General features: G+C 67.2%; 46 protein-coding genes and 1 riboswitch (2 of these 47 only partly in view). Of the genes, 19 read left to right on the forward strand and 27 right to left on the reverse strand.

What is annotated here, in order from left to right; all coding sequences use genetic code 11:
• The 5 genes from AC1DIQ_RS03315 to AC1DIQ_RS03335 form a co-directional block, all read right to left on the reverse strand.
• Window positions 1-2075 carry the 5' portion of a hybrid sensor histidine kinase/response regulator gene (locus tag AC1DIQ_RS03315; protein WP_461770172.1) on the reverse strand. It extends 1456 nt beyond the left edge of the window, so 2075 of the gene's 3531 nt are visible here — the first part of the coding sequence; the start codon lies at window positions 2073-2075; its stop codon lies off the left edge, out of view.
• A gap of 26 nt (window positions 2076-2101) precedes the next feature.
• Window positions 2102-3202: an ATP-binding response regulator gene (locus tag AC1DIQ_RS03320; RefSeq protein WP_478049436.1), complete on the reverse strand. Its 1101-nt coding sequence runs from the start codon at window positions 3200-3202 to the stop codon at window positions 2102-2104.
• A complete protein-coding gene (locus AC1DIQ_RS03325) occupies window positions 3187-5625 on the reverse strand; it encodes a ligand-binding sensor domain-containing protein (RefSeq protein ID WP_478049437.1) in 2439 nt (812 codons plus the stop codon). The genes AC1DIQ_RS03320 and AC1DIQ_RS03325 overlap by 16 nt, the downstream gene beginning before the upstream one ends.
• A complete protein-coding gene (locus AC1DIQ_RS03330; protein ID WP_478049438.1) occupies window positions 5622-9098 on the reverse strand; it encodes an ATP-binding protein in 3477 nt (1158 codons plus the stop codon). The genes AC1DIQ_RS03325 and AC1DIQ_RS03330 overlap by 4 nt, the downstream gene beginning before the upstream one ends.
• A gap of 219 nt (window positions 9099-9317) precedes the next feature.
• Window positions 9318-12866: a hybrid sensor histidine kinase/response regulator gene (locus AC1DIQ_RS03335; protein WP_478049439.1), complete on the reverse strand. Its 3549-nt coding sequence runs from the start codon at window positions 12864-12866 to the stop codon at window positions 9318-9320.
• A gap of 197 nt (window positions 12867-13063) precedes the next feature.
• Here AC1DIQ_RS03335 and AC1DIQ_RS03340 point away from each other — a divergent pair, with 197 nt between their 5' ends.
• The 3 genes from AC1DIQ_RS03340 to AC1DIQ_RS03350 are packed head-to-tail and all read left to right on the forward strand — an operon-like array spanning window position 13064 to window position 14915.
• Window positions 13064-13777 (forward strand): YceI family protein, encoded by a 714-nt coding sequence (locus AC1DIQ_RS03340; protein ID WP_183073687.1) that lies wholly within the window; start codon window positions 13064-13066, stop codon window positions 13775-13777.
• Window positions 13774-14346, forward strand: a complete 573-nt coding sequence (locus AC1DIQ_RS03345; RefSeq protein WP_121038941.1) for a cytochrome b — start codon at window positions 13774-13776, stop codon at window positions 14344-14346. Before AC1DIQ_RS03340 ends, AC1DIQ_RS03345 begins: the two co-directional genes overlap by 4 nt.
• A gap of 2 nt (window positions 14347-14348) precedes the next feature.
• The gene (locus AC1DIQ_RS03350; RefSeq protein WP_121038945.1) at window positions 14349-14915 is read left to right on the forward strand and encodes a YceI family protein; all 567 of its coding nucleotides are present in this window, start codon (window positions 14349-14351) and stop codon (window positions 14913-14915) included.
• A 115-nt stretch (window positions 14916-15030) separates the two neighbouring features.
• On the opposite strand, the gene AC1DIQ_RS03355 is transcribed toward AC1DIQ_RS03350, so the two are convergent.
• Window positions 15031-15249 carry a glutaredoxin family protein gene (locus tag AC1DIQ_RS03355; protein ID WP_121041188.1) on the reverse strand — a complete coding sequence of 73 codons (219 nt, stop codon included), beginning with the start codon at window positions 15247-15249 and terminating at the stop codon, window positions 15031-15033.
• A 97-nt stretch (window positions 15250-15346) separates the two neighbouring features.
• Here AC1DIQ_RS03355 and AC1DIQ_RS03360 point away from each other — a divergent pair, with 97 nt between their 5' ends.
• Both AC1DIQ_RS03360 and AC1DIQ_RS03365 read left to right on the forward strand, forming a co-directional pair.
• Window positions 15347-16729 carry an L-serine ammonia-lyase gene (locus AC1DIQ_RS03360; protein WP_121038948.1) on the forward strand — a complete coding sequence of 461 codons (1383 nt, stop codon included), beginning with the start codon at window positions 15347-15349 and terminating at the stop codon, window positions 16727-16729.
• A gap of 121 nt (window positions 16730-16850) precedes the next feature.
• Window positions 16851-17852 carry an alpha/beta fold hydrolase gene (locus AC1DIQ_RS03365; protein WP_152151962.1) on the forward strand — a complete coding sequence of 334 codons (1002 nt, stop codon included), beginning with the start codon at window positions 16851-16853 and terminating at the stop codon, window positions 17850-17852.
• Between the two features lie 116 nt (window positions 17853-17968).
• Here the strand turns inward: AC1DIQ_RS03365 and AC1DIQ_RS03370 are convergent, their stop codons facing one another.
• Genes AC1DIQ_RS03370 through metX form a run of 3 tightly spaced genes read right to left on the reverse strand, consistent with a single transcriptional unit; the run spans window position 17969 to window position 21305 of the window.
• Entirely contained in the window at window positions 17969-19036 is a 1068-nt protein-coding gene (locus tag AC1DIQ_RS03370) for a homoserine dehydrogenase family protein (protein ID WP_152151959.1), read from the reverse strand.
• Complete coding sequence (locus AC1DIQ_RS03375) at window positions 19033-20277, reverse strand: O-succinylhomoserine (thiol)-lyase (RefSeq protein ID WP_282260755.1); 1245 nt, start codon at window positions 20275-20277, stop codon at window positions 19033-19035. The genes AC1DIQ_RS03370 and AC1DIQ_RS03375 overlap by 4 nt, the downstream gene beginning before the upstream one ends.
• A complete protein-coding gene (gene metX, locus AC1DIQ_RS03380) occupies window positions 20274-21305 on the reverse strand; it encodes a homoserine O-succinyltransferase MetX (protein ID WP_282260753.1) in 1032 nt (343 codons plus the stop codon). Before metX ends, AC1DIQ_RS03375 begins: the two co-directional genes overlap by 4 nt.
• 78 nt (window positions 21306-21383) lie before the next feature.
• A riboswitch (SAM riboswitch) is annotated at window positions 21384-21504 on the reverse strand.
• A gap of 150 nt (window positions 21505-21654) precedes the next feature.
• Between metX and AC1DIQ_RS03385 the strand changes: the two genes are divergently transcribed.
• The 4 genes from AC1DIQ_RS03385 to AC1DIQ_RS03400 all read left to right on the forward strand — a co-directional run bounded on the left by AC1DIQ_RS03385 (window position 21655) and on the right by AC1DIQ_RS03400 (window position 27329).
• Window positions 21655-22524 carry a M23 family metallopeptidase gene (locus tag AC1DIQ_RS03385; protein ID WP_282260768.1) on the forward strand — a complete coding sequence of 290 codons (870 nt, stop codon included), beginning with the start codon at window positions 21655-21657 and terminating at the stop codon, window positions 22522-22524.
• Window positions 22525-22599: 75 nt separating this feature from the next.
• Window positions 22600-24204: a peptide chain release factor 3 gene (locus AC1DIQ_RS03390; protein WP_121038966.1), complete on the forward strand. Its 1605-nt coding sequence runs from the start codon at window positions 22600-22602 to the stop codon at window positions 24202-24204.
• Between the two features lie 106 nt (window positions 24205-24310).
• Window positions 24311-24946, forward strand: a complete 636-nt coding sequence (gene trhA / locus AC1DIQ_RS03395; protein WP_088432947.1) for a PAQR family membrane homeostasis protein TrhA — start codon at window positions 24311-24313, stop codon at window positions 24944-24946.
• 400 nt (window positions 24947-25346) lie between these two features.
• Window positions 25347-27329 carry an AsmA family protein gene (locus AC1DIQ_RS03400; protein WP_282260752.1) on the forward strand — a complete coding sequence of 661 codons (1983 nt, stop codon included), beginning with the start codon at window positions 25347-25349 and terminating at the stop codon, window positions 27327-27329.
• Window positions 27330-27407: 78 nt separating this feature from the next.
• Here AC1DIQ_RS03400 and AC1DIQ_RS03405 read toward each other — a convergent pair whose 3' ends face one another.
• Genes AC1DIQ_RS03405 through mtgA form a run of 3 tightly spaced genes read right to left on the reverse strand, consistent with a single transcriptional unit; the run spans window position 27408 to window position 29607 of the window.
• Window positions 27408-27839, reverse strand: a complete 432-nt coding sequence (locus AC1DIQ_RS03405) for a CBS domain-containing protein (RefSeq protein ID WP_088432945.1) — start codon at window positions 27837-27839, stop codon at window positions 27408-27410.
• Complete coding sequence (locus AC1DIQ_RS03410) at window positions 27799-28818, reverse strand: glycosyltransferase family 2 protein (RefSeq protein ID WP_282260751.1); 1020 nt, start codon at window positions 28816-28818, stop codon at window positions 27799-27801. The genes AC1DIQ_RS03405 and AC1DIQ_RS03410 overlap by 41 nt, the downstream gene beginning before the upstream one ends.
• A gap of 39 nt (window positions 28819-28857) precedes the next feature.
• Complete coding sequence (gene mtgA / locus AC1DIQ_RS03415; RefSeq protein WP_282260749.1) at window positions 28858-29607, reverse strand: monofunctional biosynthetic peptidoglycan transglycosylase; 750 nt, start codon at window positions 29605-29607, stop codon at window positions 28858-28860.
• 79 nt (window positions 29608-29686) lie between these two features.
• On the opposite strand from mtgA, the gene hslO reads away from it, so the two are divergent.
• The 3 genes from hslO to AC1DIQ_RS03430 all read left to right on the forward strand — a co-directional run bounded on the left by hslO (window position 29687) and on the right by AC1DIQ_RS03430 (window position 34761).
• On the forward strand, window positions 29687-30583 hold the full coding sequence (gene hslO / locus AC1DIQ_RS03420) for an Hsp33 family molecular chaperone HslO (RefSeq protein ID WP_121038977.1): 897 nt from the start codon (window positions 29687-29689) through the stop codon (window positions 30581-30583).
• A 152-nt stretch (window positions 30584-30735) separates the two neighbouring features.
• Complete coding sequence (locus AC1DIQ_RS03425) at window positions 30736-31560, forward strand: XOO1806 family protein (protein WP_183073752.1); 825 nt, start codon at window positions 30736-30738, stop codon at window positions 31558-31560.
• 351 nt (window positions 31561-31911) lie between these two features.
• Entirely contained in the window at window positions 31912-34761 is a 2850-nt protein-coding gene (locus AC1DIQ_RS03430) for a TonB-dependent receptor (protein WP_121038983.1), read from the forward strand.
• A gap of 140 nt (window positions 34762-34901) precedes the next feature.
• On the opposite strand, the gene AC1DIQ_RS03435 is transcribed toward AC1DIQ_RS03430, so the two are convergent.
• Window positions 34902-35504: a TetR/AcrR family transcriptional regulator gene (locus tag AC1DIQ_RS03435; RefSeq protein WP_019185113.1), complete on the reverse strand. Its 603-nt coding sequence runs from the start codon at window positions 35502-35504 to the stop codon at window positions 34902-34904.
• A gap of 139 nt (window positions 35505-35643) precedes the next feature.
• Here AC1DIQ_RS03435 and AC1DIQ_RS03440 point away from each other — a divergent pair, with 139 nt between their 5' ends.
• The 3 genes from AC1DIQ_RS03440 (at window position 35644) to AC1DIQ_RS03450 (ending at window position 39573) form a co-directional block, all read left to right on the forward strand.
• Window positions 35644-36564, forward strand: a complete 921-nt coding sequence (locus AC1DIQ_RS03440) for an alpha/beta fold hydrolase (protein WP_478049440.1) — start codon at window positions 35644-35646, stop codon at window positions 36562-36564.
• Window positions 36561-39038, forward strand: a complete 2478-nt coding sequence (locus AC1DIQ_RS03445) for an acyl-CoA dehydrogenase (protein WP_152151949.1) — start codon at window positions 36561-36563, stop codon at window positions 39036-39038. The genes AC1DIQ_RS03440 and AC1DIQ_RS03445 overlap by 4 nt, the downstream gene beginning before the upstream one ends.
• A gap of 64 nt (window positions 39039-39102) precedes the next feature.
• The gene (locus tag AC1DIQ_RS03450) at window positions 39103-39573 is read left to right on the forward strand and encodes a hotdog fold domain-containing protein (RefSeq protein ID WP_152151947.1); all 471 of its coding nucleotides are present in this window, start codon (window positions 39103-39105) and stop codon (window positions 39571-39573) included.
• 85 nt (window positions 39574-39658) lie between these two features.
• Here the strand turns inward: AC1DIQ_RS03450 and AC1DIQ_RS03455 are convergent, their stop codons facing one another.
• Together AC1DIQ_RS03455 and AC1DIQ_RS03460 are read right to left on the reverse strand one after the other, a co-directional pair.
• On the reverse strand, window positions 39659-40015 hold the full coding sequence (locus tag AC1DIQ_RS03455) for a DUF1304 domain-containing protein (RefSeq protein WP_121038995.1): 357 nt from the start codon (window positions 40013-40015) through the stop codon (window positions 39659-39661).
• A gap of 31 nt (window positions 40016-40046) precedes the next feature.
• Window positions 40047-41384: an NTP/NDP exchange transporter gene (locus AC1DIQ_RS03460; protein ID WP_121038998.1), complete on the reverse strand. Its 1338-nt coding sequence runs from the start codon at window positions 41382-41384 to the stop codon at window positions 40047-40049.
• Between the two features lie 199 nt (window positions 41385-41583).
• On the opposite strand from AC1DIQ_RS03460, the gene AC1DIQ_RS03465 reads away from it, so the two are divergent.
• Window positions 41584-43176, forward strand: coding sequence for a GMC family oxidoreductase (locus tag AC1DIQ_RS03465; RefSeq protein WP_121039001.1), 1593 nt, complete (start codon window positions 41584-41586; stop codon window positions 43174-43176).
• Between the two features lie 166 nt (window positions 43177-43342).
• Complete coding sequence (locus tag AC1DIQ_RS03470) at window positions 43343-44737, forward strand: serine hydrolase domain-containing protein (protein WP_152151943.1); 1395 nt, start codon at window positions 43343-43345, stop codon at window positions 44735-44737.
• A 136-nt stretch (window positions 44738-44873) separates the two neighbouring features.
• Here the strand turns inward: AC1DIQ_RS03470 and AC1DIQ_RS03475 are convergent, their stop codons facing one another.
• The 9 genes from AC1DIQ_RS03475 to nudE form a co-directional block, all read right to left on the reverse strand.
• Window positions 44874-45464: a histone gene (locus tag AC1DIQ_RS03475; protein WP_123730441.1), complete on the reverse strand. Its 591-nt coding sequence runs from the start codon at window positions 45462-45464 to the stop codon at window positions 44874-44876.
• 925 nt (window positions 45465-46389) lie between these two features.
• The gene (gcvH, locus tag AC1DIQ_RS03480) at window positions 46390-46785 is read right to left on the reverse strand and encodes a glycine cleavage system protein GcvH (RefSeq protein WP_121039009.1); all 396 of its coding nucleotides are present in this window, start codon (window positions 46783-46785) and stop codon (window positions 46390-46392) included.
• 97 nt (window positions 46786-46882) lie between these two features.
• A complete protein-coding gene (gene gcvT / locus AC1DIQ_RS03485; protein WP_121039012.1) occupies window positions 46883-47995 on the reverse strand; it encodes a glycine cleavage system aminomethyltransferase GcvT in 1113 nt (370 codons plus the stop codon).
• Window positions 47996-48081: 86 nt separating this feature from the next.
• Window positions 48082-48513, reverse strand: coding sequence for an NfeD family protein (locus AC1DIQ_RS03490; protein ID WP_121039015.1), 432 nt, complete (start codon window positions 48511-48513; stop codon window positions 48082-48084).
• A 1-nt stretch (window position 48514) separates the two neighbouring features.
• Window positions 48515-49477, reverse strand: a complete 963-nt coding sequence (locus tag AC1DIQ_RS03495) for an SPFH domain-containing protein (RefSeq protein WP_046272684.1) — start codon at window positions 49475-49477, stop codon at window positions 48515-48517.
• Window positions 49478-49573: 96 nt separating this feature from the next.
• Complete coding sequence (locus AC1DIQ_RS03500) at window positions 49574-49897, reverse strand: YnfA family protein (RefSeq protein ID WP_121039018.1); 324 nt, start codon at window positions 49895-49897, stop codon at window positions 49574-49576.
• Window positions 49894-50706 (reverse strand): nucleoside triphosphate pyrophosphohydrolase, encoded by an 813-nt coding sequence (gene mazG, locus AC1DIQ_RS03505; protein WP_121039021.1) that lies wholly within the window; start codon window positions 50704-50706, stop codon window positions 49894-49896. Before mazG ends, AC1DIQ_RS03500 begins: the two co-directional genes overlap by 4 nt.
• 16 nt (window positions 50707-50722) lie before the next feature.
• Entirely contained in the window at window positions 50723-51526 is an 804-nt protein-coding gene (gene cysQ, locus AC1DIQ_RS03510) for a 3'(2'),5'-bisphosphate nucleotidase CysQ (protein ID WP_121039024.1), read from the reverse strand.
• Complete coding sequence (gene nudE / locus AC1DIQ_RS03515) at window positions 51523-52071, reverse strand: ADP compounds hydrolase NudE (RefSeq protein WP_121039027.1); 549 nt, start codon at window positions 52069-52071, stop codon at window positions 51523-51525. Before nudE ends, cysQ begins: the two co-directional genes overlap by 4 nt.
• A gap of 50 nt (window positions 52072-52121) precedes the next feature.
• Here nudE and bioA point away from each other — a divergent pair, with 50 nt between their 5' ends.
• Window positions 52122-53513 (forward strand): adenosylmethionine--8-amino-7-oxononanoate transaminase, encoded by a 1392-nt coding sequence (gene bioA, locus AC1DIQ_RS03520; RefSeq protein ID WP_478049441.1) that lies wholly within the window; start codon window positions 52122-52124, stop codon window positions 53511-53513.
• Window positions 53504-54238, forward strand: a complete 735-nt coding sequence (locus tag AC1DIQ_RS03525) for a 16S rRNA (uracil(1498)-N(3))-methyltransferase (protein WP_461770184.1) — start codon at window positions 53504-53506, stop codon at window positions 54236-54238. The genes bioA and AC1DIQ_RS03525 overlap by 10 nt, the downstream gene beginning before the upstream one ends.
• A gap of 71 nt (window positions 54239-54309) precedes the next feature.
• Here the strand turns inward: AC1DIQ_RS03525 and AC1DIQ_RS03530 are convergent, their stop codons facing one another.
• The 3 genes in view from AC1DIQ_RS03530 to AC1DIQ_RS03540 are tightly spaced (at most 31 nt apart) and all read right to left on the reverse strand, a layout consistent with a single transcriptional unit that may run on beyond the window.
• A complete protein-coding gene (locus tag AC1DIQ_RS03530) occupies window positions 54310-54783 on the reverse strand; it encodes a chemotaxis protein CheW (RefSeq protein ID WP_121039036.1) in 474 nt (157 codons plus the stop codon).
• Between the two features lie 31 nt (window positions 54784-54814).
• Window positions 54815-56131 (reverse strand): chemotaxis protein CheB, encoded by a 1317-nt coding sequence (locus tag AC1DIQ_RS03535; RefSeq protein WP_478049442.1) that lies wholly within the window; start codon window positions 56129-56131, stop codon window positions 54815-54817.
• Window positions 56118-57671, reverse strand: the final stretch of a protein-coding gene (locus AC1DIQ_RS03540) for an Hpt domain-containing protein (RefSeq protein WP_478049443.1). The gene runs 5268 nt beyond the window's last position; 1554 of the gene's 6822 nt are visible here — the last part of the coding sequence; its start codon lies beyond the right edge, outside the window; its stop codon occupies window positions 56118-56120. The genes AC1DIQ_RS03535 and AC1DIQ_RS03540 overlap by 14 nt, the downstream gene beginning before the upstream one ends.

Below are 57671 nucleotides of genomic sequence, written 5' to 3' on the forward strand. Positions count from 1 at the left end.
AGCAGCCGCGCCACGATCCGCAGGTCGCGATCACCGTCGGCGATGTCCAGCGGCACCGCATGGGTCAGGTCCAGCACGCGCTCGCCGCGGCGCACCTCCACCCGTTCGATCACCAGCGGTGCACGGCGGGTCGCCGGCTTGACCAGCGCCGGATCGAACACCACCACCCCGGCTGGTGTGCCGCCAACGATGCGTCCGCTCGGCGTCAACGTCAGGGTGCGGCGGCGGAACTCCTGGCTGGGCAGGCCATCGTGCACGCCGTACTGGCGCACACTACCGGCCTCCGGATCGACCCGCACCAGCCCGCGTGCATTGGCTGCCCACACCACGCCCTGCCGATCCACCACCAGCCCGGTCGCGTTGATCGCCGGGTAGCCCGCACTGCTGCCGATCACTTCCTGCAGGGTCAGCCGATCACCCTGCCAGGCATAGTGCGAGAGTTTGCCGTCCTCGGACAGCCACACCGTGTCATCGCCGGCCAGCGCCATGGCGTAGACCCCTGCCGCAGGGCCACCCGGCAGGGGTTCGAACCGCGAACGCGCCGCCACCCACTGCAGCAGGCCCTGGCCGGTGGCCACCCACAGCCGATCCTGCGGGCCGCACCGGATATCCAGCACGTTCTGCCCCGTGCTCAGCCCGGCATGGCCCAGTGCCACCCGGTGCAGCACGCGTCCCTCCAGGTCGCGCTGCTGCAGGCCATTGGCCGATGCGGTCCACAAGCGCTGGCCGTCGCAGATCGCCAGGGATTCGATCGCGCCGTCCATCGCCGCATCGACCGCGGCATCGCGCCCCCAGCGCCGTATGCGCTTCTGCCCCGGGTCGTAACGCAACAGCGCATCCCAGGAGCCGATCCAGACCTGGCCGCGCGGATCTTCGAGCACCGACTGCAGCCACTGCGTGCCGTCCACCCAGGTCCGGTGCTGCTCGACCCGCCCGCTCACCGGATCGAACTTGTCCAGCGCACCATGCGTGCCGACCGTCCACACGCCCCCGTCGGCGGCCGCGCCCATGCCCAGCACATACGCGTTGCGCAGCGAGGCCGGATCATCTTCCAGCCGCGACAGCACCGAGAACTGCCACCAACGCGGCAGCAGATGCCACAGGCCGCCGTTGGTGCTGGCCAACCAGATGCCGCCCTCGCGATCTTCATAGGCACCGGTCCAGTTCGGGCGCACCTGCCCACGCGCGATCGCGCTGTACAGCGGCACCTGCTGGAACTGACCGTCCATGGCGCGGCCCAGGCCGGAGCGGGTATCGAGCCAATACCCGCCCTGTTCGTCGCGCAGCATCATGCCCAGGATCTGATCGCCTTCGGCCACCACCCAGGGCGCCGGTTCGAAGCGACCGTCCGGCCGACGCACCGTGACCCCGGCATTGCTGTTGATCCACAGACTGCCATCCGCCTCGGCGGTGAGCCCATTGATGACACGCGCCGGCAGCTGCGTGCTGGGCACCAGGTCGAAATCCTGGCCGGTCCAGCGGGCCAGCCCGGCCTGCGAGCCGATCCACAACGTGCCATCGAGCGTGGTGGCCAGTGAGCCGACCGATGCGGCCGGCAGACTGCGTGGATTGCCGGGCTCGGGCATGAAGCGCGTGAGCGTACCGTCGCGCTCCAGCCGATGCAGGCCGCCCTGGTAGGTTCCGAACCAGATCGCTCCATCCGGCGTGGACGCCACGCTCCAGATCGTGTTGCTGCCGATCTCCGGGTGGCTGTCACGGTCGTAGAAGCGGATCTCGCGGCGATCGGCCGACATCATCGCCAGGCCGGCATTCTCCGTACCGATCCACAACTGATTGCGCGCATCCACGTGCACGCTCCAGACGTGGTTGTCGCGCAGGCCGTCCTCGGCACGCCAGATGCGGTAATTCCGGCCGTCGTAGCGGGCCAGGCCATCGTTGGTGGCGATCCACAGATAGCCGTAGCGATCTTCGGCCATGCGGTTGACGGTGTTGGATGGCAGACCATCGAACACGGTGAGTTGCCGCGGCGTCGGCGGTACCGGCTGGGCCGACGCAAGCGTCGGCCAGAGCACACACAGACCGATAAGCAACGGCCACAGCACTCGCAACACCAATGGCTCTCCCGGGTCTATCCGTTCATTCACCGCCGCCGCCCGGAACGGGCCTGCCGCCCCTGACCACCCCGGTCGTCGGGCAACGCCCCGCATAGTAAACCGTTCCCCGCACCGGCACGATCCACACCCGGCGGCCCCATCCGCTGCATCGCAGCCCGCAGCGCATCGCCCTGCAGCGGCTTGTGCACCAGGCCGTCGCCCCCCGCGGCCACGACCTGCGCTTCAAGATCCGGATCCCGACGCGCCGTGAGCACCAGTACCGGCAGGCGGTGCCCCTGCTGACGCAGCAGGCGCAGCAATGACAGTCCATCCATGCCCGGCAGGTCCAGGTCCAACAGCATCAGTTGCGTGCCGGGGCGGGCCAGCGCAGTCAGCGCAGCCAGCGCGTGCTCCGCATGGACGACAACGTGGCCGCGTACCTGCAGCAGACCCGTGACCACCTGCGCAACGAGAGGATCATCTTCCACCAGCAACACCCGCAGACCATCGATGTCATCGTCGATGTCCTGCGCGTCCTGACCCGCCAGCAGCGATGGGCAACGGTCCAATGGGACGCTCAATGTGGCCTGCCAGCGACGATCGGGCAGCTGCAGGACACACAACCGCCCCTGCATCGCATCAGCCAGCACATCGACATCGGCCAGTGCCTCGCGCACCCGGGACAGCCGAGGAGACGGACAGGCGCCCGGCTCGGCCATGACATCCAGCAGCAGACCGGTGCGTCCTGGTCGCCAGGCCATGCGCAGAGTCACCAGGGTGGCACCGCTCTGCGCGGCGAGTCCGCAGGACAGCCATTGCACTGCCTCCCGCAACCGGTCCGGATCGCCCTCGACACAGGCGTCGGCCGGCAGTGGATGTGCCGATGACAGCTGGCAACCGGACACCGCCAGACCGCACGCCACCGCGGCATGCACGTCGAGCCACCATGGCCCGAGGGCAAAACGCCGCCGCTGCAAGGTCACCTTGCCGGCCTGCAGCCTGGCGTTCTCCAACGCTTCATCGACCACTTGCAGCAATGCACGTCCGCCCTGTTGGATGTGCAATACCTGTTCGCGCGCGTCCGCGGGCAGCGGCGCCTCCAACAGCAGCTCGCTCATGCCCAGCACACCGGTCAGCGGCGTCCGCACTTCATGACCCAGCGTGGCCAGATAACGCGCCTTGGCCTGCGCGGCCTGTTCGGCCCGCGCCTGCCGGCGCGTGGCCGCCCGCCACGCGTTTGTACGTCCGCGGTGACCCGCAATCCCCAGGTTGCCAGCACCGCCCCTGCGAGCGCGCCCATCCACAGCAGCGCCCAAGCCCCGGGATGCGCCCAGCCGCTGTAGGCCACCTGCAGATGCGTCTGCTGGACCGGCGACCAACGCCCATCCTCGCCACGCGCCTGGAATTCCAGTACATGTTCGCCCGCGGGCAGGCGCGGAAAGCCGCGCGTACCGCGTTGTCCGGCACGGACCCACTCCGGGTCTTCGCCACGCAGCCGGAATCGATAGTCGACGGCCCCCCCCTGGCTGCTGCTGAGCAGGCGCGCTGACAGCTGGATGTCGCGATCATCGGCGTTCAGGCGCAGCGGCTCGGCGGCCGGCAACTCGATCCAGCGCCGCTGGCGGCGCACTTTCACACGGTCGATGACCAAGGTGGGAAGCACCGTCGCCGTCAACATCCCGGCCGGATCCAGCGCAAGCACGTTGCCGGTCTGATCCATCGCCAGCAGATGGCCGCCGGCTGCCACCAGGCTGTCGTCCAATGCCATCACCGGCAGTCCATCGTCGGCCGTGTAGAGCCTGGCACTGCGACCGTCCAACGCCAGACGCACCACGCCGCGCGCGGTAGTCGCCCAGACCGCCCCGTCGCTGGCGCCGGCCAGTCCCCGCGCAAGCGCCACGGGCAGGCCGTGCGCTGCATCCAGGCGCAGCGTGGGATGCAGGCGACCTGCGTCGCTCCGGAATACCGTCCATCCCTCCACATCAGCAACCCATAGCCGGCCGTCGGCATCCAGGTGCAAGGCACTGACCTCCCGTCGCGGGCCGCCCGGCACGGGATCGAAACGGCCGGCCGCGGGCTGCCACTGCTTGAGTCCGTCGCGGTCGCCCAGCCACACCTGCCCGGCGATGTCACAGTGCAGGGCGAATGCCGCGGTGCCGGGACGCAGCCCCACTGACTCGTACGTGGCACTGCCCAGCAGGCGCCCATCACCTGCGCGCTGTTCCAACCGGCCATTCCCGGCAAGCCACAGCCGATCGCCACACTGCTGCAATGCGGCGTGCGGCGACGCCACCGGGCCACCGGTGGACCCCACCCGCCAGCGCCGCTGCCGTCCCCGCACGGGATCGATACGGGTCAGCCACGGCGCAGCGAACACCCAGACGCCGCCGTGACCGTCGTCGCTCACCACATGGCGATCCGGGCGCTCGGGTGCATGCGCATAGGCCCATCGCGGCCGGTTGAATCCGTGCTCCGGCGAAATGCGTGTCAACCATCCATCGCGCACCCACCACGCCTGCCCGTCGGCGGCAGGGGCCAGCCCGCCCGGTGCGGTGGAGGCGTGGGCAAGGGGCGCGGCGAAGCGCTCCAGGTGGCGCCACTGCGCGCCGAGCCGCCAGACCCCCTGATGAGTGCCCAGCAGCCAGACCCGTCCCTGGCGATCCTCCAGCACGCGCACGATGCGCGGCTCATTGGGCCCCTGCAATCTCGGCAGAGTGAGCGCGTGACGATGCTGCCCCTGCCAGTCCTGCCACCACAGCGTCGACCCGTCAGCGAACCAGTCCCCGCCTGCGCGGCTATGGCCGAGCCAGCGTCCGCGTTCGCGCCCCTCGCGCTGTATCTGCCACGCCGGCAACTGCCGCCGCACGGTGCCTTCTGCGGTGCTCGACCACAACCGCCCCTGCGCGTCCAGGCCCAGGGCGGTCACCGCCGCGGACGATGCCCCCAGCGTCGTCGGTGACTGGAACCGGCCCTCCTGCCAGCGGGCCAGGCCCGCAGCGCTGCCGATCCACACAGCGCCCTGGGCATCGGCAACCAGGTGCTCCACCCGGGCCGATGGCAGGCCGCGGCCATCGGTCGCGGGCAGGTACTGGTGCAGGCGACGATCGCGGGTGAGGCGGAACAGCCCGGCATCCCGGGTGCCGAACCAGACGCTGCCGTCGACCATCGGCTGGATTGCCAGCACCGGACTGGCCGCCATCGCCGGGGCGGACGGCCCTGCCCACCGCGCAAACTGTTGGCGATCGGCCGACAGGCGCTGTAAGTAGCCGTTGGCCGTGCCTATCCAGAGCTGATCGCAGGCATCCAGCGCGATGCTGCGGACCTCGTTGTCGGCCAGCCCATGCTCCATCCGCCAGACGCGGAAACCACTGCCGTCATAGCGGGCCAGGCCATCGCCGGTGGCGAACCAGAGGTAGCCCTGCCGGTCCTCCACGATCTGATGCACCACATTTGATGGCAACCCATCCACGGTCGTGATGCGTACTGCGGGACTCGGGAACGCCAGCACGGCGGCCGGCAGCAGGCAGCACAGCAGCGCGAACAGACACCGCAGCATGCCGCCCCGGCTCATGCGCCGCGCCGGCATCGGGCCAGACACGCCGTCAGAGTCGCCCGGCTCACCGGCAGCCGCAGGAACAGGTCGAACCCCGCCGCAATCGCCTCACGCTCGGCGCCGATGTCCGCGCGCGGTGTCAGGGCCACCCTGGGGATCCCCGGCCAGCGGCGCGATAACCATGCGCCCGCCCGCTCGCCGCCTACGCACAGGACCGGGTCAACCACGATGACATCCCAGCGCCCGTGCTCCCTCAGTGCCTTGGGCATGACCTCCAGCCCGGGCACGCACAGCCCCACATGGCCGAGCGAGCCGAGCAGAGCGCGCAGCACATCGGTCACACTCGTGGCCGGATACACCACGAGCACCCGCAGCTCGCCGACGCCGTTCGCATCCTGTGGTGCGCACGATGGTGCATCGCTGGGAATGGCATCGCTGCGCGGCAACGGCAATCGCACCTGGAAGCAGGCGCCGTCGCCCGGACGGCTGGTCACCGTGATGTCACCGCCCATCGCCAGGGCCAGGTCGCGGGAAATGGACAGCCCCAGGCCGCTGCCACCGTAACGCGCGGCCGTCTGTGCCCCGTCGGCCTGTTCGAAACGCTGGAACAGGCGCTGGCACTGCGCTGCGGTCATGCCCGGGCCGGTATCGACAACCCGCAGCAGCACGTCCTGGTCCTGGCCTGCGCACTGTACCTGCAGTCGCACCTCTCCCTGTGCGGTGAACTTCAGTGCGTTGCCCAGCAGATTGAGCAGGATCTGGCGCAGGCGCGGGGCGTCGCCTATGAAAACCGCCGTCGCCGGCAGCGTGCTGTGCCACACCAGCGCGAGCGACTTGCCCTGCGCTACCGGGAGCAACAGCGCGTGCACCTCTTCGATCAACCGTTGCAGCAGAAAGGGGCCCGGCTGCAACTGCAGCTGACCGGATTCGATGCTGGCCATGTCCAGGGCGTCATCCACCAGCCGCAGGAGATGTGCGCCGGCGTAGTGCAGGCTGTCGACCTGGCTCCGCTCCGCCGGTGTGAGCTGCGTACGCTGCAGCAGCTCGCTCCAGCCCAGCACCACGGTCATCGGGACGCGTATGCGGGCGCCCAACGTCCCCAGGAAACGGGTGCGCTGCAGGGACGCCCGCTCGGCGCGGTGCTGCCGCGCATGCAGCCGGCGCCAGCGGCGTTGCCGCCGGCGCCGCGCCAGCCCGCCCCAGGCCCCAAGCCACAGCGCCGCCGTTCCACCGGCCACCGCCGCGTACCGCGCGGTCCGCGTCTGCCACCAGGCCGGAACCACCTGCAGCGCAATGCGGCGAATCGGCGACCAATCCCCATCGCCTTGCCGCGCCTGGACCTCCACCGTCTGCAGACCCACCGGCAAGCGCTCGAACACGCGCTGCCCCGCAGCACCGTTCTCCTGCCAGTCCGCGTCGTGCCCCTGCAACCGGAACCGGTAGCGCACGCGCGAGGGTTCGCCGCCGGACAACAGGCGCGCGGATACGCGCACGTGCCGATCGCTGCCGGACAGCGGCACCGGCGCAACGCCGACCGGCAGGGTGACCTGCACGTTGCCGCGCCGCGCGGTGATTGCGTGGACCACGAGCCCGGCATGCCCCGCCGGGCGCACGATCGTGGCCGGATCGAACAGCAGCACACCGCCTTCGTGTACGGCAGCGACCACATGATCCCCGGCGGTGCGTACCATCCGGCGCGGCAACACGTCATGTCCGGGCAGGCCATCGTCGCTGCCGAACTGGCGTATGCCGCCGCCATGCGGGTCGACCCGGATCAGGCCACGGGTGCCACCGGCCCACGCCACGCCACGCACGTCCACCACCAGCGCCCGTGCCAGCAGGTGCGGATAACCGTGTACCACGCCGAAGCTGTGTGTCTTGCGCAGCCGCTGCCCATCCCACCGGTAACGCCGTAACACGCCTGGACTGCTGATCCAGTAGTCGCCATCCGCACCCCGCGCGATTGCGCCCACGTCGTCCTGCGGGGCACCGTCGACCGCCGCGAAACGCTCCTGCGCTGGCAGCCAGCGTTTGAGCCCGGTGCGATCGGTTGCCCACAGCACGCCGTCGTCGGTACACAGCAGTTGCGGGCCGTTCGCCGGGGGCATCAGGCCAAGTGCCTGTGGAACAGCGGACAACTGCAGCGCGCCGTCGGCATCACGTCGCTGGATCCGGTCAACACGCGCCAGCCACAGCGAGCCGTCGCGGCAGGACTCCAGATCGACCGCGCCCCGACTGCCCTCCCAACCCAGCAACCAATGCCGCAACTGGCCTGTGCCGGGCGTGTATCGAGACAGGGTGTTGCCGCTGGTCAACCAGAGCCGCCCGTGACGATCTTCGGCCATGCCCACTGCCTCGGGGTGCAGCCGTTCGGGCCGGTAGTGGAATCCGGTATCGCTCTGTCCGGTCCGCACATCCACGCGCTGCACACGCCCATTGTCACCGGCGATCCACACCCGTTCGCCGGCGGACGCTGCCAAGGCCAGCACGTAGTGCGCATCCAGGCCGGGCCAGCCATCCCGGGCCGCGGGCAGCAGGGTGAACTGGCGCCAGCGCGCAGGAAGATGCCACAGTCCCCGCCCCTGCCCGATCCACCACACCCCACCGACCCGGTCCTGCAAGGCATGACTCACCCCTGCGGGCCTGCGGATCGTGCCGTCGAGGTCGCGCAGCGGCACTGGCTGCGGTGCGCGTCCGTGAGGGTGCCGTACCAGGCCGGTTGCATCGGTGGTCCACAATTCGCCTTCGCGGCTGCGCAGTACCGGCATGCCGGGCGCCGTCGGCACCCGCGGTGTGCCAACGGCATCCCAGCGGTGCACGCCGCTGCGGGTGGCGGCCCACACACCGCCGTCCGGATCGGGCCAGAGCGACTGGACATCCACCCGCCCACCGCGCCGCAACGGCACGGCGACGAAGTGCGTGCCTGCACGACGCAACACCCCGTGCGAGGTGCCGACCCACAGGCTGCCGTCGCGGTCGACGGCCAAGGCATTCACCCGCAGCGCGCGTCCGAACGGGTGCGGTAAGGGGACGGCGCACCAACGGCCATCGGCCTGCCGTGCAAACAAACCGTCCGCGACAGTGCCCACCCAGAGCGTGCCATCAGGCGTACTGGTCACCTGCACAATGCCAGTGCGCGGCAGTACCGCGGCCGCATCCCCGGGCATGCTCTGGAACACGCTTCGATCAGCGGACAGCTTCACCAGCCCCTGGGAGGCGGTGGCCAGCCAGAGCCGATCCTGCGCATCGACATGCAGCGCGCGCAGGTCCAGATCGAGCAGGCCCTGTTCCCGTCGCCATGCGCGGAAGCGATGGCCATCGAAGCGCAGCAGACCATCATCGCTGGCGAACCAGAGGTAGCCTTCCCGGTCTTCGTCGACCGCACGGATCACCGGGGTCGGCAGCGCGTCGGCCGGACCGAGTGGGCGTGGCCACGGCAACGTGACAAGCGTACCCGCCGCGGCAACCATCGGCAGCCAGAGCAGGACCACCAGCATCCGGCCTGCCCAGCGCCCGCCCCCCTGTCCGGATCGGCCCTCTGACACTCCCTACCCCGACCATCCTTCGCAGCGTGAACCGCACGATAGGCCGAAGCCATCGGAACGAAGCCGATCAGGCCGGTACCGCGTCACAGGTCGATGAATGAACTTTTCGATCAATAGAGCAATTGCGAAACATCGCGACAATCGTGGCCGCGGAACCGCGAGCACTCAGTACCGGAGTGACTTGCCCGCGCGCGCCTGCACGATCGCATCCACCAGCATGTCGCCGGTCACCGGCTTGCGCAGGAAGCCATTGAATCCGGCGGCCAGCACCTGCTGCTCGGCGTAAGCATCCGAGCGCGCAGTCACCGCGATCAGGGGCAGCTCATAGCCCATCGCGCGCAGCTGCGCGGCAATCGCAATGCCATCCAGCGCCGGCAGGTCCAGATCGAGCAGACCTACATCGAAGCTGCCTGCCGCTACTTCTGACAATGCCCCCAGGCCATGCAGCACGTGCACCACGTCGTGCCCGCGGGTGCGCAGCAGACCGGCGATGACATCGGCCACGGTGGCATCGTCCTCCACCAGCAGGATGCGCAGCGGTGGCAGCTGCGTGCGCGTCTCCTGGCCCGGGTCACGTGGCGTGCCAACCGGCTGTACGGTCCACGGCAGCGGCAGCGATACAGTGAAACGGGCCCCATCACCCGGCCGGCTGTCGATCTCGATCCGGCCGCCCATCGCCACCGCCAGTTCCTGGCAGATCGCCAGGCCCAGGCCGCTGCCGCCATAACGCGACGCGGTGCGGGGACCGTCCGCCTGTTCGAAGCGATGGAACAACCGCTCCTGCTGGTCCTGGTTGATGCCTGGCCCTGTATCGGAGACCTCGAAGATGATCGCGCGCCCGTCATCGGCCAGCTCGACACCGAGCCCGACATGACCATGTTCGGTGAACTTGATCGCATTGCCGAGCAGGTTCATCAGGATCTGCCGCACGCGCATCTCATCGCCGCTGACCTGCACTGGGCCGGGCAGGTTGAAGCTGCGCTCGAACGCCAGGCCACGGTGATGGGCCATCGGCTCCATCAACGCCTCGACCTGATCCAGCAACGACATCAGATCGAACGGCCGCAGATCCAGTTCCAGCCGCCCTGCCTCGATGCGGGCCAGATCCAGCGCATCGTTGACCAGACGCAGCAGATGCTTGCCCGCATGCTGGATCGAGCCGGCATAGCCGCGCTGCACCTCATCCAGCGTGGTGGACAGCAACAGCTCGCTCATGCCCAGCACACCGGTCATCGGTGTGCGCACTTCGTGCCCCAGCGTGGCCAGGAACCGGCTCTTGGCCTGCGAGGCCTGCTCGGCCAACTGCTGCTTGTGCACCGTCAACTGCCATTGCTGGCGGCGGCGCAGGCGTGCACGCGCGACATACGCCAGCGCTGCGACCCCGATCAGACCGAGCAGCACGTAGCCCACGACCGCCCAGCCACTGCGCCACCACGGCGGGCGCACCTCCAGCTCCAGGGTACGGGGCGGCGTCCAGGCGCCCTGCGGGGTCGCCGCCTGCACCTCGATGCGGTAGCTTCCGGACGGCAGGCGCGACAGCAGGCGCTCGCCGTCGGCCGCCTGCATCACCCAGTTCTGGTCATACCCGGAGACCCGGTAGCGGTAGCGGTTGCCGTGTGGGTTGGCGAATGAAAGCAGACGCGCGGACACGATCAGATCGCGGTCCTGCGGCCCCAGCACGATCGGTGCCTGCGTCGGCAGCATCTGCTGCCCTTCGGCATCGTCGCGGCGGACCTGCACGCTGTCGATCACCAGCTGCGATGGCGGCAACAGCATGTCCGCCGCATCCGGATCGAAGCCGACCAACCCGGTCGCGGTGACCGCCAGGACGCGACCATCGCGCGCCTGCACCGGTGGGCGGTTGCTGAACTCCACATCCGGCAGCCCATCGCGTTCGCCATACAAGCGCAGCCGACGCTCGGCGCCCTGCCAGCAGATCAACCCACGCGGGGTGGTTGCCCAGACCTGCCCGTGACTGCCCAGCGCGAGCCCGCCCATCGACACAGCGGGCATGCCCTGGGCAGCGCCGACACGTTCGCGCAGGCTCATGCTCAGCCCATCCCAGCGATAGCGCTCCAGCGCGCCCTGACGTGCCAGCCACAGTTCATCCGGGCCGGTCCAGGCCGCATCGTAGATGCTGCCGCGGGAAATGCCCGGCACCTGCTCGAAGCGGCCATCGCGCCACCGCATCAGGCCCATGCTGTCGCCCATCACCCAGAGCTGCCCACGCGGATCGAACACCATCTGCTCAACCGGGTTCTCGGTCAGCCCACGGTGCTGGTCATTGCGGATGGTATCGAGCACGTTGCCCTGGGCATCCCGACGCTGGATGCCGAAGTTCATGATCGACAGCCACAGGTCGCCATTGGGCGCCTGGCGGATCAGATCGATGCGTTGGCGCACATCGGCACCACCGCCGATCTTCCATTCGCGCAGCATGCCGGTAGCCGGCTGGTACAGATTCAAACGACCCGCGCGACCGATCCACACCGCGCCGTCCTCGCGGGGCAGCAGCGACCACGCGGCCCCAACCCCGATCTGTTTGTCGTCGGCGATCTGGTGCAGCTGGCCCTGCGCATCCAGCGTATAGAGGCCGTGCGCACCTGAGATGTAATAGGTATCGCCCCGCGCGGCCGCGCCGAGCAGATAGACGCTGTCCAATGGCTTGCCGTCGAGCTGGTACCAGCTGGAGAAGCGCTTCCAGTCCGGCGGCAGATACGCCAGCCCCTGGGTCAGCATCGCGACCCACAGGCCGCCTTCATGATCCTGCAGCATGTCCAGCACACCGCTGCGTGCGGTCAGGAAGCCACTGCCGGCGTCGCCGGCGAGCAGCCGCACCGCGCTCGCATCACCGCGGTACAGGCCATCGGCCGTGCCCAGCCAATAACCGCCATTGCGATCATGGATGACCGTGGCCGCGCGTACATCGGCACTGAGCTTCCAGGGTGCGGGATGGGCCTGGTCGTCGGCACCGATCTGGAACAACCCGCCTTCGGTGCCCGCCCATACGGTGCCATCGGGCTCTCGGGTCAGGCGGAATACGCTTTTACCGCCCAGCAGGGCCGGCGCGATCCGCGTGAAGCGGTCGCCATCCCAGCGGGCGACACCGTTGGAGGTCCCCACCCAGACCCGCCCCTGCGGATCGGCCAACAGACTGTAGATGGTGTTGTCGGGCAGGCTGCGCGGATCGTTCGCGTCGGCCTGGTATCTGACCAGCGTCCCGTCCTCGCTGCGCCGGCATATGCCATGCTGGTTGGTGCCGATCCACAGCGATTGCGCGGCATAGGCCAGCGACCAGAACTGGCCCTCGCACGCCGCATTGAGCTCGGGGAACCGCGCGAACGCGCTGCGGTCGGGGCCGAGCATGCTCAGGCCAACGCCATTGCTGCCTACCCAGACACGATCCTGTGGATCGATGAGCAGGGTTTCCACTTCGTTGCCGGGTAGCGAGCCGGGCTCGGCTGGATCGTGCCGCCAGACCCGCAGGCCGACCCCGTCCACGCGGGCCAGGCCATCATCGGTACCGGCCCAGACATAGCCTTGGCGATCCTGTGCCAGCGCCAGCACCATGCGCGACGGCATGCCTTCGGCCGCACCCAGGCGGCGCAAGCGTGGCGTCTCTGCCGATGTCCCTGCGGCTTCCAACACTGACGGCACTGCGCACAGCCACAGCCCCAACAGCACGATGCCTGCACCCCAGCGGCGCGTGCTCATCGATCCGGATCTCCCTGTTGGTGCGGATTGTCACACAGCGATCAGGACGGTGTCCGCATTCTGGGGGCCGCTGCCGCGGATGGAACGGGCTGTTTCCGTCCCGTGCAAGGAAGGCAGCATTGGCCGCCCGTGCTGTTGTCGGGCGCACCACGATCTGTTGCAGCCATGACGCTGCATCCCATGACACAGCTGTGCGTATGATCGCCCCAGACCCTTATGGAGCCAGCGCCTTGCTCAAGCGCCTGACCCTTTCCCTGCTGCTGGCGGCCACGCCGCTGCTCGCCATCGCCGCCCCGGACAGCTATCGGCTTGATCCGGTGCACACCCGTGTGCTGTTCGCGGTGGAGCATGCCGGCTTCTCCCACGCGCTGGGCACCGTGTCCGGCAGCGAAGGCGTGCTGGTGTTCGATCCGGAGGACTGGCGCAGCGCGCGACTGGAGGTCAGCGTGCCGATCCAGCGCCTGGACCTGGGCGATGACAAATGGAACACCGCCACACTGGCGCGCAACCTGCTCGACGGCGAGCGCTTCCCCGAGGCGCGGTTTGTCTCGACCCGGGTTGAACCGATCGATCCGAACCACGCCAACGTCATCGGCCAGCTCACCGTACGCGGCGTGACCCGTGAGGTCACCCTGGCCGTCACCCTCAATGCGCTCAAGCGTCATCCGCTGCCGCCGTTCCGCCGCACCGCCGGTTTCTCGGCCACCGCCACGCTCAGCCGCAGCGCCTTCGGCGTGGACGGCTGGGCCTCGATGATCGGCGATGAGGTGCAGCTGCGGATCGAAGCGGAGGCGGTGCGCGATCGCAACGCCGGTGATCCCGCCGACGCCACCCCCACCGATGCGCCGGGAACTCCGGCCCCGCCGGTTGACTCAGATACCCCACAGCCGGTCCAGGAGACCACGCCATGACCGCCAAGAACACCCCGACCCGCTGGGGCGGCGTCAGCCAGACCCTGCACTGGTTGATCGCCGTGCTGATCCTCGCCCTGGGCATCGTCGGGCTGACCATGGGCGAATTGCCCAGGACCCCGAAGTATTTCTGGGTCTACACGATGCACAAATCGATCGGCATCACCGTCCTGGCCCTGGTCGTGACCCGCCTGCTGTGGCGTCTGTACGCGGGCGCGCCACATCCGGTGCCGGGCACGCCGACCTGGCAGGAGCGCGTCGCCTCGGCCACGCATTGGCTGCTGTACGTGCTGATGTTCGCCATTCCGCTGTCGGGCTGGCTGTACGACTCGGCCAGTGGCCTGCGTCCGTTCCGCTGGTTCGGCCTGGTCGATGTGCCCAAGCTGAGCGCGCCGGATGAACGTGTCACCCAGATCTCGCACGCCATCCATGAGTGGGGCTTCTGGCTGCTGATCGCCGTGGTCGTGGCCCATGCCGGCGCCGCGCTTTACCACCATTTTTACCAACGCGATGCCACGCTTGCGCGCATGCTCCCGCAGCGCTGGCTTGCCTCCCCCCAGAAGGATTGACCATGAACATCAAGCTCACCTCCCCGGCCGCGGTCGCCGCTGCCCTGGCCGGCCTGCTGGCCACCGCCCCGGTGCTGGCCGCCGACTACGTGCAGGCACCCGGTTCGGTGCTGGCCTTTGCCACCAAGTACGACGGTGAAGTGTTCACCGGCACCTTCCCGGGCTTTGATACCAAGCTCAGCTTCGATCCGGCCAAGCTGGACGATGCCAAGCTGGAAGTGACCATTCCGCTGGCCGGTGCCAAGAGTGGCAACAGCGACCGCGATTCGACCCTGCAGGGCGCGGACTTCTTCAACGTGGGCAAGTTCGCCCAGGCCAAGTACAGCGCCACCAAGTTCCGCTCGCTGGGCAACAACCAGTACGCCGCCGACGGCACGTTGGAGCTGCGTGGCGTGAGCAAGCCGGTCACGCTCACCTTCACCTGGACCCCGGGCGCCCAGCCGGTGCTGGCCGGCAAGGCCACGGTCAAGCGCCTGGACTTCGGCGTGGGCGGCGGTGATTGGGCCGATACCAAGACCATCCCGAACGAGACCGCGATCAGCACGAAGGTGGTCCTGAAGGCGAAGTAACGTCAGATGGCGGTAGTGCCGGCCGCTGGCCGGCTCCTCGCGCGATGATCGACTCCCGGGAGCCGGCCAGCGGCCGGCACTACCGCATACAGCACCGCCAAGCGACGCTTGCGTGTCAGCCGATCCAGGCCTCTACCGCTGCCACATCGAACGGCCAGTCCAGCTCGCGGCCCTGCGCATCGCGCAACACCGGCACCCGCAGCCCGTAGCGGGCCTCCAGCGCGGTGTCGTCATCGATGAACACACTGTCCAGATCGGCCACCCGGGCCTGCGCCAGCACCGTCAAGGCCTGGTCGCACAAATGGCAGTCATCACGCTGGTACAAGGTAAACACCGGCCCACCCACCTTGGAAAATGTTGCGCCGCACTCAAGGCTGGCGCCTGCGACAGCATAGAATAGTGCTCCATCCGATACCCGCAGTTTGGCAATCATGGCTGTCAGCACGTTCGACGTTTTCAAGATCGGCATTGGCCCGAGTTCTTCGCACACCGTGGGACCGATGAAGGCTGCCGAACGTTTCGTGCACCGCTGGCTGCTCGATCCGGGCCATCTGCAGGACGTGGTGCGCATCCGCGCCGATGTCTACGGCTCGCTGGCCCTGACCGGCCGTGGCCATGGCACCGACAAGGCCGTGCTGCTCGGACTGGAGGGCCAGCGCCCGAACCTGATCGATCCGGACATCATCCCCGAGACGCTCGAGCGCATCCGCAGCAGCAAGCGCATCCGCCTGATGGGGCAGCATGAGATCGCCTTCGACGAGAAGCGCGACCTGGGCCTGAACAAACGCCAGAAGCTGCCGTACCACACCAACGGCATGCGCTTCACCGCGTACGGCGCGGATGAGCAGGTGATCGCCACGCGCGATTACTACTCCGTCGGCGGCGGCTTCGTGGTCAACCAGGACGACGCGGCCGATGACCGCATCGTGCCCGATGAAACTCCGCTCCCCTACCCGTTCAAGAGCGGCGATGAGCTGCTCGCGCAGACCGCACGCAGTGGCCTGAGCATCGCCCAGATGATGTTCGAGAACGAGAAGTGCTGGCGCACCGAAGAGGAGATCCGCGACAGCCTGCGCGAGATCTGGAGTGCCATGCAGGCCTGCGTGGAGCGCGGCATCCGCCAGGAAGGTACCCTGCCCGGCGGCCTGCATGTCTCCCGCCGCGCGCCGGCGTTGTACCGCGAACTGTCCTCCAAACCGGAAGCGGCGATGCGCGACCCGTTGACCACGCTGGACTGGGTCAACCTGTACGCGCTGGCGGTGAACGAAGAAAACGCCGCCGGTGGCCGCGTGGTCACCGCCCCGACCAACGGCGCTGCCGGCGTACTGCCGGCCGTGCTGCATTATTTCGATCGCTTCTGCCCCGGCGCCAACGAACAGCGCGTGTTCGATTTCCTGCTGACCTCGGCGGCGATCGGCATTCTGTACAAGGAAAACGCCTCGATCTCCGGCGCCGAAGTCGGCTGCCAGGGCGAAGTGGGCGTGGCCTGCTCGATGGCGGCCGGCGGGCTGGTCGCTGCACTCGGCGGCAACCCGAGCCAGATCGAGAACGCCGCTGAAATCGGCATGGAACACAACCTCGGCCTGACCTGTGACCCGATCGGCGGGCTGGTGCAGATCCCCTGCATCGAGCGCAATGCAATGGGCGCGGTCAAGGCGATCAACGCCTCGCGCATGGCGATGCGTGGCGATGGCAAGCACAAGGTCTCGCTGGACAAGGTCATCAAGACCATGCGCGATACCGGCCGCGACATGCAGGACAAGTACAAGGAAACCAGCCGCGGCGGGCTGGCGGTCAACGTCATCGAGTGCTGATCGACCGTCCCCGGGGGTAGCGCCGGCCGTTGGTCGGCTGCCCCCCCCCCCCGGTCGCATCATCGGCACGCCTCCACGGCCGCTCCGGTACAGTCAGGGCTCCCCCGTTCCGGAGACCGCCATGCGCATCCTGGCTGCCGCCCTGCTTGCCTGCCTGCCGCTGACCACTTTGGCCGCCGACACCTACGGCCCGCGGCTGGAAGGCTTCGACTATCCGTATCCCGTGAAGATCTTCCGGTTCGCGTCCCAGCGCCAGCCGCTGGAGATGGCCTACATCGACGTCCCCGCCGGTGGCAAAGGCTTTGCCGGGACGGTCGTGCTGCTGCACGGCAAGAATTTCTGCGCAGCCACCTGGAAGTACACCATCGCGGCACTGAGCGCGGCCAGCTACCGGGTGATCGCGCCGGACCAGATCGGTTTCTGCAAATCGAGCAAGCCCGAGCGCTATCAATACTCGTTCGGTCAGTTGGCTGCCAATACCGAAGCGCTGCTGGAGCATCTGGGCTATGGCGAGGGCAAGCTGCACATCGTCGGCCATTCGATGGGCGGCATGCTGGCGGCACGTTTCGCACTGATGTATCCGCAGCGCACGATCAGCCTGTCGCTGGTCAACCCGATCGGACTGGAAGACTGGAAGGCCAAAGGCGTGCCATGGCGCAGCGTCGATGCCTGGTATGCAGGTGAGCTGAAAACTACCTTCGAGAGCATCAAGAAGTACCAGCTCGATGTGTACTACAACGGCCAGTGGAAGCCCGAGTACGAGCAGTGGGTGCGCATGCAGTCGCGCATGTACGACGGCCCTGGCAAACAGGCGGTGGCGTGGAGCCAGGCATTGACCTCGGACATGGTGTTCAACCAGCCGGTCGTCCATGAGCTGCCCAAGCTGACGGTGCCGACCACGTTGTTCATCGGCCAGACCGACCGCACTGCGATCGGTCGTGATCTGGCACCGCCGGCGCTGAAAGCGACGCTGGGCAACTACCCCGCCTTGGGCAAGGCAGCCGCCGCGGCGATCCCGGGCGCCACCCTGGTGAGTTTCGAAGACCTGGGCCACTCGCCGCAGGTGCAGGACCCCGCCCGGTTCAACGCGGCACTGCTGAAGGCAATCTCACAACACGACTGACCTGCCCACCCGGTAGTGCCACGCCATGGCTGGCAGCGGCCGTCCTCAGCGTTCTCCGCCGACGCAGCCAGCCCACTCCTGGCGCTAGCGTGTGTCTTGATGGGATCGCGCGGCAATCAGCGCCGCACGATCGCCAGCACGTCGTCCAGCAACGCGGCGGCAGTGACCTCCGCCCCGGCACCCGGCCCCTGGATCAGCAGCGGCTGGGCGTGATACCGGTCGCTGTGGATCGCGACCCGATTGTCGGTCTGTGCCCCACCGGCCAGCGGATGGTCGCGCGGCAGGACGCGCAGGCCCACCGAAGCACCGTCGTGATCGAAGCCACCGACGAAGCGCAGGCAATCGCCTTGTTCGTTGGCCTGCTGCCAATACTGCTGCAGCGGTGCATCCAGCAGTGACAGTTGCGCCAACGCATCGGCCGGCGGCAACGCGGCGAGTACCTCCGGCACCAGCGAGGCGACCTGTACCTGCTCGGCACGCAACGCGATGCCGCTGGCCCGCGCCAGGATCAGCAGTTTGCGCCGGACATCTTCGCCGGACAGATCCACCCGCGGGTCCGGCTCGGTGTAGCCGGCCTCGGCCGCCTCCCGCACCCACGCAGAGAACGGACGCTGGCCATCGTAGTGATGGAACAACCACGCCAGCGAACCGGACAGCACGCCCTCCACGCGATGGATGCGGTCGCCGCCAGCGACCAGCGCGCGCAGGCTGCTCAGCAGCGGCAGGCCTGCGCCCACGGTGGCACTGTCGCCATAGCGCGCGTCACCCTGCTGGCCGCTGTCGGCGATGGCCTGCGCACGGGCCAACTGTGCGCCTTGGCCGAGCTTGTTGGCGGTCACCACGTGCACGCCCCGCGCCAGCCACTGTTCGTGCCAATTGGCGACCGCGTCACTGGCGGTTGCATCGACCACCACATCACCGCGCCGCAGGCCCTCGGCTTCCGCCCACGGCTGCAATGCGACCGCACCGCGCGCGGCCAGGTTGGCCTGCACGAGCTCATCGGCGGGGGTCTGTTCGCAGGCGCGCGCCGTGCGCGAGTTGGCCAGCCACGAGAACGAGGGCAGCGTGACGCCGCGATCCTGCAGGGCGGCGTACCGCTGCACGAAGGCGGTGCCGACCGTGCCGGTGCCGAGCAGGGCCAGCTTGCGGTGGGCCGCCAGCGGCAGGTTCAGCACGGCGCTCATGCATCCACCTGTTTACGGCGCTGCACGTCCCGGTGCTGGTCGATCACGACCTGCGCGCGCTCCAGCCCGGCCTGCAGATCGGCCACCAGGTCTTCCGGTGACTCGATACCGATCGACAGGCGCAGCAGCCCTTCGCTGATCCCGGCGTGCGCACGCGCTTCCGGGGTCATGGCCGCGTGGGTCATGGTCGCCGGATGCGCGACCAGGCTTTCCACGCCGCCCAGCGATTCGGCCAGGGTGAAGCAGCGCAGGCCATCCACGAAGGCGCGCACCGCCGCATGCGGATCCTCGCCCGGGCACGAGGCCAGTTCGAAGGACAGCATCGCGCCAAAGCCGCTCTGCTGACGGGCTGCGATGGCGTGGCCGGGGTGATCGGCCAGGCCCGGGTAGTACACGCTGGCGACTGCATCGCTGGCGGCCAGCAGCTCGACCACGGCCGCCGTGTTTTCCTGGTGTGCGCGCAAGCGTGCACCCAGCGTACGCAGGCCACGCAGGGTCAGGAAGGCATCGAACGGCGAACCGGTCAGGCCCAGCGCGTTGGCCCACCACACCAGCTGCTCGTGCACCGCCGGATCCCGCGCGATCACCGCCCCGCCGACCACATCGCTGTGACCGTTGATGTACTTGGTGGTGGAGTGCAGCACCACATCGGCACCGAAGCTGATCGGCTGCTGCAGCGCCGGGGACAGGAAGGTGTTGTCGACGACGACCTTGGCACCGGCCTTGTGCGCGGCATCGATGACGAAGCGCAGGTCGGTGATGCGCAGCAGCGGGTTGGACGGGGTTTCGATCAGCACCAGCGTCGGCGACTGCGCCAGCGCGTCGGCCAACGAGCGCGGGTCGGTCAGGTCGGCGGTGATCAGGCCGAAGTGGCCCTTCTTCGCCAATGCGTTGAACAGGCGCCAGCTGCCGCCGTACGCATCGTGCGGCACAACCAGCGTATCGCCGGGCTGCAGCAGCGCATTGAGCACCAGATTGATCGCGCCCATGCCGGTGGAGGTGATCACCCCGCCCGCGCCGCCTTCCAGTTCGGCCAGCGCTTCACCGAGCAGATCGCGGGTCGGGTTGCCGCTGCGCGTGTAGTCGTACTGGCGCTTGTTGCCGAAGCCATCGAAGCTGAAGTTGGAGGACAGCACGATCGGCGGGGTCACCGCGCCGTGGGCGGTGTCACGGTCGATGCCGGCACGCACGGCGGCGGTGACGCGGCTACAGGACGGCTCGGTACCAGCGGAACGGCTCATGCGGTTTCTCCGGGGGATCGAAAAGCGGTGGCGAGGATCGCGTCGATGCGATCGGTTTCTTTCAGGAAGGCGTCATGGCCATACGGCGAGCGCAGCACGCGCAGGCTGCCGCGCGGGCCCAGCCCCTCGACCAGGCCGACGCAGTCGGCCAGCGGGACCAGGCGATCGCCTTCCACAGCGACCACGACGGTCGGCACCTGGATGGCGGCCGGGTCGATGCGGTGCAGGTCGATCGATTCGGACAGGCGCAGATAAGCATCGACCGGGGTGCGGGCGACGTACTGCGCACCGGCCGCGTCCAGATAGTCCTCGGCGGCAACGCGCACGCGGCCATTGACCACTTCCGGCGCGGCATCGAAGCGCTCGCCGAATTCTTCCGGCGTGCGGTAGCTGAGCATGGCGAACTGGCGTGCCAGCGACAGCCCGTGGCTCTCGGCGCACTGCAGTTGACCCAGCGCGACCGCACGGCGCTGCAGCGCGCGCCAGGCTGCGGCATACGGGTGCGGGCGATGCGCACCGCTCACCGCGATCAGCTTCTGCACGCGCTGGCGGTGACGGATCGCGAACTGCTGGCCGACCAGCGCGCCGTAGGAGTAGCCAACGAAGCACTGCAGGCGGGCGATGCCGAGATGGTCGAGCAGCAACGCCAGCGCATCGGCCTGGTCGGCGGTATCGATCGGCAGATCGAGCGCGCCGTCGGCGCCGATGAAATCGAACGCCAGGATGCGCAGCGAGGCCGGATCCAGCGCGCGACCCGCGGCCACCAGGCCCTCGGCCCAGCCCTTTTCCGGGAACTCGGCATTGGCCGCCACATGGCGGTGCGCGGAGATACCGCCGGCCAGCACCACCACCGGCGCATCGGCACGGCCGACGCATTCGTAGCGCAGGCGTACCGGCCGCGGCCCGCCGTGACGCATCGACAGCACCGCCGCGATATCGCCGCGCACGGCGTTCAGCCCGGCGTCGACGGGGACGCTGAGCGGGGCGAGGGAGTCGGTGGCGGCAGGGGCGGCGGTGGCGAAGCTCATGGCGGTATCCAAAGTAGGAAAACGGCCATCGAGCTTTCGCGGAGCTCGCGTTCGAAGCGCACGCACGGTGCACGGTTCGAACCATCTTTCGGAAGACACCAACGGTCTCCGCAGGATTTGGCACCTACGCAGGTCGCTTTCGCGTCTGCGGGCTGCCCCGGCTTCAAAGGGCCTGTCCCTCTGCCGGTCTCGATGGTGGAGCCACGATGCCAGCGCTTCCGGCCCATGTCAATCCCTTCATCGGCATGAAGCGATATATATTCCAGATGATCATCAGTCGCGCATACTCCGGGATCCTCCCTGCCCGGCCGACGCCTTGCGCTGCCTACGTTTCACTGCCCTGACGCTGATGATGATCCCGGTGCTGAGCGCCTCGGCCGGCCCGGGTGCGAACTGGCGGGAGGGCTGGCAGGTCGATCGACCTGCCGCGTCCACCCCAGCGCAGCGGGCCGCTGGCGTGGACGCGCCCGCCCTGGCCGTGGTGGCCCTGGAAGGGGCTGGCGACCGCTGGCAGGCCCGGGTCGACAACCGCGTGGCCGGGCCGGTCCAGGTCGAACTGCGCCCCGCCGCCGGCGCCCCCGCGCTACCGGGGCTCCCCCTTCAGACGGTGGTCGCCGCAGGCGCCAGCATCGTGGTGACCCGCCTGCAGCCGCCGGCCGGCAGTACCACGATCCGCCTGGATCTGACGGCCGTTCCGGGCGACCCGGGCGCGCGCCCGCAGGACGTGACCTACCAGCTGCCGTTCGATGCCGCGCGCATCCAGGTCAGCCAGGCACCGTGGGGGCAGTTCAGTCACAGCGATACAGAGAACCGCGAGGCCATCGACTTCGCCCTGCCCGAGGGCACGCCGGTACTCGCCGCGCGCGCAGGAACCGTCATGCAGATCCAGGCCGGGTATGAGGGCCATGGGCAGGACCGGGACCACGATCTGGGCCGGGCCAACCTGGTGCGGGTGCTGCATGAGGACGGCAGCATGGCCCTGTATGCCCACCTGCAGCACCACGGCGTGCTGGTCCGCCCGGGCGAGCAGGTCCAGGCGGGGCAGCGCATCGGCCTATCGGGCAACACCGGCTACAGCGCCGCGCCCCATCTGCACTTCGCGGTCCAGGTCAATGCCGGGATGCGGCTGCGCTCGATCCCGGCACGGATCATGAGCCCGCAGGGCGAGCTGCGCTTCGCCCGCACCACGGGCGCGACCGGGGCCACCGCCCTGCCCTGACCCCGGCCACGCCCGCCCCCGCTATACTGGGCGGCTTATCTCCATGAAAAGCGCCCCGGGCGGGCGCGTCACGCCATGTCCGAAGTCGCTACCGAAGCTGCGCGCCGCCGCACCTTCGCCATCATTTCCCATCCTGACGCCGGCAAGACCACGTTGACCGAAAAGCTGCTGCTGTTCGGCGGTGCGATCCAGATGGCCGGTTCGGTCAAGGGCCGCAAGGCCGCGCGCCATGCGACCTCCGACTGGATGGCGCTGGAAAAGGAGCGCGGGATCTCGGTCACCTCCTCGGTGATGCAGTTCCCCTACGAAGGCAAGATCGTCAACCTGCTCGATACCCCCGGCCATGCCGACTTCGGCGAGGACACCTACCGCGTGCTTACCGCGGTGGACTCGGCGCTGATGGTGATCGACGTGGCCAAGGGCGTGGAAGAGCGCACCATCAAGCTGATGGAAGTCTGCCGGCTGCGCGACACGCCGATCATGACCTTCATCAACAAGCTCGACCGCGAGGGCAAGGAGCCGATCGATCTGCTGGATGAAGTGGAAAGCGTGCTCGGCATCCAGTGCGCGCCCGTCACCTGGCCAATCGGCATGGGCCAGCGCCTGAAGGGCGTGGTCCACCTGATCAGCGGTGAGGTGCACCTGTACGAACAGGGCCGCAACTTCACCCGCCAGGATTCGACCATCTTCCCCTCGATCGATTCGCCGGGGCTGGCCGAGAAGATCGGCGAGCGCATGCTGGCCGACCTGCGCGACGAACTGGAACTGGTGCAGGGCGCCAGCCATCCGTTCGACGTGGAGGCCTACCTGGCCGGCAAGCAGACGCCGGTGTTCTTCGGCTCGGGTGTGAACAACTTCGGCGTGCAGCCGCTGCTGGACTTCTTCGTCGAGCACGCGCCCTCGCCGCAGCCGCGCGCCACCACCGGCCGCGTCATCGCGCCGCAGGAAAACAAGCTGACCGGCTTCGTGTTCAAGATCCAGGCGAACATGGACCCGCAGCACCGCGACCGCGTGGCGTTCATGCGCGTGTGCTCGGGCCGTTTCGTGGCCGGCATGAAGACCTTCCATGTGCGCACCGGCAAGGAAATGAAGCTGGCCAATGCACTGACCTTCATGGCCAGCGACCGCGAGATCGCCGCCGAAGCGTGGCCGGGCGACGTGATCGGCATCCACAACCACGGCACGATCTCCATCGGTGACACCTTCACCGAAGGCGAAGCGGTCAGCTTCACCGGCATCCCGAACTTCGCCCCGGAACTGTTCCGTCGCGCACGCCTGCGCGATCCGCTCAAGCTCAAGCAGTTGCAGAAGGGATTGGCGCAGCTCTCCGAAGAGGGCGCGACGCAGTTCTTCCGCCCCCTGATGAGCAACGACCTGATCCTGGGCGCGGTGGGTGTGCTGCAGTTCGATGTGGCGGCGTATCGCCTGAAGGACGAGTACGGCGTGGAAGCGACCTTCGAGCCGGTCAGCGTGACCACGGCGCGCTGGGTCACCTGCAGCAACGAGAAGAAGCTGGAAGAGTTCCGCGAGAAGAACGCGGGCAACCTGAGCATCGATGCGGCCGGCCAGCTGGTGTACCTGGCACCGACGCGGGTCAACCTGCAGCTGGCGCAGGAGCGCGCGCCGGAGGTTCGCTTCGCGGCCACGCGCGAAGCCGCGCACAGCATCTCGGTCAGCTGATCGCTCGGCCGGTCTACCGGCTGAACAGGCGCGCGTGCATGCGCGCGCCATCGCGGCGATGATAGGGGGGAGCGGGCTCCCCCTCCCCGCACATCCGATCATCGCCATGACCTCTGTCGTTTCCGTTCGAGAAGAAATCGCCAGCGCCCTGACCCACGGGCTTGGCGCCGTCGCTGCACTGGCTGGCAGTGCGGTACTGATCACCTTGGCCGCCATCTATGGCGACGGCTGGCAGCTGGCCAGCGCGATCGTGTTCGGGGTGGCATTGCTGCTGTTGTATACGGCGTCCACGCTCTATCACGCGATCCAGCACCCGGTCGCCAAGGGCCGGTTGAAGGTGTTCGATCACTGTGCGATCTATCTGTTGATCGCCGGTACGTACACGCCGTTCACGCTGATCGGTCTGCGCGGGGGGCCGTGGGGCTGGGGCATGTTCACCGCGATCTGGGCGCTGGCGCTGTTCGGGGTGGTGTTCAAGCTGTTCTATACCGGCCGGTTCAAGCTGCTGTCGACGATCATCTATATCGCGATGGGCTGGATGGTGATGGTGGCGATCAAGCCGATGTGGCATTCGCTGGATGCGTGGACGCTGGGGTGGCTGTTGGCGGGCGGTGTGTTCTATACGTTGGGGACGGTGTTCTATCACCGGGAGTCGGTGCCGTATTCGCATGCGATCTGGCATCTGTTCGTGATCGGCGGGAGTGTGTGCCACTTCGTTGCGGTGACTGCGCAGATTCTCTGACTGCCCTGTTCCTGCCAGGTAAGAGCAACGGCAACGGCACCCGCAGTAGCAAGAACAACTGCAAGAGCGACTCGGGCGTCAGGAATGCGCCAGGCGGGGTCGGCACGGGTGGGTTGGCGGGACACGCCGTGAATCCATCCATGGAGGCTCATGTCGCGCCATCCATGGCGCTCATGGTCCCGCCAACCCACCCGCACCGCCCTGCTCACGGCTGGCTGGTGGCCTGGGAAGGTCAAGATCCTGGCTGGATCGGATGCCGAGACTTGCCTCACACGGGGACCGCGCCGCGCCTCCCGAAGGCGTCTACAACGGCGACCCCGATGGTCGACACGCCTCACCCTGACACTACCCTTACCAATGCTTCGCGTTGCCTGCACGATGCAAGGGCAACCATGGGGATGTGAATACTGTGCCCTCCCCTGTTCCGTCCGAGGCTCCTTCCCGTTCCCGCTGGCGCTGGCGTCGTCCTGGCAAGCGGGGGCAGCGGTGGTTGGCGATCCTGGTGTTTCTGTTCGCTGCGCTGCTGATCCTGATCGCGTTGTGGGATTGGAATTGGTTCAAGGGGCCGGTGGAACGGGCGGTGCAGGCCAAGACGGGGCGGGAGTTCCATATCAACGGGGATCTGGATGTCGATCTGGGCCGGGTGACGACGGTGCGGGGCGATGGGCTGACCTTTGCGAATGCGACGTGGGCCAAGCAGCCGCAGATGGCGACGGCGGATCGGGTGGAGATCGATGTGCGGGTGTGGCCGCTGCTGCGTGGGCAGGTACGGATTCCGGAGATCCGGTTGACGCGGCCGGATCTGTTGCTGGAAACGGCCCCGGAGAAGAATCAGCCGGGCAATTGGGATTTCCTGGGGCCGAGCGACGGTGATCCGCCGGTGCTGCAGCGGTTGTTGGTCGATGATGGGCGGCTGCAGTTCCGGGATGCGGCGGGCCGGACCGATGTGCTGGTGTCGCTCGACAGTGGCAAGCCACGCGACAAGGACAGTGGTCCGCCGCTGCTGGTGAAGGGCAAAGGGCGCTGGCAGGGTAATCCGTTCTCGCTGGCGGGCAATACCGAGTCGCCGCTGGAGCTGACCAATACCGGGCATCCGTTCCGCATCCATCTGGATGGGCGCGCCGGCAATACGCACGCGATCGCCAGTGGGACGTTGACCAATCCGTTCCAGTTGCGCGTGTTCGATCTGGAGTTGATGCTGAGCGGGCAGGACATGGAGGATCTGTTCCCGCTGATCGGCGTGGCGATTCCCTCCACCCCGCCCTACCGGCTCAAGGGTCGGTTGAAGCGCGACAATGCGATCTGGCGCTATGAGAATTTCACCGGTACCGCCGGTGACAGCGATCTGGGCGGGACCGCGCAGATCGATGTGAGCGGTGACCGGCCGTTCCTGACGGCCGATCTGGTCTCCAAACGGTTGGACTTCGACGATCTGGCCGGCTTCATCGGGGCACCGCCGAAGACCGGCGCGGGGGAGTCTGCCAACGCCGAGCAGAAGGCGAAGGCGGCCGCGCTGGCATCCAGTGCCAAGGTGCTGCCGGATACGCCGTACAACCTGTCCAAGCTGCGCGCGATGGATGCCGATGTGCGCTGGAAAGCGCAGCGGATCAATTCACCGGCACTGCCGCTGGATGACATGGATGCGCACCTCAAACTCAATGACGGGCTGCTGCGCCTGGAACCGCTGAACTTCGGTGTGGCCGGCGGTGATATCCGCAGCACGATCCGGATGGATGCCCGCAAGCAGGCTATTTCCACGCAGTTGCAGGCCACCATCCGCAACGTGCAGCTGGGCAAGCTGTTCCCCGATGCGACACTGGCCGAGCAGGCCTCCGGCGGCATCAGTGGTGAGGTCAAGCTGACCGGCCAGGGCAATTCCATCGCCGCCATGCTGGGCAGTTCCGATGGCACGGTGGCGGTCGGGATCGGCCGCGGCCATGTCGGGAACCTGATCATGGAACTGGCCGGGCTGGATGTGGCCGAATCGCTGAAATTTCTGTTCACCGGCGACAAGCAGATTCCGTTGCGCTGCGCATGGGGCGACTTCGGGGTCGACAACGGCGTGATGCAGTCGCGCTCGCTGGCCTTCGATACCACCGATACGCTCATCCTCGGCGAAGGCAAGGTGGACCTGAAGCAGGAGCAGCTGGACCTGCTGCTGCGCCCGCGCCCGAAGGACATGAGCATCCTGGCGCTGCGATCGCCGCTGCGCATCGGCGGTACCTTCAAGGATCCCTCGTTCCGGCCGGACTTCAAGGCGCTGGGCATCCGCGGGGCGATTGCGCTGGCATTGGGCAGCATCGCACCGCCTGCCGCCCTGTTGGCAACGATCGAAACCGGCCCGGGCGAAGACAGCAACTGCGGTGGCCGCTATGCCAAATAAGCGCAGGGCCTCGTCAGCGCGACGCCTCGCGCGCCGGGCCGACGCAGCGTCGGCCCGCCCGCCGGGACCCAGCGCTGCTCAGCCGGCGACGATGTACTGCTGCAGCTGATCCAGTTTCTGCGCCTGTTCGTCGATCACCGACTTGACCAGGTCGCCGATGGAAATGACGCCGAGGACCCCGTTCGCATCGACCACCGGAAGATGGCGGATGCGGTAATCGGTGACCAGCTGCAGGCAGTGCTCCACCTGCTCGCCAGGCGCGACGGTCACCACCTTCGGGGTCATGATCTCGCGGACTTCGGTCGTTCGCGAGGAGCGCTCGTGCAGCACGATCTTCCGCGCGTAATCGCGCTCGGAAAGGATGCCGACCAGTTGCCGGCCTTCCATCACCAACACCGCGCCGATGCCTTTTTCGGCCATCAACCGGATCGCATCGATCACCGCCGAGGACGGGGTGACGGCGAATACCTCAGGGGACTTGCCTTCCAACAGCTGTCGTACCGTGGTCATCTCGCTGCTCTCCACCGATGGGATGCACGGCCGAGTCTGCCACGAACGGGACCTGCCAGGTGTCAATCAGGTACAGCGGGCGCTGTTTGGATTCCTCGTACAGCCGCCCCAGGTATTCACCGATCAGGCCCAGCGCGATCAGCTGTATGCCGCCCAGGAACAGGATCACGGCCATCATCGTCGGCCAGCCGGCGACGCGGTCACCGTACAGCGCCGCCTTGAGCACCACCACCATCGCGAACAGGAACGCGAAGCTCGCCGCGGCCAGGCCCAGGTAGGTGGTCACCCGCAGCGGTGCGGTCGAGAATCCGGTGATGCCTTCGAGGGCGAAATTCCATAGCCGCCAGAAGCCGAATTTGCTCTCGCCGATCAGCCGTGCATGGCGGTGGTAAGGCAGCGCTTTGCGGCGGAAGCCCACCCAGCCGAACAGCCCCTTCATGAACCGGTGGCGCTCACGCAACTGGCCCAGCGCCTGCAGCGCGCGGGGCGACAGCAACCGGAAATCGCCGGTATCGGCCGGGATCGGGGTCTTGGACAGGCGTCCGATCACCCGGTAGAACGCCTTGGCGGTGGAGCGCTTGAGCCAGCTTTCCCCATCGCGCACCAGGCGCGTGCCGTACACGTTGTCATAGCCCTGCTGCCACAACGCGACGAACTCGGGAATCAGCTCCGGCGGATCCTGGCCATCGGCATCGAGGATCATCACCGCGCCGTCGTCGACGACATCGAGTCCAGCCGTAAGCGCGGCTTCCTTGCCGAAATTCCGCGACAGGCGCAGCGCGCCGACGCAGGGATCGGCCTCGGCCAATCCCTGCATGACGGCCCAGGTGGTGTCGGTACTGCCGTCGTCCACATACACCACGCGGCCATCGATGCCCTCCAGCGTATCGAGCACCGCCCGCAACCGCGGGTGCAGCATCGGGAGCGCGAGCGCTTCATTGTGGGCGGCGACGACGACCGTCAGGCGTGGGCTGTTCATGCGGCGATTGTAGCGTCAGCCAATCACGTACATGAACGCTCACTCGTCGCTGAGGTACGCCCCACCGCCGAGCTGCCGCGCCTGCCGCTGGATCCACGCCGCGCGGCGCTGCACATACGGGCCAGGCTTGGCGGCACTGTAACGGCGGGGCGATGGCAGCACCGCAGCAAGCCGTGCGCTTTCAGCCGGGCTCAGGCGTGAGGCGTCCTTGTTCCAATACTGCCGCGACGCCGCCTGCGCGCCATAGATGCCGTCGCCGAACTCGGCGATGTTGGCGTACATCTCCAGGATCCGCGACTTCGGCCACAGCGCTTCGATCAGGACCGTGTACCAGACCTCCAGCCCCTTCCGGATCCAGCTGCGGCCCTGCCACAGGAACAGGTTCTTGGCGACCTGCTGGCTGATTGTGCTGGCCCCGCGCAGGCGGCCCCCGCGCGCATTGTGATCCCGGGCCTTCTCGATCGCCTGCAGGTCGAAGCCGTTGTGTTCCGGGAAGCGCTGGTCCTCGGCGGCCACCAGCGAGATCGGCAGGCTCGGCGCCATCTGGTCCAGGTCGCGCCACTGGTAGTGCAGCCGGTAGCTCCAATCGCCCTCCCCCAACGCTTCGCCGTAGCGCCACAGCATCACGCTGGATACGGGGGGGTCGATGAAACGCAGGGCCAGCACCTGCAGCACGCTGAAGCCGACAAACAGTACCGGCAGCCACAGCAGCCGCTTCCAGTGCCGGCGGCGGGGACGTGACGGTTCCAGGTCCGGCTCGACCTTGAGGTTGCTGCGCTCTGCCCCCATTACTGGTGCATCCTTTACTTGCACGGTTGTCGGCGCATTATCCGGCAACCGGCACTCCTTTCGCGCAGCCACCGAACCGATGACCGCCCAATCCGACTCCCTTGTCCGTTTCCTGCTCCCCGATGCCGGCGTCCGCGGCGTGCACGTGCACCTTGATGACACCTGGCGGGAGATCCTGTCGCACGCGGTCTATCCGCCCGGCGCCGCTGAACTGCTCGGCGAGGCCAGCGTGGCCTCGGCGCTGTTCACCGGCCACACCAAGGTCGATGGCCGCCTGTCGATCCAGCTGCGCAGCAACACCGCGATGCGCACCCTGTTCGCCGAGTGCACCGCGGCCGGCACGCTGCGCGGCATCGTCCAGCTGGCCGACGGCGGCGGCGACGCGCCGCGCGACCTGACCGCGCTGGGCGAGGATGCGCTGCTGGCGATCACCATCGAAAACCCGGGCCTGGACCCGCGCGAACCGCAGCGCTACCAGAGCCTGGTCGGTCTGACCGCAGCCGGTCTGGACGAAGCCTTCGAAGATTATTTCCGCCAGTCCGAACAGCTGCCCACCCGCCTGCTGCTGGCCGCCGACGGCACCCGCGCCGCAGGCCTGCTGCTGCAGAAGCTGCCGGGCGATGAAGGCGATCAGGACGGCTGGTCGCGTGCCAGCGCGCTGTTCGAGACCCTGGGCAAGCAGGAACTGCTGGAGGTGCCGGGCCATGACCTGCTGCACCGCCTGTTCCATGAAGAGACGCCGGAACTGCTCGGCGACAAGGCCCTGCGCTTTGCCTGTTCGTGCTCGCGCGAGCGGGTCGAAGGCATGCTGCAGTCCATTGGCGAAGAGGAGGCCCGGGCCGCCGCCGAGCCTACGGGCGCGGTCGAAGTGCGTTGCGAATTCTGCGGGCAGGAGTATCACTTTCCCTTGACGGAATTCGACATACTGTTCCGCGAGATGGACGTATCTTCGCCGGCACCTGAACGGCTTCAGTAATTTTGCTACGAGTTTTGTTCTGGGGAGAACCAAGACTTGTTAAGAAATCATAAACGCCCTAGGATCAATCTCCCGCTTCGGCGGGAACTTGTGTTCACCGCGCTTGTCTGAGAGTTCCCATGCATTCCCTTCTGCGTCTACCGCTGGCCCTGATGATCGCCCTAGGCGCGATCTCGGGCGCGCATGCGCAGGCCAAGGGCAAGCAGGACGGCACCGTGCTGCCGGTCTGGAACAAGGGCAGCGGCAAGGTCGAGGCGCTGCTCTACCTGGAGCCGACCGGCGAACAGGCCGTTGGTGCCCGTTGGCACTTCGGGCGCAGCTCGCTGGATGCGGCCTTCGGCCTGTCCTCGGGTGACTCTCTGGGGCTGCTGTGCAACAGCAGCCGCGGCACCAGCATCAGCGGATTGGCCAGTCACTGCATGCTGGCGACGCTGGGCGATGAGGAGGACAACACGCTCAGCCGCCGCGTCAGTGGCACCGCCGCGTTCAACCGCCCCGGTGGCCGCGTGGGCATCACCGCCGGCAGCGGCCGCGACACTTTACCCGCCTGGCTGGCTGGCCCCAACAAATCCCCATCGCTGCGCGCCGAACAGAACGATCTGACTGTTTTCGGGCAGAAGAACATCGGCCGTGAGGGCTTCGTCTCGATCGGTGGCACCTACGCCAAAGCGCGACTGGTCCCCATCGCGGATGCCTCACCGGCGATCGTCGACCGCTGGGACAGCAAAAGCCTCACCATCGGCGCCGGCTATGGCAACTTCAGCGGCAACATCATTGGCCGTGTGGTCGATGTACCCGGCCAGCCCGGGAAGTGGGAAGGCCTGGGCGTCGGCCTGACCTGGCGCACCCCGTGGAGCGGCCAGCTCACCGTCGGTGCCGAAAACGTGGTCACCCGTGGCAAGAATCCGTTCGCCCCGCGCAACGAGAGCACCGACGAAGGCACCGTGCCCTACGTGCGGTACGAGCAGGATCTCTGACCTGTCTTTGCGACGACCCGTCAATACACGTGATCCAAAGGGCGCCTCCATGAGGCGCCCTTTTTCATTTGGGCTGCCTGTCAAGGGCGCGCACGGCCCATTCAGGGTGAATTTTTTTTAACAAAAATCTTAACAAATGAGACTGTTTAGGCTGTAGATATCGCTTAAAGCCTTACACCGCAAAGGCTTTGCCGAATTTCACCTAAATCACATGGAACATTAACGGCTCTTTAATTTTTAGTTGCACGTGGTTACTATCGAGTCAGCTTCACGGATTGGGAACGCCTTTCGTCCCCGCGCTGAAGCCCATCCCAACACGTTGCACCCAAGTCAACTTGGAGAGAGAGCCCAATGAACCGCAACAGCAACAAACTGCGCGACGCCGTCGTCCTCGCGCTGATCGCCAGCGCTGCCGGCACCGGCAGCGCCGTCGCTCAGGAAACCACTGGCACCACCAACCTGGACCGTATCTCGGTCACCGGTTCGCGCATCCGCCAGGTTGACGTGGAAACCGCCCAGCCGGTCCTGACCATCACCCGCGCAGACATCCAGAACCAGGGCTTCAGCTCGGTCGCGGACATCCTGCAGAACATCTCTGCCGCGGGCAGCCCGTCGTTCAGCCGCGCCTCGCCGCTGACCTCCAACCAGGAAGCCGGTGGTTCGTACATCGATCTGCGCAACCTGGGCCCGCAGCGTACGCTGGTGCTGGTCAACGGCAAGCGTCTGGGCATTTCGCCGGACGGCTTCCAGGACGTCTCGACCATCCCGACCGTCATCGTTGAGCGCATCGACGTCCTGAAGGACGGCGCCTCGTCGATCTACGGCTCCGATGCCATGGCCGGCGTGATCAACATCATCACCCGCAAGAACTTCGACGGTGCTGAAGCCAACTTCTACACCGGCCAGTACAGCCAGGGCGACGGCAAGAAGGAAACCGCTGATTTCATGGTCGGCTTCTCCGGCGATCGCGGTTCGGTCACCGTCGGTGCCGAGTACCACAAGGAAGAGGGCGTCTGGGCGAAGGATCGTCCGTTCAGCCTGGACACCTACCCGGGCGTCGGTGACGGTGGCGCTTACTCCGTCGTCGGCCAGTGGGGCAACTGGCGTCGCGGCACCACCGGCGCTTGGCAGGCACCGAACCGTGGCGGCACCGCCCTGGGCGCGAGCCAGTTCCATGACCAGAACGCCGATGACCGCAGCCGTTCGACGGAGCAGATGCACCTGCTGACGCCGCTGGAGCGCCGTTCGCTGTACGTCAACACCAACTACGACATCACCGACAACGTCCGCTTCACCAGCGACCTGTCCTACACCAAGCGTGAGTCGAACCGTCAGATCGCAGGCTACCCGCTGCAGTCGCAGGCCGCCGGCGTGAACACCCCGATGTCGGCGCTGAGCGCCTTCAACCCGACCGGTGGCGCTTCGGCCGTCAACTGGCGCCGTCGTGGTTGGGAAGTGCCGCGTACCACCGATACCGACATGACGACCTGGCGCTTCACCGCGTCGCTGGAAGGCGCGTTCGAGATTGGTGACCGGTACTTCAACTGGGATGCCGGCTACCTGTACAACGAAAACAACGTCAACATCACCAACAACGGCAACTTCTACATCCCGGCCGTGCGCAATGCGGTGGGCCCGTCGCGCGTCAATGCGCAGGGGCAGCTGGAGTGCTACACGCCCGCAACGGGCACCTCGCCCGCCGCGGCGATCCCGGGCTGCGTGCCGTGGAATCCCTTCGCGGGCTTCGGCACCGGCGCGGTTGCCAATTCGCTGGCGGATCCGAACGTTCAAAAGTACCTCTACCGTGAGGAACATGCGACCGGCAAGACCACCACGAACAACTACTTCGCCAACCTGTCGGGTACCATCGTCCCGCTGCCGGCCGGCGACCTGGGCTTCGCGGTCGGCTACGAGTACCGCAAGGAGGATGGCAACTTCCGTCCGGATGCCATCGCCCAGTCGGGCGACTCGACCAACCTGGCCTCGGGCCCGACCCAAGGCTCCTACGCGGTCGACGAGTTCTACCTGGAACTGAACATCCCGATCCTGGCCGACCTTGCCTTCGCCAAGGAACTGACGCTGGACGTGGCTACCCGTTACTCCGACTTCAACACCTTCGGTGACACGGTCAACAACAAGTTCGGCCTGAAGTGGCGTCCGATCGACGACCTGCTGGTCCGGGCCACCTATGCCGAGGGCTTCCGCGCCCCGACCATCGGTGACCTCTACGGCGGCGGTTCGCAGACCTTCGTGACCAGCTTCGTCGATCCGTGCGACAGCGTCTATGGCAGCGTCGGCGGCAGCCCGCAGTGCTTGGCCGCCGTCGGCCCGGGTTACCGTCAGCTGCAGCAGGGCTTCATCCCGACCGTCGGCTCGGCAGCACAGAGCCCGGTGCCGTTCGTTTCGGGCTCCAACCCGCTGCTGACCCCGGAAAGTTCGGAGTCCAAGACCGTCGGTTTCGTATACAGCCCGAGCTACGTCAGTGGCCTGAGCGTGGGCGTCGACTGGTGGAACATCCGCATCGACAACACCATCGTCTCGGACAGCGCCAACACGATCCTGCGCGACTGCTATGTCAACCAGGTCACCTCGCGTTGCGCACTGTTCCAGCGTGATCCGTCGCTGGGCAACATCGTCGGCACCCTGGTCTACGGCAACCGCAATGCCGGCTATACCGAAACCGAAGGTTTCGATATCGACGTCAACTATGCTCTGGACACCGACTACGGTCGCGTCAGCGCCAAGTGGGCCACCACCTACGTCAGCAAGTACGAGACGAAGACCACCAACGAAGCTGACACCGTGCCGAATCAGGCCAACGGCTACGGCAGCACCTTCCGGATCCGCTCCAACTTCAACCTGGGCTGGAGCCTGAATGACTGGTCGGTGAACTGGGGCCTGCGCTACTTCTCCGGCACCAAGGAACCGTGCTACTTCGATGATCGCTGCAACCTGCCGGACTTCTCGGCACCGGAAACGCAGGGCAACATCGATCCGCAGAACCGTACCGGCGCAGTGACCTTCCACGACCTGCAGGTGTCCTACGCAGCTCCGTGGAACGCCAGCATCTCCGTCGGCGCCAACAACGTGTTCAACAAGGTCGGCCCGGCAATGTATGCGCAGCCGAATTCCAGCTTCTCCTACTACGGCGGCTTCGACATCGGTCGCTTCGTCTACCTGAAGTACAACCAGAAGTTCTGATCGATCCACTGATCAACAACGTCTGATGCAACGGCCCCGAAAGGGGCCGTTGTTTTTTGTGCTGGTGCGCGTGGCCAGCAAACGGCACGCATGGAAAAGGCCGCGTTTCCGCGGCCTTCTGCATGCCTGTCACGGGCCGGTCAACCGAGCGGAATCAACGTCTCGATCACGTGCTCCACATAGGCCTCGAAATCTTCGCGGGCCTGCTTGGGCTGCTGCAGCTGCAGCGACAGCTGGAGGAAGCCGACATAGGCCGCGTAGGCCAGTCGCGCGCGGTGTTGCGCATCCGTCCGGCTCAGCCCCGCCTGGCGGAACGAGGCGACCAGATACTCCAGGCGACGATGCGAGACCCGGTCGATGACCGGACGCACCATCGGGTGGTCCAGCGCCTTGAGCAGTTCGCTGTAGATGATGTGCGGCTGCACTTCATGCGCCACCACCTGGAACAGCTGGCGCAGGCGCACGCGCGGATCGGTCACGTCGGCCAGGCTGCCGAACACCTGCTCCTGTTCGAACAGCTCCCAGCGCTCCAGCGCGGCCTGCAGCAACGCATCGCGCGAGGGGAAGTGCCAGTAGAAGCTGCCTTTGGTGACACCCAGACGCCGCGCCAGCGGTTCCACCGCGACCGCGCCCACGCCTTGTTCGGCAATCAGATCCAGTGCGGCCTGGGCCCAGTCTTCAGCACTGAGGCGGCTGTTGCGGCCGGCACGTGGCTCGCCGGCGGAAGCTTCGGGTTCATTCATAGGTGGATTTAACCATACGCCGGGGTTGGTTGCAGTACGTCAATGTGCTCATGGGGGCCTGGAGCCTCGCCGCACAAGGGATGTGCCCACCATACCCCCAAGTATTGACATCGCACAGGGCAGGTCCATACTAGCGAGTATGGTCACTCCTTCTTCTACTCTGCCCCGTTTTGACGATGAGCGACTGACCGGCGCGCACAACGCCGTGCTGGCCGCCACCCGGTCGGGCCCGGGGCGTCGCGGCACCGTGCTGTTCGCCCACGGCTTCGGCCAGACCCGGCATGCCTGGCAGGCCACCGCCTCCGCGCTGGTCGGCGCCGGTTACCAGACCCTGTCCTACGACGCACGCGGCCATGGCGATTCAGACTGGAATCCGGCCGAACGCTCCTACCACGGCGAACAGTTCGCCGATGATCTGATCGTGCTGGCCGGCGAGCAGGCGCAGCCGCCGATCCTGATCGCCGCCTCGATGGGCGGCCTGTTCGGCCTGCTCGCCGAGTCGCGCTGGCCGGGCCTGTTCTCGGCGATGGTGCTGGTGGACATCACCCCGCGCTGGGATACCGCCGGCGTCGAAAAGATCCTGATGTTCATGACCGCGCACCCGGACGGCTTCGCCTCGCTGTCGCAGGCGGCCGATGTGATCTCCGCCTACGTGCCGCACCGCCCGCGCAAGTCGGACGATTCCCTGCGCGCGTTGCTGCGCGAAGACGGTCACGGCCGCTGGCGCTGGCATTGGGACCCGCGTCTGGTCGCCGAGCTGGCCCGTGACAGTGAACACCACCAGGACGCGCTCGCCGAGGCGGCGCGCCAGGTGAAATGTCCCTTGCTGCTGGTGAGCGGCGGCCGCAGCACCCTGGTCACCCCGCAGACGGTGGCCGAGTTCCTTGCGTTGGTGCCACATGCACGCCACGTGCAGCTGCCGGAGGCCACGCATATGGTCGCCGGTGATGACAACAACGCCTTTACCGCTACTGTGTTGGACTATCTGGACGTATTGCCCTCGGCCTCCGCCGTCGCATCGTCCGCCATTACCGAGCACGTCACCGGAGCACGCTCATGAGCATTGTCGTTCCCTTCCTCGTCGTCCTGTTGGCAGGTGCGTTCGTCGCCTACCACCGGATGCGCCTGATCACCTGGACGATCATCAGCCTCGTGCTGCTGGCCGCCTGCTGGTTCATCCCGTACGTCAACCAGACCGCCACGATCGTGGCTGCGGCCATCGTCGCCGTCATCGCCGTGCCGCTGCTGCTGCCCTTCATCCGCAAGCCGCTGCTGACCGCGCCGATGATGAAGGTGTTCCGCAAGGTGCTGCCGCCGCTGTCGCAGACCGAGCGCATCGCGCTGGAAACCGGCTCGGTCGGTTTCGAAGGCGAGCTGTTCACCGGCGATCCGGACTGGAACATCCTGCTGAACTACCCCAAGCCGCAGCTCACTGCGGAGGAACAGGCGTTCCTGGACGGCCCGGTCGAAGAGCTCTGCAAAATGGTCAACGACTGGGAAATCACCCACGTCTACGCCGACCTGCCGCCAGAGCTGTGGAGCTTCATCAAGAAGAACAAGTTCTTCGGCATGATCATTCCGAAGGAATACGGCGGCCTGGGCTTCAGCGCGCTGGCCCACCACAAGGTGATCCAGAAGCTGGCCTCGGTGTCGAGCGTGGTCAGCTCCACCGTCGGCGTGCCCAACTCGCTGGGCCCGGGTGAACTGCTCAACCATTACGGCACCCAGGAACAGAAAGACCAGTACCTGCCGCGCCTGGCCGATGGCCGTGAAGTGCCCTGCTTCGGCCTGACCGGTCCGTTCGCCGGCTCGGACGCCACCTCGATTCCCGATTACGGCATCGTCTGCAAGGGCGAGTGGAACGGCGAGCAGGTGCTCGGCGTCAAGCTCACCTTCGACAAGCGCTACATCACGCTGGCCCCCGTGGCCACGTTGATCGGCCTGGCCTTCCGCATGTACGACCCGGATGGCCTGATCGGCACCACCCGCGACATCGGCATCACCCTGGCCCTGCTGCCGCGTGACACCGCCGGTGTGGAAATCGGCCGCCGCCACTTCCCGCTCAACTCGACCTTCCAGAACGGCCCGATCCGCGGCAAGGATGTGTTCATCCCGCTGACCCAGCTGATCGGCGGCGCCGAGAAGGCCGGCAAGGGCTGGAACATGCTCAACGAGTGCCTGGCCGTGGGCCGCTCGATCACCCTGCCCTCCACCGCCAGTGGCGGTGCCAAGGCCGGTGCCGTGGTGACCGGTGCCTACGCGCGCATCCGCAAGCAGTTCGGCCTGTCGGTCGGCCGCTTCGAGGGCGTGGAAGAAGCGCTGGCCCGCATCGGTGGCAAGGCCTACGCGATCAGCGCGCTGTGCCAGGCAACGGCCGCTGCGGTGGACCGCGGCGACGTGCCGTCGGTGCCGTCGGCCATCGCCAAGTACCACTGCACCACCATGAGCCGTGAAGTGATCTCGGACGTGATGGATGTGATCGGCGGCAAGGGCATCATCCTGGGGCCGCGCAACTTCGCCGGCCGCAGTTGGCAGGCCGCGCCGATCGCGATCACGGTCGAGGGTGCCAACATCATGACCCGCAGCCTGCTGATCTTCGGCCAGGGTGCGATCCTGTGCCACCCGTGGGTGTTGAAGGAAATGAAGGCCGCGCAGGATCCGGACACCCGTGCCGGGCTGCAGGAATTCGACCGCAGCCTGTTCGGCCACATCCGCTACGGCATCTCCAACGCCGTGCGTTCGTTCTGGTTCGGCCTCACCGGTGCCCGTTTCGGTGCCGCCCCGGGCGATGCCTACACCCGCCGCTACTTCCGCAAGCTGGACCGTTACTCGGCCAACCTGGCGCTGATGGCCGACATCTCGATGATGACGCTGGGCGGCAAGCTGAAGTTCAAGGAATCGCTGTCCGGCCGCCTGGGCGATGTGCTGAGCCACATCTACATGACCAGCGCCATGCTCAAGCGTTACCACGACGAAGGCGCACCGGTGGCCGACCAGCCGCTGCTGGCCTGGGCCTTCCATGACAGCGTGCACAAGATCGAAGAGTCGCTGTCGGCCGCCCTGCGCAACTTCCCGGTGCGTCCGATCGGCTGGCTGATGTGGGCGCTGATCTTCCCGTTCGGCCGCCGTGCCGAGGCCCCGGGCGACCGCCTGGGCCACCGCGTGGCCGCACTGCTGATGGCACCCAACGAAGCCCGCGACCGTCTGGCCAGTGGCGTGTTCCTGACCCCGTGCGAGAACAACCCGGGTGGCCGCATCAACAGCTACCTGTCCAAGGCGATCATGGCCGAGCCGGTGGAGCGCAAGTTCATCAAGGCACTCAAGACCAAGGGCATCGAAGCGCTGGACTTCGTTACCCAGCTGGACGAAGCCGTGGCCGAAGGCGTGATCACCCAGGACGAGCGCACCCTGCTCGAAGAGCTGCGCACGCTCACCCTGGAAACGATCACCGTGGACGACTTCGATCCGGAGGAACTGCGCTCGGCGGGCTACTACAAGCGTCAGCAGAAGGACGCGCAGTCGCAGGCCGCGTGATCCCGGCCACCATGTAAACGACAACGGCGGACTTCGGTCCGCCGTTTCTTTAGGGAGACCCCCGATGTCCGCTCCACTGCTCACGCTCTACCGCCGCATGCAGCGCTGGCCTGCCGGCACCTGGCTGTTCTCGCGCGCGGTGTGCGTCAAGGCGCCCTACTTCGCCAGCATCGCCCCGCGCATCACCCTGCTCGAGCCGGGCCGCTGCGAAGGCCGCATCGCGCACCGGCGCAAGGTCACCAACCACATCGGCACGGTGCACGCGATCGCGCTGTGCAACCTGGCCGAACTCACCGCCGGGCTGATGGTGGATGCCTCGCTGCCCAAGGGCATGCGCTGGATCCCGAAGGGCATGGAGGTGCAGTACCTGGCCAAGGCGACCGGCACGCAGCATGCCGTGGCCACGCCGGAGCAGCCGATCGTGGCGGCCGAGACCGGCTACGCGCTGCCGGTGAAGGTGCAGGTGCGCGATGACGCCGGCACGGCCGTGTTCGAGGCCCGGATCGCGATGTGGGTGTCGCCGGTCAAACGTTGATCGTTGGCGCAGCCACCCATGGGGTGGCTCTACATCCGATCCGTCTGTCGCAGGGTAGCGCCGCGCCATGCGTGGCTGGCGCCTGTCAGGCCGGCACCATCCACCACGCGGCCACGGCCAGGATCGCCGGCACAGCCTGGATGAAGAAGATCCGCTTGTTCACGCTGTACGCGCCATAGCAGCCGGCCACGATCACGCAGCCCAGCATGAAGTTGACCAGCATCGGCAGGTGATCGAACAGGCCCCAGAACAGGCCGGCGGCAAGGAAGCCGTTGTACAGCCCTTGATTGGCCGCCAGCACCCGCGTGGCCTGCGCCTTTTCCGGCGTATTGCGGAAGGTCTTCAGGCCCAGCGGCTTGGTCCACAGGAACATTTCCAGGACCAGGAAATACACGTGCAGCAGGGCGACCAACAGGGTCAACGACAGCGCGATCCAATACATGGGCTCAGGTTCCTGGAAGACTGCAGAGAGCTTACTCCGGGCGCTCGCCCGGCAGCTTCTTTTCCTCGCGCAGAAGGCCCAATGCTGCGACGGTCATCGCCCCGGCCACGACCAGCCCACCGACGAACACAATGTGCGAACCAAACAGGGACAGCCCCTTGTGCACCCAGGCGAAGGTCAGGTCCGCACCGCGGTAGACCACGGTGTCGATCGCCGCGCCGGCCTTGTAGCGCCACTGGCGGTCCACACGGGTATAGATGGTCTCGCGCGCCGGCTTGGCCAGTGAGAACTCGCTGGCGCGGGTCATCACCTGCACCATCGCCACCATCAGCGGCAGCGGCGAGGCCGCCAGGATCGAGAAGCCGATGATGATCGCCACGCCGGGAATCAACAGCGCCGGGGCGATCCCATACCGCGACAGCAGCCAGCGCGTGAATCCGAGCTGCACGATCAGGGTCAGGGTGTTCACCGCCAGGTCCACGCGCGAGAAAAACGCCGTGCTGGCCGCGGCATCGGGGTACAGCCGTCGCACGATCGAGGCCTGCTCGTTGTAGAGCATCGTGCCCACGCCCACGCCGAACAGCACCATCAGTGCCAGCCAGCGCAGCATCGGCTCACGCACGATCAGCTTCAGGCCATCGAACACACTGCCGCCCATCGGCGTTTCGCCGGAGACCAGCTGCCGCTCCTGTTCGCGTTCCACCGCCCACAGGCGCAGCCGCCAGATGCAGCCCAGGCAGATCAGCAGGAAGCCGGCCGAGACCAGCATCAGGTTGGCGATGCCGACCCGCTGCACCAGCGTCGAGGTGATGATCGGCCCCAGGAAGGCGCCGATGGTGCCAGCCGCGCCGAGGTAGCCGTAATAGGCGCGCGCCTCCACGTTGGAGAACACGTCGGCCATGAAGCTCCAGAACACCGCCACCGCGAACAGGTTGAAGACGGTGATCCAGAAGAAGAACGCCATGCCCCGCCCCGGCGCGCCGGTCTCGAACATCACGTAGAAGCCGAGCAGGGTGACGATGAAAAAGCCGTACACCGCCGGCAGGAACACCCGGCGCGGGAAGCGGCTCACCAGCACGCCGTACAGCGGCTGCAGCACCAGCATGATGAAGAACACGCAGGTGAACAGGAACTGCAGCACAAAGTCCTGCAGGGCGATCCCGTGCCCGGCGAACCACTGGATCAGCGGCAGCGGAAACACGGTCTGCAGATCCGACGAGGCCGCCATCGCTTCGCGCACCGGGCGCAGCACGTAGTAGCCGCTGAGCAGGCAGAAAAAGTAGATCGAGGCCCAGATCAGCGGCGGCGAACGCCGCCAGGCGCTCAACATGCCAGTGGCCGCCGCGCCGGTTCCGGCCGCCGCGGTCATTGCACGCTCTGCGCGGACAAAGGGCGTTGCAACGGCAACATGTGGGGAACTCCGGGCATCGAAGCGCGCAAGGTAAACGATGCACCGCAACATCGCCAGCCTCCGGCACGCCCATCGGTGCAATGCTGCGTGGCTCACCACTCAGCCCCTGCCTGCCCCAACCTGTCTTATGCTCGGTGCGCACCCGGCAAGGAGCGGCATGTACGACTACATCGTCATTGGTGCCGGCTCTGCCGGCTGCGTGCTGGCCCACCGGCTCAGCGAAGACCCGGCCTGCCGGGTGCTGCTGCTGGAAGCCGGCCCGCGCGATAGCAACCCCTTCATCCACATGCCGGCCGGGTTGGCGCGGCTGGTCAACAATCGCCGCATCAACTGGAACCTGGAGACCGAGCCGGAGCCTGCCCTGGATGGCCGTCGTCTGTGGTGGCCGCGCGGCAAGGTGCTGGGCGGCTCCAGCTCGATCAATGCGATGTGCTACATCCGCGGCGTCCCCGCCGACTACGACGGCTGGGAAGCGGGTGGCGCCATCGGCTGGGGCTGGGACCAGGTGCTGCCCTGGTTCCTGCACAGCGAGCGCAACAGCCGCGGCGCCAGCGCGCTGCACGGCGCCGCAGGACCGCTGTCGGTGTCCGACCTGCGCCACCACAACCCCCTCTCGGCCGCGTTCATCGCCGCCGCGCAGGAAGCCGGCCATCCCCACAATGCAGACTTCAACGGTGACCAGCAGCTCGGCGTAGGGCTGTACCAGGTCACCCAGCGCGACGGCGCACGGTGTTCAAGTGCGGACGCCTACCTGCGCCCGGCACGCCACCGGCGCAACCTGACGGTGCTCACCGGCGCGCAGGCGACCGCGCTGAGCTTCGAGGGCACGACGGCGACCGGCGTGCACTATCGGCGTGGCGCGCACCACCTCCACGCACGCGCGGGCGCGGAGGTGATCCTCAGCGCCGGCGCGCTCCATTCCCCCCACCTGCTGATGCTCTCCGGCATCGGCGAGGCGGACACGTTGCGCTGCCACGGCATCACCCCGCGCGTGGATCTGCCCGGTGTCGGCCGCAACCTGCAGGACCACCTGGACATCTGCACCGTCGTGCACACCACACCGGGCGTCAGCTACGACCGCAGCAACGAGCTGCGCATCGCCTTCGACTACTTCCTGCGCGGCCACCGTGGTGCCGGCACCAGCAACCTGGCCGAGGCCGGCGGCTTCGCCCGCTCGTCGCTGGCCACCGATGCCCGCGCCGACATCCAGTTCCATTTCGTCCCGGCGATGCTGGACAACCACGGCCGCCACCGGCTGCCGGGCGATGGCTATACCCTGCATGCCTGCCCGCTGCACCCACGCAGCCGCGGGCAATTGCGCCTGCGTGATGCCGATGCGCGCTCGCCGCCGCGCATCCACGCCAACTACCTGGGTGACCCCGCGGGCCACGATCTGAAGAGCATGCTTGAATGCGCCCGGCTGTCGCGCGAGATCCTGCAGCAGCCTGCGTTTGACCGCTGGCGCGGCGCGCCGGTGTTCCCCCCGCACAACGCGCTGGACGAGGCGGCACTGGAAGCCTTCATCCGGGCCAAGGCCGAGACCATCTACCACCCGGTCGGGACCTGCGCGATGGGGCAGCATGCCGAGGCGGTGGTCGATCCGGGCACCCTGCGCGTGCACGGCACCGAACGGCTGCGGGTGGTGGATGCCTCGGTGATGCCGCGCCTGGTCAGCGGGAACACCAACGCCCCGACCCTGATGATCGCCGAGCGTGCCGCTCATTGGATCCGGACCGCTGCAACTGCCTGAACAGGGGTGCGCTGGACCGCCCTTACCGCCCGGGTGACGGATCCTTTGGAGATTGGCAAAACCCGCGTATTTTCAATGCGATACGCATTCATCTTCGATTCGTTTGTGCAATCACGAAAAGCGGCGCTAGAATCGGTCACAGCAGTCGCGCACGGGCACCCATACGATGAACCAGAACAACAGGCGCCGACCGATCCGTTCGGCGGCAACCGGGTTGTTGGGCATGTTGATGCCCATCGCCATGTCTTCCACTGCACAGACACCTGCCGCTGCGCCAGCCGGGTTCCCGGTCAACATCGAGGAATCGGCGCCGAGCGCCGCCCCGCATACCCAACCTGCCGCGTACCGCACCACGCCGGCCGGCCTGAAAGTGCAGCCGCCCGCGCAGGGCTTCAACGTGGCCTCGATCGAATCGATGGCGCAGCAGCTCACCTACGGCGAGCGCGTACCCGGCATGGCCGTTGCGATCGTCCAGGGGGGCCGCGTGCTCAGCGCGCGCGGCTACGGCGTCACCGACGTCAACAACCCGCAGCAGGTCGACGCGCACACCGTGTTCCGGCTGGCCTCGTTGTCCAAGGCTTTCGCCGGCACCATGGCCGGCCTGCTGGTCAACGACGGCACGCTGCGCTGGGACAGCAAGGTCACCGACTACGTGCCCGGCTTCCAGTTGAGCACGCCCGAAGCGACCGAGCGCCTGACCGTGGCCGATCTGCTCAGCCACCGCGTCGGCCTGCCCTACAACGCCTATGACCGCGACGTCGAAGCCAACGCCGAGTACTACACGCTCACCCACAAACTGGCGGCTACCTCGCTCAAGTGCCTGCCCGGCGACTGCTACGCCTACCAGAACGTGGCCTTCAGCCTGATCGGTGATGTGGTCTACGCCGCCTCCGGCAGCTTCTACGAACAGTCCGTCGAGCGCCGTCTGTTCAAGCCGCTGGGCATGGATGACGCCAGCCTCGGCCTGGCCGGCATCCAGGCCAGCTCGCGCTGGGCACGCCCGCATGTGCGCAGCCGCAATGGCTGGGTTGCGCTCACGCCCAAGCCCACCTACTACCGCCTCGCCCCGGCCGCCGGCGTCAACGCCAGTGCCAGCGACATGGCGCAATGGCTGCTGGCACACACCGGCCATCGCCCCGACGTCCTGCCCGCCCCGTTGCTGGCCACGCTGCATGCGAGCCTGATCAGCACCCCCGGTGAAATGCGGTCCGGCTGGCGCCGCGAGCGCCTGAACTCAGCCGGCTACGCGCTTGGCTGGCGCACCTTCGATTACGCCGGCCATGAAGTGATCTTCCACGCCGGTGCCGTCCAGGGCTATCGCGGCCTGGTCGCCCTGGTGCCCGAGCGCGACCTCGGCATTGCCATCATGTGGAACGGCGAAAGCAGCCTGCCCAGCGGCCTGCTGCCCACCGTACTGGACCAGGCGATGGGCCTGCCGACCCAGCGCTGGCTGGACGTGGACACCGACTTCGGCAGCGACAACCTGATGGCCGAGGACGCCGCCCCGCAAGGCAAGCGCAAGGGCGTCTCGTCGAACCGCGCGGTCGCATCACCGCGCTGATCCCGCCCGCACGTGGCATCGCAAAAGGCGGCCGGATGGCCGCCTTTTTTGTGGTTTTTGGTATCGCCCATAAAAAAAACTCCTTCCCCGCTGGGCTGCCAGGGAAGGAGTCTCAGGTACGGCTATCGGGAAAAACTCAGATCAGCGGTGCCGGGGTTGCCGGCAGTGCGACCGGCGCGGCCTTCTTCTTGCGAACGGCCGGCTTGCGCTTTGCGACCTTCTTCACTGCCTTCTTCGCGGATGCCTTCTTGGCCGGAGCCTTGCGGGCAGTCGCCTTCTTGGCGGTGGCCTTCTTGGCTACCTTGCGGGTGGCCTTTTTGGCGGTCTTTTTGGCGGTCTTCTTGGCAGCCTTCTTCGGAGCGGCCTTCTTGGCTACCTTGCGGGTCGCCTTCTTGGCCGTCTTCTTTACCGCCTTTTTCGCGGTCTTCTTGGCGGCTGCCTTCTTTGCAGTCTTCTTGACGGCCTTCTTCGCCGTCTTCTTCACTGCCTTCTTCGCTGTCTTCTTGGTGGCGGCCTTCTTTGCAGTCTTCTTCACTGCCTTCTTTGCCGTCTTTTTCACTGCTGCCTTGCGAGCGGTCGCCTTCTTGGCCGCCTTCTTCACCGTCTTCTTGGCAGCCGCCTTCTTGGCTACCTTCTTCACGGCCTTCTTGGCAGTCGCCTTTTTAGCGACCTTCTTGGCTGCCTTTTTGGCGGCCGGCTTTTTCTTCGCAGCTTTCTTGGTTGCCATGGGATGGCTCCTCGTCAGTGATCTATGGAGTGGAAACGCCCAGGTAAAGCAAACCCGCCGTTGCTGCGTCGCGGGGACCGCCGTCGCGTCATGCGCGTCGTGACGGATACGGGGACACCTGCCACATGCGGCCAGGCAGATATCGGATCAGGAAGGGTCTTGCGGTTCGCTGAAGGAAGCGAAGCCATCTCCACCGTCATCGGACGCGAGGTGGATGTCCAGGTTGTGCTTCGCGACTTGATGTCGATTCTGCTCACTCTGTTCGCAGGCAAGGTCTGCTGAGGCGAAACCTAATCACGCTTTTTTTCACTGTCAACAACCCCGGCGAAAAATTTTCACACCGGCGCCCTGCGGCGCCCCCCTCTCCGAACCCGTCATCGAGCCGACGAGAGCGCCATGCCAACGCCACCGCGAACACCCCACGCAATCAAACGCTGACAACGCAGAAAAGAAAAACACTTAAAAGAAGCACTTTCGTGTAGCGACATCGCAACATCGCCGTGCCCCACCCTGCAACGCCACGCGCGCATCGCATGCGATCACCCCCGCCACGGGACTCCCCGTGCGCACCTTAAACAGACCGCAAAACTTTTCACATCTGCCCGCGTTTTTTTCGACCCGATTCGCGTAACTGCGCAAACTTTTGACCGCTCGGCACCGACGCGTTCGTACCTGGCATTCGCCGTTGAGCATCGTCGCAGGTGCACCGGGAAGCCTGTTCGGCATGCCATCGGCGCGTCGGCGAAGACCAGATCACCGGCGCGCATCGGCACCGAACCGATCGTCATGAGCCGGCCGTCGCGACCACCGCCCATCGCCCGTGCACTGCAATCCTCACGCACTACTAACGCGATCGGCGCGTTCTCGACGCGCGGGCAAAAAAAAACGGCCGCACCGGGCGGCCGTTCTTCAGCGGAAACGACGATCAGTGATCTTCGTTTTCCAGCAGCTCGGCGTAGTCGTCCGGACCCAGCAGGTCGTTGACTTCGTCCAGGCCAGCCACTTCGACGACATAGATCCAGCCGTCGCCGTAGGCGTCTTCGTTGATGGTTTCCGGCTTGTCGCTCAGGGCCGCATTGACCTCGACCACCGTGCCGGTGATCGGGCTGTACACGTCCGAAGCGGCCTTGACCGACTCGACCACGGCCGCCTGTTCGCCGGCCTTGACCTCCTGGCCAACCTCCGGCAGTTCAACATAGACCAGGTCGCCAAGCAGGCCTTGGGCGTGGTCGGAAATACCGACGGTGACGCGGCCGCTGCCTTCAACGCGTGCCCACTCGTGGGACTTGAGGAATTTGAGGTCGCCGGGGATCTCGCTCATGGGACTGCTCCGAGGAATATCAGGGGGGTCAAGAAACGGGGGTAGTGTAACCAACCGGCGCGGACACGAACGCGTCCGCACCGGATACATCACGGCATCAGCCGTCGATCAACACGCCAGGCTGGGCCTGGCCTTCGCGCACGAACGGGAACTTCACCACGCGCACCGGAATCTGCTTGCCGCGGATATCCACGCGAACGTCCCCCAGTTCGCCGCCAGGCACGCGGGCGAACGCGATGCCCTTGCCCAGGGTCGGCGAGAAGGTGCCGGACAGGATCTCGCCCTCGCCGCTGGCGGTGAGCACGACCTGGCCGTGACGCAGCACGCCCTTCTCATCCATGACCAGGCCGATCAGCTGGCGGGCGTTGCCGGCCGCCTTCTGCGCCTCGAGCACATCGCGCCCGATGAAGTCGCGGCCTTCGTCCAGTGCCACGGTCCACGCCAGGCCGGCTTCATAAGGCGTGATCTCCTCGTCCATGTCCTGGCCGTAGAGATTCATGCCGGCTTCCAGGCGCAGCGTATCGCGCGCACCCAGGCCGGCCGGGCGCACACCCGCAGCGCTCAGGGCATTCCAGAAGGCGACCACGGCGGTCTGCGGCAGCAGGATCTCGAAACCGTCTTCACCGGTGTAGCCGGTACGCGCCACGAACAGCGCGGTGCCGTCGGCGGTGGCGGTCTCCAGGGCGGCGAAGCGGCCCAGCTTTTCCAGCGCGGCGCGGTCGCTCTCGCCCAGCAGGCCGATCACGCGCTCGCGTGCGGTGGGGCCCTGCACGGCGATGATGGCCAGCTCTTCGCGCTCGAGGACCTCCACGTTGAAGGCGGCCGCCTGCTCGCGGATCCAGGCCAGGTCCTTTTCGCGGGTGGAGGCATTGACCACCATGCGGAAGAAATCGTCAGCCATGTAATAGACGATCAGGTCGTCGATCACGCCGCCGCGGGCATTGAGCATGCACGAGTAGAGGGCCTTGCCGGTGGCCTTGAGCTTGTCCACCGAGTTGGCCAGCAGCGTGCGCAGGAACGGCTTGACCTGCTCCCCGCGCAGATCCACCACGGTCATGTGGCTGACGTCGAACATGCCGGCATCGCTGCGCACCAGGTGGTGCTCGTCCAGCTGCGAACCGTAATGAATGGGCATGTCCCAGCCACCGAAGTCGACCATCTTGGCGCCGAGTGCGCGGTGGGTATCGTTGAGAAGCGTCTTCTGGGTCATGACCGGTTCCGGGGGAAATGAAGGCAAGCCATCATTATCCCAGAACCGTCTTCACAACGCCTGCGGCGGTGCGGGAAAACCGCGGATCAGGCCTGCTGCACCTTCAGCGTCATCCCTTCCACCGCCACCACGCGCACCGGGCTGCCGGCCGGCAGATCCGGCCCGGCGACCACCCAGAACGCATCGTCGATCTTGGCCCGGCCCTTGCCGGCCACGATGCCCTGGTCGAGCAGGACCACCCGCCCGATCAACTGCTCGGCGCGCCGGTTCAACAGCGGCTGATCACTCTGGCGATCGTGTGATCGCCCCCAGCGCCGGTAGCACTGGATGGAGACCACGCTGAGCACCACGAAGGCAACCACCTGCCACAGCAGCGGGATGTCGGCGAACACCGCGACCAGCACGAACACCGCCGCGGCGCCAATCCCGATCCACAACATGAAAGCGCCGGGCGCGAGCGCCTCGGCGGCGAACAGCACCAGTGCCAGCGCGCCCCAGGCCACCACTTCCCAGCGCATGTCAGCCCCCGATCCGCGGCGGGACGCCGCGCGTGGCTTTCTTCTCTTCCTGCTTGGCGAACGCCTCGCGCGCCAGTTCGGCCACGCCGGCGATCGAGCCGATCACGCCGCTGGCCTCCATCGGCATCAGCACCAGCTTCTGGTTCGGCGAGGTCGCCAGTTCCTTGAATGCTTCCACATACTTCTGCGCGATGAAGTAGTTGATCGCCTGCACGTCGCCCTGGGCGATCGCCTCGGAGACCATCGTGGTCGCCTTGGCCTCCGCCTCGGCCAGGCGCTCGCGCGCTTCGGCATCGCGGAAGGCGGCCTCCTTGCGGCCCTCGGCCTCCAGCACGGTGGCCTGCTTCTCGCCTTCGGCGCGCAGGATCTCGGACTGACGCGAGCCTTCGGCCTCCAGGATCTGCGCGCGCTTTTCGCGCTCGGCCTTCATCTGCCGCGCCATCGCATCGAGCAGATCGCGCGGCGGCTGGATGTCGCGGATCTCGATGCGGTTCACCTTCACGCCCCACGGGTTGGTGGCATGGTCGACCACGCTCAGCAGCTGGGCGTTGATCACCTCACGCTGGCTGAGCGATTCATCCAGATCCATCGAGCCGATCACGGTGCGGATGTTGGTCTGCACCAGCGCGATCATCGCCACCTCCAGGTTGGCGACCTCGTAGGCCGCCTTGGCCGCATCGAGCACCTGGAAGAACACCACGCCATCCACGCGCACGGCGGCGTTGTCCTTGGTGATCACTTCCTGGCTCGGCACGTCCAGCACCTGCTCCATCATGTTCACCTTGCGGCCGACCCCGTACACGATCGGGATCAGGAAGTGCAGGCCGGGCGACATGGTGTGGGTGTAGCGGCCGAAGCGCTCCACGGTCCATTCGTAACCCTGCGGCACCATCCGCACCGCCTTGAAGAGGATGACAACGGCCACGAAGGCCAGCACCAGCGAGAACAGCATGGTCGGAAACATCAGGTCACTCCCTTTCCCCGGAATCGTAGGCCCGAGTATAGCCACGCCGTCTTCACGCCGGCGTCGGGGAGTGTCCTGGGTGCCCGTCAGGCAGGATCAGGCGGTGCGCGGGGCGAACATGATCACCATCATCCCGGCCAGGCACAGGCCGACGCCGAGCAGGTCCCAGCGGCTGGGACGGATGCCATCCACCAGCCACAGCCACATCAGTGCAGTGCCGATATAGACCCCGCCATAGGCGGCATAGACGCGGCCGCTGGCCGCCGGGTGCAGGGTCAGCAGCCAGGCGAACAAGGCCAGGCTGGCGGCCGCCGGCAACAGCAACCAGGCGCTGCCGTCCCTGCGCAGCCACAGCCAGGGCAGGTAGCACCCGACGATCTCGGCCACGGCGGTCAGCGCGAACAGCAGCAGCGTTTTCACGCTGCGGGTTCGCCGGCCTTGGCCTGCTGCCAGAGCGCTTCCTGTGCCTCCAGATCGAGCACGGCCATGGACTGTCCGGCCGCCTCGGCCTGGGCTTCCATCGCGCGGAAGCGCCGTTCGAATTTGTGGTTGGCCAGGCGCAGCGCGGCGCCCACATCCACCTTGGCGTGGCGGGCCAGATTGGCGCAGACGAACAGCAGATCGCCCAGCTCTTCCTGCAGGCGTGCGTGATTCTCCTCGACCGGGCCGCGCGCGAATTCCGCGGCGACTTCGTCCAGTTCCTCGCGCACCTTGTCCATCACCGGTGCAGGGCCCGGCCAGTCGAACCCTACCCGCGCCGCGCGTGCCTGCAGCTTCACCGCCCGCTGCCACTCCGGCAGGCCACGCGAGATCCCGGCCAGCGCCGAGGTATCGGTGTGGCCCTTGGCGGCACGCTCTGCGCGCTTGATCGCCTCCCAGTTGCTGTTGACGTCCTCGGCCCCGTCCACCTGGACCTGGGCGAACACGTGCGGATGGCGGCGCTCCATCTTGTCGCTGATCGCGCGGGCCACATCGGCAAACCCGAACGCCCCCTGCTCCTGCGCCATCTGCGCGTGGAAGACCACCTGCAGCAGCAGATCGCCGAGCTCATCCTTGAGGTCATCCAGATCGCCGCGGTCGATCGCATCGGCGACCTCGTAGGCTTCCTCGATGGTGTACGGCGCGATGCTGGCGAAGTCCTGCTGCAGGTCCCAGGGGCAGCCCTGCAGCGGGTCGCGCAGGCGCGCCATGATGCCCAGCAGGCGGTCCAGTTCGGGGGTGGCAGGCATCGTTGCTCCAGTCAGGTCAGGCGGGCAGCCACGCGCGCCACGGCAGGCGGGTATCGCCCAGCGCGATGAAGTCGCCGTTCAACAGGCTCTCGCGGCGGTTGTAGCGGAACGGCTTGCCGGTCTCGGCCGAGAGCACCGCGCCCCCGGCGGCGTGCAGTACGCACTGCCCGGCGGCGGTGTCCCATTCCGAGGTCGGGCCCAGCCGCGGGTAGACGTCCAACGTGCCTTCGGCCAGGCGGCAGAACTTCAGCGAGGAGCCCTGGGCGAGCACCTCGATATCGCCCATGCGGTCCAGCAGGGCCTGCGTCTGCTCGCTGCGATGCGAGCGGCTGGCGGCCACCCGCAGCGGCGCCGAGGCGGGCGTGCGGGTCCGCAGCACCGAATCGCGCATGCCGTCGCGGCGGTAGGCGAGTTCGCCGCGCATCGCATGCCAGATCTGGCCGGTGGCCGGGGCGAGCACCACGCCGAACGCCGGCGCGCCCTGGTAGATCAGCGCGATGTTGACGCTGAACTCGTCGTTGCGTTTGACGAATTCGCGGGTGCCATCCAGCGGGTCGACCAGCCAGTAAGCACCCCAGTGCTGGCGGATCTCCCATGGCACCTGCGCCGATTCCTCGGAGAGGATCGGCAGCTCCGGGGTCAGCTGCGCCAGCCCGCGCTCGATCACCTGGTTGGCGCCGAGATCGGCCGCCGTGACCGGGCTGTGGTCGGATTTGATCTCCACATCGAACGGCGTGGCATACACCGCCATGATGGCGGCGGCCGCGTCCTGGGCGATGGCGATGACGGTTTCGCGCAGATCCGTCGTGAGTTTGATCATTCCTTCCGTCCCAGCCACTCGCGGGCGATGAACAGTGCCGCCAGCGAGCGGCCTTCGGAGAAGTCCTCGCGCAACATCAACTGGTCCAGATCGGCCAGCTTCCACGGCACGACCTCCAGTTCCTCCGGCTCATCACCGACCAGGCGCTCGGGGTACAGATCACGCGCCACCACCAGCCAGGACTGATGACTCATATAGGTGGGGGCCAGGGTCATCGCGCGCAGCACGTCGACCCGGCGGGCACCGTAACCGGCCTCTTCCTTCAACTCGCGGTCGGCGGCCTGTTCGGGGGTTTCCCCGGCATCGATGCGGCCTTTCACCAGCCCCAACTCATAACGGTGCATGCCGGCGGCGTATTCACGCACCAGCAGCACGGTCTCGTCATCGAGCATCGGCACCACCACCACCGCACCGTGGCCGCGGGTTACCAGCCGCTCGAAGCGGCGGCGTTCGCCATTGGAAAACTCCAGATCCAGATGCTGGCGCTGGAACGGCCCGCTTTCCTCGTCCGTGATCTGGTGGATGATGGGCAGGCGACGGCTCATGCGAGCATCTCTAGAATGGGTACTGGTGAAAACGTGTTCATGAGCCCGAAATGCTAGCAGACCCAGCCCCCCTCACGCTGGCCGATCAGTGGCGGCAACGCGATCTGGCCGTGCTGTGGCACCCGTGCACGCAGATGCGCGAGCATCCCGACACCCTGCCCCTGCTGCCGATCGCCCGCGGCGAAGGCCCCTGGTTGATCGACCATGACGGCCACCGCTATCTGGATGCGGTGAGCAGCTGGTGGACCAATCTGTTCGGCCATGCGCAACCGCGCATCGGCGCGGCCATCGCCCAGCAGGCCACCCAGCTGGAACAGGTGATGCTGGCCGGCTTCAGTCACGCGCCGGCGGTACAGCTGGCCGAGCGCCTGCTGGCGATCGCGCCACGCCAGGCCGGGCGTGATCCGCTGGCCAAGGTGTTCTATGCCGACAACGGCTCGGCCGGGGTCGAGGTGGCGCTGAAGATGGCCTTCCACTACTTCCGCAACCGGGGCGAGAACCACCGCACCCGGTTCGTCGCGCTGGAGAACGGTTATCACGGCGAAACCCTGGGCGCGCTGTCGGTCGGCGATATTCCGCTGTATCGGCGTGTATATGCCCCGCTGCTGACCGAGGCGCTGTTCGCGCCCTCGCCCGATGCCTACCTGGCCGAGCCGGGCCAGAGTGCCGCCCAGCGCGCGCACCAGGCGGCCGATGCGCTGGCCACGCTGTTCGACCAGCACCCGGGCGAGATCTGCGCGGTGATCCTGGAACCGCGCCTGCAGTGTGCGGGCGGCATGCGCATGTACGACCCGGTCTATCTGCAGCGTGCGCGCGCGCTGTGCGATGCCAATGGTGCCTTCCTGATCGCCGATGAGATCGCCACCGGCTTCGGCCGCACCGGCACGATGTTCGCCTGCGAGCAGGCCGGGGTGATGCCGGACCTGCTGTGTTTGTCCAAGGGCCTGACCGGTGGTTTCCTGCCGCTGTCGGCGGTGCTGGCGACGCAGGCGCTGTACGACGCCTTCCTGGATGATTCACGCGAGCGCGCCTTCCTGCATTCGCACAGCTACACCGGCAATCCGCTGGCCTGCGCCGCCGCGCTGGCGACCCTGGACATCTTCGCCGGCGAAGACGTCATCGCACGCAACCGCAGCACCGCCGAAGTAATGCGCACGCTCGCCGCGCCATTCGCCGACCACGCGCATGTCGCCGATGTGCGCCAGGCGGGGATGGTGGTGGCCTTCGAACTGACCCGCAACGGCAACAAGCGCACACCGTTCCCGGCCGAGGCCCGGATCGGGTTGCACGCTTATAAAGCCGCGCTCAAACGCGGGGTGGTGCTGCGCCCACTGGGCAATGTGCTGTATTGGATGCCGCCGTACTGTGTAGAGGATGAACACTTGGATCTGCTTGCCCTGACCACCCTCGCCGCCATCGACGAGGCCGTCGCATGCGCGTGACCCGCAGCCATATCGACCATCCGCTGGCGGTCGGCCAGGTGCTGTCACTGCCCGAGGACGCCGCCAACCATCTGGTCCGCGTGATGCGCCTGCGCGAAGGCGACGGCTGCGTGCTGTTCAATGGCGATGGCCAGGATTACAGCGCCACGCTGGTGGCAGTGGGCAAGCGCGATGCGCAGGTGCGTATCGAGAGTGCCATCGCGCTGGACAACGAGTCGCCCTTGCACATCACCCTGCTGCAGGGCATCGCCCGCGGGGAAAAGATGGACCTGATTCTGCAGAAGGCCACCGAACTCGGTGTACAGGCCTTCATGCCGGTCAACGCCGAACGCACCGAAGTAAAGCTGGATGCGGCGCGTGCCGGGAAGCGGCTGGCGCACTGGCACAGCGTAGTGGTCTCGGCCTGTGGCCAATCCGGCCGCGCCCGCGTGCCGAGCGTGGCCGCGCCGCGATCACTGCAGGACGCCGCCAACGCGGTTCCAGCCGGGGCACTGAAGTTGACTCTGGATCCACAGGGCGAGCATCGCTTGTCGACGCTCTCGGCCGCTCCGGGCGGCGTGGTGATCGCGATCGGCCCGGAAGGCGGCTGGTCGCCGCGCGACCGCCAGGCGCTGACGGCAGCAGGCTTCCAAGGCTTGCAGCTGGGCCCGCGGGTGCTGCGCACCGAGACCGCGGGCTTAGCCGCCATCGCCGCCGTGCAGGCGCGGCTGGGCGATCTGGGCTGAAAAATAACGGGGACGGGGGTAGTTAATCGGCACGATTAACTACCCCCGTCCCCGTTATTGCCGTTATTGATTTACCCCGCGACGGGGAACGATTCGTCCAGCGCTGCTTCCAGTGCGTCCAGGTCCGGCAGCAGCGCGCTCTGCTCGCCCAGCAGCACGCGCATGTGCACGCCCTGCGGCAGGGTTTCCTCGGAGGCATCGGCCAGCAGACCGTCGCGCGGCACCGCGATCAGCTGCGGGAAGGTCTGGGTCAGCAGGGCGAAGTAGGGACGGCGCGGATTGCCGCCCAGCGCCTTGAGCACCACAACCTTGTTGTTGGCCACGACCGGCTCGTCACCCTGCCCGGACAGCCGGGCGAAGGACAGCAGCGGCACGTCCCAGCCGTGCCAGGCGATCTGCCCGACCAGCCAGGCCGGCGCATCGGGAACGGTTTCGACCGGCACCTTGGACATCATTTCGGCCACGGTGGCGTTGGGCAGCAGCACGCGTTCGTGCCCGGCCTGGATCAGGACACCGCGGATTTCGTCGTTGCTGGCGTAGCTCATGGGTTTTCCTTCAAAGGTGCGTCGGCGCCACTCAGGCGTCCACGCGCCAGCGTTCGGCGATGGTGGCGGCCAGCTGCGGCGGTTCCCCGGCGTCCTGCCCGGCCGCAACGACGGCACTGGCCGCGGTCGGGTCATAGCAGCCTTCGCCGATCTGACCGGCCACCCAGGCACCGGCGGCGGCCAGGGCGAGCACGGCGTCCACCTGGGCGGCATCCGCACCGCTGAGCAGGACCACGCCGCTGTGCGCGGCCGGCAATGCCTCGATCTGGATGCCGGCGGTATCGGCGATGAACTGCAGGCCGCCCTGGCGCATGGCGATGCCGATGTCGTCCGGCAGGATGTAGGCCTGGCCGGCTTCAACCGGCTGGGCGTCCTCGGCCAGCAGCACCGGCAGTGCGGACACCCGTGCCATCTGCTTGACCAGATTGCCGTAGCGGCCGCCGTCCAGGCGCATATGCACCAGGACGGCGGTGCTCAGCGATTCGGGCAGCGCGGCCAGCAGGCGGCGCAGCGCATCCGGCCCGCCGATGCCGGCCAGGACCAGCACCGCGCCCGCGCAGCCACCGGCGGAACCGGCCTCGGGTTCGAGCTCGACCAGCGACAGACGTTCAATGCCGAAGCGCTCGGGTGCGGGCGCCGTGTCGTTGATCGACGGGGGCGCAGCGACAACACCGTCATCCTCCACCAGCGACCAACGGCTGTGATCGCCGATGGATACGGCTGCGGCGGGCGGTGCCGAGGCCGGAATGGGCGGAATCGCCGGGGCGACCGGATCGGGTTCCAGCGGCTGCAGCGCGGCCAGTGCCTCTTCCAGCGACACCGGCTCGTGCAACTCCGCCGGCGCCTGGTACAGGCCATCGGCCGGCACCTCGGCGGCCGCATCCTCGGCTTCGCGCAGATGGAACTCCAGCGGTGCGTCGGCATGCAGCTGCGCCGGGGTGACCGGCAGGCCCGGTTCGGGCTGCAGTTGCTGGTCCTGTTCCGAACCCGGCGGCAGCACGTCCTGATGGCCGTGCAGCTTGGCCACCAGATGCCGTGCCCAGCGCTGCGCTTCCCAGCCATCGCGGCGTGCAGCCAGCTCGGCTTCGTCGAAGATCACGGTCAGTGACGGCGAACCCAACACCGGATCCAACCGCTCCAGGGCGTCTTCGATCGCCGGTTCCAGCGCGATCAGGACCGCACCGGGATCGGCATCACGCAGCGCCTGCAGGTCGAGCGTGTTGGGGTCGTCCTCCAGCACGAGGCGGGCGCCGGCATGGCCGAGTGCTTCGCGCAGGCGGTCGCGTGCCGGCCCGGAACGGGCCAGCAGGGCCACCGACAACAGGGGATGGGCATCACTCGCGTGCACGGGCGATCCCCAGCAGGTCATACACGTTGCGCATCAGATCCAGTTCCTGGTACGGCTTGCCCAGGTAGCGCTGGACACCGAGTTCAAAGGCACGTTGACGGTGCTTGTCGCCGCTGCGCGACGTGATCATCACGATCGGCACACCCTGGTAGCGCGGGTCGGCGCGCATGACGCTGGCCAGCTCGTAACCGTCCATGCGCGGCATTTCGATATCCAGCAGCATCAGGTCGGGCACCCGCTCATCCAGGCGCTCCAGTGCTTCGATACCGTCACGGGCGACCGTGACCTCGAAGTTGTGGCGTTCCAGGATGCGGCCGGTGACCTTGCGCATGGTCAGCGAATCGTCGACCACCATCACCAGCGGCACATCGCGATCACTGACCTTGGCTGCAGCGGTGATCGGCTTGTGCGGGTTGGCCAGGTAGCGGCGCACCAGCGGCGCCACGTCCAGGATCACCACCACGCGGCCATCGCCGGTGATCGTCGCACCGTAGATGCCCGGCACCGAGGCGATCTGCAGGCCGACCGGCTTGACCACGATTTCGCGGTTGCCCAGCACTTGGTCGATCGCCACGGCCACGCGCAGGTCGCCGGCGCGGACCAGCAGCAGCGGTACCTGGGCCTGGCCTTCGGCGCGGGCCTGGGCCTGGCCGATCAGCGTACCCAGATCGTGCAGGGCGAATTCTTCGCCACCGTAGTGGTACCCGCCGTTGGCGGTTTCAAAGCGCTCGCGCGAGATCCGGCCGATACCACTGACCGAGGCCACCGGCACTGCAAAGGTGGTCTCGCCGATCTGCACGAACACCGCCTGGGTGACCGCCAGCGTCTGCGGCAGGCGCAGGGTGAAGGTAACGCCCTGGCCGCTGACCGAGTGGATGTCCACCGAACCACCCAGCTGGCGCACTTCGTTGTGCACCACGTCCATGCCCACGCCACGGCCGGCCAGCTGGCTGACCTGGTCGGCGGTGCTGAAGCCGGGCGAGAAGATCATCGCATCCAGTTCGGCATCGCCGAGCACGGCATCGGCGGCGATCAGGCCCCGCTGTTCGGCGCGGCGACGGATCGCCTCACGGTCCAGCCCGGCGCCATCGTCGGCCACTTCCAGCACGATTTCCGAGCCTTCGCGGCGCAGGCGGATGGCGATTTCGCCCTCGTCCGGCTTGCCCGCGGCACGGCGCTGTTCCGGGGTTTCCAGGCCATGCGCCACCGAGTTGCGCAGCATGTGTTCCAGCGGCGCGACCATGCGGTCGAGCACGTTGCGATCCAGTTCGCCGTGGGTCCCTTCGAGGGTGACGTGAACCTGCTTGCCGGTGTCCTGGCCCGCCTGGCGCACGACCCGGCGCAGGCGCGGCACGAGACCATCGAACGGCACCATGCGCGCGCGCATCAGGCCGTCCTGCAGCTCCGAACTGACGCGCGACTGCTGTTGCAGCAGCACGTCGTACTGGCGCGAGAGATCATCGAGCACGCCTTGCAGACCGCCCAGATCGGCCGCCGATTCATTCAGCGCGCGGCTGAGCTGCTGCAGCGTGGAGAAGCG

Source organism: Stenotrophomonas sp. 05L413 (assembly GCF_056397945.1).

What these genes read in the sequence shown, in the direction of transcription:
- AC1DIQ_RS03325 (WP_478049437.1), bottom strand. Translation starts at nt 5,625, where the DNA reads ATGAGCCGGGGCGGCATGCTGCGGTGTCTGTTCGCGCTGCTGTGCTGC.
- AC1DIQ_RS03335 (WP_478049439.1), bottom strand. Translation starts at nt 12,866, where the DNA reads ATGAGCACGCGCCGCTGGGGTGCAGGCATCGTGCTGTTGGGGCTGTGG.
- AC1DIQ_RS03340 (WP_183073687.1), top strand. Translation starts at nt 13,064, where the DNA reads ATGATCGCCCCAGACCCTTATGGAGCCAGCGCCTTGCTCAAGCGCCTG.
- AC1DIQ_RS03345 (WP_121038941.1), top strand. Translation starts at nt 13,774, where the DNA reads ATGACCGCCAAGAACACCCCGACCCGCTGGGGCGGCGTCAGCCAGACC.
- AC1DIQ_RS03350 (WP_121038945.1), top strand. Translation starts at nt 14,349, where the DNA reads ATGAACATCAAGCTCACCTCCCCGGCCGCGGTCGCCGCTGCCCTGGCC.
- AC1DIQ_RS03360 (WP_121038948.1), top strand. Translation starts at nt 15,347, where the DNA reads ATGGCTGTCAGCACGTTCGACGTTTTCAAGATCGGCATTGGCCCGAGT.
- AC1DIQ_RS03365 (WP_152151962.1), top strand. Translation starts at nt 16,851, where the DNA reads ATGCGCATCCTGGCTGCCGCCCTGCTTGCCTGCCTGCCGCTGACCACT.
- AC1DIQ_RS03370 (WP_152151959.1), bottom strand. Translation starts at nt 19,036, where the DNA reads ATGAGCGCCGTGCTGAACCTGCCGCTGGCGGCCCACCGCAAGCTGGCC.
- AC1DIQ_RS03375 (WP_282260755.1), bottom strand. Translation starts at nt 20,277, where the DNA reads ATGAGCCGTTCCGCTGGTACCGAGCCGTCCTGTAGCCGCGTCACCGCC.
- metX (WP_282260753.1), bottom strand. Translation starts at nt 21,305, where the DNA reads ATGAGCTTCGCCACCGCCGCCCCTGCCGCCACCGACTCCCTCGCCCCG.
- AC1DIQ_RS03385 (WP_282260768.1), top strand. Translation starts at nt 21,655, where the DNA reads ATGATGATCCCGGTGCTGAGCGCCTCGGCCGGCCCGGGTGCGAACTGG.
- AC1DIQ_RS03390 (WP_121038966.1), top strand. Translation starts at nt 22,600, where the DNA reads ATGTCCGAAGTCGCTACCGAAGCTGCGCGCCGCCGCACCTTCGCCATC.
- trhA (WP_088432947.1), top strand. Translation starts at nt 24,311, where the DNA reads ATGACCTCTGTCGTTTCCGTTCGAGAAGAAATCGCCAGCGCCCTGACC.
- AC1DIQ_RS03405 (WP_088432945.1), bottom strand. Translation starts at nt 27,839, where the DNA reads ATGACCACGGTACGACAGCTGTTGGAAGGCAAGTCCCCTGAGGTATTC.
- AC1DIQ_RS03410 (WP_282260751.1), bottom strand. Translation starts at nt 28,818, where the DNA reads ATGAACAGCCCACGCCTGACGGTCGTCGTCGCCGCCCACAATGAAGCG.
- mtgA (WP_282260749.1), bottom strand. Translation starts at nt 29,607, where the DNA reads ATGGGGGCAGAGCGCAGCAACCTCAAGGTCGAGCCGGACCTGGAACCG.
- hslO (WP_121038977.1), top strand. Translation starts at nt 29,687, where the DNA reads ATGACCGCCCAATCCGACTCCCTTGTCCGTTTCCTGCTCCCCGATGCC.
- AC1DIQ_RS03425 (WP_183073752.1), top strand. Translation starts at nt 30,736, where the DNA reads ATGATCGCCCTAGGCGCGATCTCGGGCGCGCATGCGCAGGCCAAGGGC.
- AC1DIQ_RS03430 (WP_121038983.1), top strand. Translation starts at nt 31,912, where the DNA reads ATGAACCGCAACAGCAACAAACTGCGCGACGCCGTCGTCCTCGCGCTG.
- AC1DIQ_RS03435 (WP_019185113.1), bottom strand. Translation starts at nt 35,504, where the DNA reads ATGAATGAACCCGAAGCTTCCGCCGGCGAGCCACGTGCCGGCCGCAAC.
- AC1DIQ_RS03440 (WP_478049440.1), top strand. Translation starts at nt 35,644, where the DNA reads ATGGTCACTCCTTCTTCTACTCTGCCCCGTTTTGACGATGAGCGACTG.
- AC1DIQ_RS03445 (WP_152151949.1), top strand. Translation starts at nt 36,561, where the DNA reads ATGAGCATTGTCGTTCCCTTCCTCGTCGTCCTGTTGGCAGGTGCGTTC.
- AC1DIQ_RS03450 (WP_152151947.1), top strand. Translation starts at nt 39,103, where the DNA reads ATGTCCGCTCCACTGCTCACGCTCTACCGCCGCATGCAGCGCTGGCCT.
- AC1DIQ_RS03455 (WP_121038995.1), bottom strand. Translation starts at nt 40,015, where the DNA reads ATGTATTGGATCGCGCTGTCGTTGACCCTGTTGGTCGCCCTGCTGCAC.
- AC1DIQ_RS03460 (WP_121038998.1), bottom strand. Translation starts at nt 41,384, where the DNA reads ATGACCGCGGCGGCCGGAACCGGCGCGGCGGCCACTGGCATGTTGAGC.
- AC1DIQ_RS03465 (WP_121039001.1), top strand. Translation starts at nt 41,584, where the DNA reads ATGTACGACTACATCGTCATTGGTGCCGGCTCTGCCGGCTGCGTGCTG.
- AC1DIQ_RS03470 (WP_152151943.1), top strand. Translation starts at nt 43,343, where the DNA reads ATGAACCAGAACAACAGGCGCCGACCGATCCGTTCGGCGGCAACCGGG.
- AC1DIQ_RS03475 (WP_123730441.1), bottom strand. Translation starts at nt 45,464, where the DNA reads ATGGCAACCAAGAAAGCTGCGAAGAAAAAGCCGGCCGCCAAAAAGGCA.
- gcvH (WP_121039009.1), bottom strand. Translation starts at nt 46,785, where the DNA reads ATGAGCGAGATCCCCGGCGACCTCAAATTCCTCAAGTCCCACGAGTGG.
- gcvT (WP_121039012.1), bottom strand. Translation starts at nt 47,995, where the DNA reads ATGACCCAGAAGACGCTTCTCAACGATACCCACCGCGCACTCGGCGCC.
- AC1DIQ_RS03490 (WP_121039015.1), bottom strand. Translation starts at nt 48,513, where the DNA reads ATGCGCTGGGAAGTGGTGGCCTGGGGCGCGCTGGCACTGGTGCTGTTC.
- AC1DIQ_RS03495 (WP_046272684.1), bottom strand. Translation starts at nt 49,477, where the DNA reads ATGTTTCCGACCATGCTGTTCTCGCTGGTGCTGGCCTTCGTGGCCGTT.
- mazG (WP_121039021.1), bottom strand. Translation starts at nt 50,706, where the DNA reads ATGCCTGCCACCCCCGAACTGGACCGCCTGCTGGGCATCATGGCGCGC.
- cysQ (WP_121039024.1), bottom strand. Translation starts at nt 51,526, where the DNA reads ATGATCAAACTCACGACGGATCTGCGCGAAACCGTCATCGCCATCGCC.
- nudE (WP_121039027.1), bottom strand. Translation starts at nt 52,071, where the DNA reads ATGAGCCGTCGCCTGCCCATCATCCACCAGATCACGGACGAGGAAAGC.
- bioA (WP_478049441.1), top strand. Translation starts at nt 52,122, where the DNA reads ATGCTAGCAGACCCAGCCCCCCTCACGCTGGCCGATCAGTGGCGGCAA.
- AC1DIQ_RS03525 (WP_461770184.1), top strand. Translation starts at nt 53,504, where the DNA reads ATGCGCGTGACCCGCAGCCATATCGACCATCCGCTGGCGGTCGGCCAG.
- AC1DIQ_RS03530 (WP_121039036.1), bottom strand. Translation starts at nt 54,783, where the DNA reads ATGAGCTACGCCAGCAACGACGAAATCCGCGGTGTCCTGATCCAGGCC.